Here is a 57,124-nt window from a genome sequence, read left to right on the forward strand (position 1 = left end):
TAAATAATATAAAATAATAATAAGTAAAATAAAGAGGTGAAAACATTTTGTTTCTAGAGGAAAGATATGAAAATATTGTAAATATAATAAAAAAGAATGGAAGAGTAAAGGTAAAAGAACTATCTAAATTATTTGAAGTTACAGAAGATTGCATAAGAAAAGATTTAAAAGAATTAGAATCTAGAGGATATTTAATAAGAGTATATGGAGGGGCAATTGCTCAAAAAAATCACATAGACATCAAAAATATTGATGAAAGAAAAAATATAAATACTCAAGAGAAAAAATTAATTGCATTAAAGGCAATTGATTTAATAGAAAATAAAGATATAGTTTTTTGGATGTTTCAACAATTAACTTAGAAATTGCAAAAGAGTTAAACAATACTAATAAAACAATTACTGTTGTAACAAACATGATAGAAATTGTGCTAGAACTAAGAATGAATAATAATATAAAAGTTATTTGTATTGGAGGAGAATTCAATAAAGAAATAGGAGCTATAGTAGGAGCGGCAGCAGATAGATATATTAGAAAATTTGCATATGATAAAGCTTTTATAGGATTAGGTGGAATTAATAAAGAAACTGGGTATGTAAGTACAATATATTTAGAAGATGGAGATACAAAGAAAACAATAATAGAATGTTCAACGAAGATATATTTAGTTATGGAAAAAGAGAAATTTAATTATGATGAGTTTTATAAATTTGCAACTTTAGAAGAGATAACAGCTATAATAACAGAAGATAGAATTATAGATTAATTAAAGGGGTATTAAATTTGATAAGTATAAAAATTGATGATATCTTAAAAAATAAGTGTGCATCAGTATCTATTGGGAACATAGAAGTAATTTACTAAAAAATTATGCGAGTGCAGATGTATTAAGTGATAATATATTTAAATAGTATTTTATTAGATTATGCCTAAGGAGGATGAAGTTATGGAAATTTTTGCGATTGGGCATTCAAACTATCCTTATGTAAAATTTATTGAGATGATTAAAAAGTATAATATTAACTGTATTGTTGATATAAGAGAAACACCATATTCTAAATATAATGTGCAGTACAACAAAGAATATTTTAGAGAAATTTTAAAAAAGGATGGATATACATATATTTATATGGGTGAAGAGTTTGGCGCTAAAAGAGGTAGCAAAGAATCATATAATAATGAAGGATATGCAGATTTTGATGAGGTTATAAAAGAGGATGTATTTTTAAAAGGAGTAAAACGAATCAAAAACGGAATAGAAATGGGATATAGAATAGTTTTATTAGGGGCAATGCAAGAGCCTATAAGATGTCATAGAAGCATTATGGTAGGTAGATTTTTAAAAAATGAAGGTATAGAAGTTAAATATATATTACATGAAGAAACTTTAGCTACTCAAGATGATATAGAGGAATCTTTGCTTAATAAGTATTTTGAAGATAGAAATCAAATTAGCATAGATAGCTTAATAGGAAAAGGACAAAGTAAGCAAGATATGATAGAGAAAGCTTATAAGTTAGCTAATAAGGAGATTGGATATAGAACAGAAAATATTAAGTAAATAAAATATAAGCTGCCTAAACATATGTAGTATTGATTATAAAAACTTAGAGGCAGCTTATTTAATTATATTTTAAGCGTTATTAACACTTTCTTTAGCTATACCTTTTTCACTTAGTTTTTGTAGCATATCTATAGTCATTTTTCTTAAATCATATTCAAACTTGAATCCCCATTCATTAACAGCACAAGACGGATCTATGGAATTAGGCCAAGATTCAGCTATAGATTGACGAACTGGATCAACATTGTAGCTAAATTCAAATTTAGGCATATTCTTTTTAATCTCAGCTGCTATCTCTTCAGGAGAGAAGTTCATAGCTGTTATATTGAATGCATTTCTATGAATCAATTTGGAACTATCAGCTTCAAGTAGATCAATGACAGCTTGAAGAGCATCGGGCATATACATCATATCCATTTTCGTACCCTCAGCTATAAATGATTCATATTTCATATTTTTTAAAGCTTCGTAGTATATATCAACTGCGTAATCAGTTGTTCCACCACCAGGAGGAGTTACATATGATATAAGCCCAGGGAATCTTACACTTCTTGTGTCTACTCCAAATTTATGGAAGTAATAATCAGATAACAATTCTCCTGAAACCTTAGTTACTCCATACATAGTATTTGGTCTTTGTATAGTATCTTGAGGAGTTAAATCTTTTGGAGAATTAGGTCCAAATGCTGCTATAGAACTAGGAGCGAATAGTGTAGCATTAGTCTCTTTAGAAACTTCTAAAGCATTTACCAAACCACCCATATTTAACTTCCATGCAAATTGAGGTTTTTGTTCTCCTACTGCAGATAATAAAGATGCTAGATGTATTATAGTGTCTGCATTGTGTTTCTTCGCTAGTTTTCCCATAGCTTCAATATCCATAACATCTAAAGTTTCAAATAAACCATTATTTACAACTGTACTTTCTTCTATTGAGCGGACATCAGTAGCTAAAACATTGCTTACCCCGTAATCCTTTCGAAGTTTTGATGTTAACTCAGAACCTATTTGACCAAGAGCTCCAGTAATAAGAATTTTTTTCATATAATTACCCCCCTACAAAATTAAAAAATTTATTTAATAACTCCTAATTCTTTTCCTACCTTTTCATAAATACTTAAAGCATAATCTAACATTTCTTTTGTATGAGCAGCTGTTGGCATATTTCGAACCCTTCCTGTACCTTTAGGAACAGTAGGGAATATTATTGATTTAGCATAAACACCTTCTTCTAGTAGTCTTTTACTAAATAATTGAGTTTTGGCTTCATCTCCGATAATACATGGAGTTATAGGTGTTTGACTATTTCCTATATTAAATCCTAAAGATTTTAATCCAGATTTAAGGTAGTTTCCGTTTTCCCAAACTTTTTGAACTAAAGTATCATCATTCATAAGTATATTTATAGATTCGGTACAAGCAGCAGCAGCACCAGGAGTAAGCGATGTTGAGAATAGGAATGGTCTTCCTCTAACTTTTAGCCAATCTATTAAATCTTTAGATCCTGCAACATATCCACCCACAACACCTATAGCTTTAGATAGTGTACCTATTTGGAAATCAACTTTATCTGATAGACCAAAGTGTTTGCAAGTTCCAGCTCCTTTTCCTGTAACTCCAGAACCGTGAGCATCGTCAACATAAGTAATTAAGTCAAACTCTTCAGCTATTTCAACTATTTCAGGAAGCTTAGCTATATCTCCATCCATAGAAAAAACTCCATCAGTTATAACCATTATTTTTTTATATAATCCACTTTCTTGAGCTTGCTTGGCTTTTTCTCTCAAATCATTCATATCTGAATGTTTGAATCTTATTATTTTGGAACCAGAAAGTTTGCATCCATCTATTATTGATGCATGATTAAGTTCATCTGATAAAATTGCATCATTTTTATCCATGACAGCTTGAATAGCTCCCATATTGCAATTAAATCCTGATTGGAAAGCTATAGCTGATTCTGTACCCTTGAATTTAGCTATAGTATTTTCTAAAATATCATGGATTTCTAACGTACCATTATTGTTCTTACTGCACCAGCACCAGCTCCATATTTTTCTGTAGCCTTGATAGTAGCATTTATCAAATTTTTATTTGTAGCTAGTCCAAGATAATTGTTGGATGAAAGGTTAATTAGATTGTTTCCATTTATTTGAATGATAGGACCATTAGAACTTTGAAGAGAATCGATTTTGTTATATAGACCCTTAGATTTTAAATCGTTAAGATTTTTATTAAGAAAAGTAGATAGTGCCTTACTTTTTGAACTTATATCTAAATTCATAATTTATCCCCCTAATATAAATTTGTACTAATATAATTTTAAGTTTCAATATTAAAGGTTGTAAATGATAATCGAAAATCAAATTTTCTAAAAAATAACAAAAATAAACAGCATGTATTATAAATGGAATTTTTTTATTAAATATAAAAAAAATATACAAAAATGCCAAGACTTTTACTACCAAAAACATTAAAAGTTTGATATTCTAATAGTTGCGTTTAAAAAACATTGACAACGAAGGAAGGTCTTGAATATGAAAAAATCAGATTGTATTAAAGGATTACAAGAATATATTGTTGTAACGATAGGAGTAATTTTAGTTGCTATTGGAATACAGTACTTTTTTGCACCTAATGATATAGCTGGAGGAGGACTTAGTGGTTTAGCTCTTATAATAAATCATTATTTGCCTAGTTTATCTATGGGGATTATAATATTTATAGGCAATTTAATACTATTTTCAATAGCATTTATTTTAATAGGTGGAGATTTTGGATTAAAAACAATATATGCAAGTTTTATGTTGTCTGTAGTAATAGATTTTATGGATAAAATTTTAAACTCAACAGCTTTAACTACAAACTTACTAGCGGCTGTAATAGTAGGGACATTAGTAACAGCTATAGGTCTAGCCATGGTTTTTGCAACGAACGCATCTACTGGAGGTACAGACATTTTAGCTAAGATATTAAATAAATATACTACATTTAATATAGGGATATCACTTTTAATAGTGGATTTATTTGTTGCTATAATGGGAGGATTCACTTTTGGACTTAAAAAAGGAATATATTCTATGTTAGTTATAGTTTTAAATGGATTATTGATAGATAGAGTAATAGAAAAAATAGAGAAAAAGAAAAATATTAAAGAACAAGAGAATGAAGAAAAATTAGAAGAAGTAGCATAGTTAATGCTACTTCTTTTTATTTAGATAAATAGTTTTTATTTGCTTGTTCCCAATTAACTACATTCCACCAATTTTCTATATACTTATTACGTTCATTTTTGTATTTAAGATAATATGAATGCTCCCAAAGATCTATAGCAATTATAGGTTTTACTCCTGATAAAATAGGGGAATCTTGATTTGAAGTAGACATTATAGCTAACTCACCTTCATCATTAGAAACCAACCAAGTCCATCCTGATCCAAAGGTACTTAATGCTGACTTATTAAATTCTTCTTTGAAAGATTTAAAAGAACCAAAATCTTTTTCGATAGATTTTAATAGTTCATCTTTAGGCTGGCCACCTTTGTTAGGACTCATTATATTCCAAAAAAAGTTATGATTGTAAACTCCACCAGCGTTATTAATTATACTTTGCTTTACATCGCGGGGAAGTATAGTTGGATTAGATAAAAGCTGTTCTAAGTTTTTAGATTCAATTTCTGGATGAGTGGAAAGTATTTTGTTTAAATTATCTACATATGCTTTATGATGTTTATCATGATGTAAGACCATAGTTTCCTTATCTATATAAGGTTCAAGAGCATCATAGGCATAAGGTAATGGTTCGAGTTTGAATTCTTTATTATCAGGAATAGTTGCATATGAATTAATACATAAGAACATAAAAAAGCTAACAAAGAAAAATTAAAAAATTTTGATTTAATAAAAATCACCTCCTAATTGGTATTATGCTCATTACAAAAAAATAAATTTAAAGTTTCCTGGGAAATATAAATTTATATGTTAATGAATAATTATAAAGTTGAAATTAATGGAAATAATATTTAATTAAGGAAGGAGGGAAAAATATGAAGGAAGTTATAGTGGTTGGAGCAGGAATAGGAGGATTAACAACTGCAATAAGATTATTGAAAAATAATTATAAAGTTACTGTTTTAGAAAAAGAAAGTACATTGGGAGGAAAGATAAATCAAATTAAAAATAGAGGTGATAAATTTGATTTAACAGCTAGTATACTTATGACACCTCAAAATTATATAGAAATATTTAATTATGTTAATAAAGATTATTCAAAGTATATAGACTTAGTAAAGCTAGATACTATGTACAAAGTTTTTTATGAAGATAATAATAATTATGAGTTTTACAGTGATATTTCCAAAACTATAAAATTTTTAGAGGGTATAAATGTTAACCTAGGAATAGATTATTTAAATTACATATCAAATTCATATAGAAAATATATTTTATCAAATGAAAAATTTTTAAATAAACCTATGGAAAATTTAAAAGAAATTTTAAATTTTGAAGCTATAAAGACTGCAATTAAATTAAATCCAATGGAAAGTTCGTATAAGTATACATCTAGATATATAAAAGATAATAAAATAAGAGAATTTTTACTGTTTCAATGTATGTATATAGGGATAGACCCCTATGAAAATTCTAATTTATATACTTTAATACCTGCAATATCCCAAATATATGGACTTTGGTATATTAAGGGTGGTATGTATTCTTATATAAAGTCTTTAGAAAAGTTAGTTATAGAAATGGGTGGGAAAATATATAAAAATACAGTAGTAGATGAGATTATAATAGATGATGGTATAGTAAAAGGTGCAAATACTAGTGAAGGAAAATATTTATCTGATATTGTAGTATGTAATGCAGATTTTCCGTATGCAATGAAAAATTTAATAAAGTCAGATGTTAATAAAGATAAATATACTGATAAAAAAATTGATAAGCTTAAGCTCTCATGTTCCACGTTAATCATATATTTAGGATTAAATAAAAATTATAAAAACTTGAAAGTTAATAATATATATATTGGAGATGATTTTAAAGAAAATATACAAGCTCCATTTAAAGGGAATTTACCTAATAATCCTTCTTTTTATATGTATTGTCCTAGCAAAATAGATCATAGTGTATGTGGAGATTCCAAGGAGATTCTAAATATAATGGTTAGAGTTCCTAATTTAGAATATGAAAATATTGAATGGAATGAAAAATTAGTGAAAAATTTTAGAGATAAGGTTATACAATCGATAACTAAGATTAAGGGTATGGAAGATATAGAAAAAAATATTATTTACGAAAACTATTTAACGCCAAAGAATATGGAAAAAAATTTTAATGCATATAAAGGCTGTGCTTTTGGAATAGCTCATAATATTAGTCAAATAGGTTTTTTAAGACCGCATATAAAATCAAAAAGTGTTAAAAATTTATATTTTATAGGATCGTCAACACATCCAGGAAATGGAGCTTCTGTAATAATAAAAGGAAGTAAATTAATTGTAGATGAGATAATAAAAAATAGTTAGCTATTATAATAGCTAACTATTTTTTATTAAATTTTAAAATTAGAAATTATAATATTTCTAATTTTATAACTTCGTATGAGATAATCGCTGAATTCAATTAAGATAAAATTTTTCTTAAGATACTCACTTATTATCTCACTTTTTAACGATAGTATTTTTGCTAAAAGTAAGATTAAAAATCTACATAAAAAAAGTAATTTCAATTTAATGGTATTGCTAATTAAAAAAATTAGCATATAAGTGGCACTGCTATTTAAGAACGTTAAATAATATACCTTAGAAATTAGAATTACTTTACATGAATGCTAACATAAAAGTATATACAAAAGTAGAAAGTGGACTAACATTACGTTTTAGTGGAGTGAAATAACAAAAACATACATTTTACTCCACTAAAACCATATTTTAGTCCATTTTTATTTTTATACAAAGTATATATGATAGTATGAAATTTAAAGATTTATGTAGATTTAGCAAATGGGGATTTAAATTGTAAAGTTAATAGTAGGAGGGAAAAATGAAAAAAAGCACATAGCTATAGGGTTAGCGGTAGTAGTTATTTGGGGAGGAGCCATAGGGTTTTTAGCTTATAAAAGCAAAGATAAAAAAGTTAAGGAAGAACAAGCCATTAAAAGGTATATAATTCCTGAAAATAAAAAAACTTTTTCAGTGGAGTTGTAGAACCGTCAAAATCTAAAATTTTCTATAAAGACATAAGTAAGGGTTCAGATTATGAAATAAACAAGAAAAATGGTGAAATTGTAAGTAAAGGAAGTTTGCTTATAACATATAAAAATGAAGAAATAGCAAATCAAATATCAGATTTAGAAGATCAAATATCAGATTTGAAAAAGAAAAAATAAAATTAGTGACCCTAAAAATAATGAAATTCAAAATAATACAGATGTCATGAATCCAAATGTAGGGGCCTCTATAGAAGATCAGATAAAGAGCAATAAAAAACAAATAGAGAAACTTAAGAAAAAATATACACATGAATATGCTCCGTTTGCAGGAAAAGTTAGTGTTCCAAATAAAGCATCAGAGGGTGAGAATCAAGTTTTATTAAAATTAAGAAGTAATGATTTATATGTAAAAGCACAAGTATCAGAGAGAGATTTAGAAAAAACAAAATTAAACCAAGATGTAGATATACTAGTATTAGCAAATGACAAAAATGTAAAAGGCGAAATATTTGATATTTCCTACGATCCAGAAGAGCAAGTTATTCCAACAGATGGAGTAACATCAACATCTCAAGTCGCTAATTATCCAGTGACAATAAGCTTAGATTCAAAAGAAAATGTAGTAAATGGCTATCATGTTCAAGTTAAATTAAAAGATACTGAAAAATTAATAGAGATACCTAGTACAGCTGTTAAGACAGAGGGAAGTAAAAAATACGTTTATTTAATAAAAGATAATAAACTTGTTAAGCAAGATATAAAAACAAAAGGAGAAAAAGGAAAGTCAACAATAGTATCATCAGGCTTAAAAGAAAAAGATGAGATTGTAGAAGTTATAAATAGTGAGATGAAAGAAGGTCAGGAAATTGAATAGCTTTATCGAACTTAACAATATACAAAAATACTATGGATTAGCAAAAAATAGGTTGCATGTTTTAAAGTCGTTAAGCCTGGAAATTAAGCATGGAGATTTTGTAATGATAATGGGTAAGTCAGGTAGTGGAAAGACAACTCTATTAAATATCTTAGGATTTTTAGATAAATTTGATGAAGGAGAATATGTTTTTGATGGGAAAAATGTTACAAATTTAACAGAGGTTGAAAGATCTCATTTTCGAAATAAGAATATAGGGTTTATATTTCAACAGTTTCATTTGATAAATAACTTAAATATTTGTCAAAATATAGAACTACCTCTTCTTTATGATAATAAATTAGGAAAGAAAGAGAGATTAAAAAGAGTTGAAAATAATTTAAAAATGGTTGGATTACTAGATAAAATAAAGCAGTTTCCAAATGAGTTGTCTGGAGGTCAGCAACAACGTATTTCTATTGCACGAGCTCTTATTAATGATCCTCAATTAATATTTGCTGATGAGCCTACGGGGGCATTGGATACTAATACAAGTAATGAAATTATGAACATATTAAGTTCACTAAATAAACAAGGAAAAACTATTGTTATGGTTACTCATGATCCAGACCTAAAAAAATATGCAACAAAAGTGGTGTACCTTAAAGACGGTGTTTTTATTGAGGAGGTATAAATATGAGTATAGAAAATTTAATCAAGAGTTCTCTGTTAAGCTTAAAAGCGAATAAGTTAAGGGTTTTTTTAACTATGATAGGAATTATTATAGGTATAAGTTCCGTTGTAGTTGTATTATCTATTGGAGATGGACTTAAGGCTCAAGTTTCTAAAACAACAGGAAAAGTAAATGCAAATAAGGTTACTGTAAGTTTTTATTCTGAAAATCCTGAAGCAGATTTATCCTCTGTTGAACCTTTTATAGAAAATGATATTTATGATTTAAAACATATAGATGGGGTTGAAAAGGTTGAAAAACCGAAGGAACAGGAAAGCTTTGGGTTTGGAGATGGATTATATGGAGAGGTTAATTTTTTAGATAGGCATACATCTATAGCAGCTACTGCATATGATGACGATAGTGAGAGTATGAGCTTAATTCCAGCTCAAAAATCAGATAAAGTTGAACATGGAAGATACTTTGAGAAAAGCGACATTAAAAATGATGTAATAGTATTAACATATCAAAATGCAAAAAAATTGTTTGATGATCCTAAGTTAGCTGTAGGAAAGGCTATAAATTTAAATGGAACAATGTTTGAAGTTATTGGAGTTCAAGAAAAAGCAGAGAGTTTATTTGCATCTAATGAAGACTTAATACAAAAAGCGTCTATCGATAGAATAAATGAATTACAAAATAAAAATAATGGAAATGAAATAACTTCTTTAGATGTTTTCATATCACCCGGGTATGATTTTGATGTTGTTTCAGAACAAGTTAAGGAAATGTTACAAGAAAATCATCCAGAAATACATGGAACATATGATGTTTTCAATCCAGGAAGTATAACGGAGGCATTTACTAAGATAATTTCGAGTATAACTATGTTTATTACCCTTATAACAGCTATATCACTATTTGTTGGAGGAATAGGTGTAATGAATATAATGTATGTTTCGGTTACGGAAAGAAAAAGAGAGATAGGAATAAGAAGAGCAATAGGAGCTACTCCGAATTCTATAATGTTACAGTTTTTATTTGAAGCTATGTTTGTAACTTTAATAGGGGGGCTATTAGGAATTTTAATAGGATTTGTTTTATCACAAATTGCAGGTATGTTCATGCCATTTAAGCCTGTGGTTACTATAAAAACATTTATAGGAGCTTCAGCTACATCTGTAATAGTCGGTATTATATTTGGAATAATACCTGCATACAAAGCATCTAGACTAGATCCTATAAAGGCTATATATAATTAAAAATTAAAAATTAAAAAGGAGAATATATATGAGAGATTTTAAAACGTTAGTACTACAACCAAAAGAATATTTTAAAGATTTTACAAGGGAAGAATATGAAAGTAAAGAGCCTATAAAATTAAGATACTGGTTTATAGCTCTTATAGCTGTCAGTATTTTAAGTGGGGTAGTAATAAATTTAATGATGCCTGATTTATTAGGTGACTTAGGTCTTGAAGGCATGGGAAAAACAGGGTTTATTGCATTTCAATGGGCATCATATATTGTAGGTCCATTAATATCTGCTTTGATATGTGTTAATATATTATATTTTGTAAGTAAAGCATTTATGGGATTTGTTGAAAATGAAGAAATAAAAGATAAGAAATACTTTAAAAGCTTGTTGTATTTTAGATTTATAGTATTTTCTATAGTTTTAGCCATTGTATCTTTAATAACAACAGTAGCTGTAAGTGATATACAAGCACAAACAATAGCTAGTCAGTTAAATAATATACTTATAAAATTATGGGCTACATACTTCTTATATGGAGTGTTTAAATATTATTTACAAACTAAAAAATTACATAAAATACTTCCAATAACATTATATATTTTAACATTAATATTTGCAGTAATATCTATAGTAAATACTATGCTGGCTACTTCTATCTAAAATATTAAAAATAAAAAGCTACTCATTTTGAGTAGCTTTTTTGATTCCTATATATTTTTTATTTTATCTTTATCCCATATAAACAACTGATCTGAGTTATTTAGAGAGTTGAATAAATTTCTTTTAACATTAGGAATATCTAAGTTAAGTTTTTGTATTAGTTCTTTAATATTTTGCCTATTTGTGTGACCATCAGCTGGGCATGGATTTTTAATTACAGGATAATTGAAATCCTTCGTTGCCTTTTTAGTCATATATTCTTCAATATAAACCATAGGTCTTATTATAGTTAAATCTTGTCTATCTAAATAAGTTTTTGGGGAAAAACAGCTAACTCTTCCTTCGAAGAACATAGACATTAAAAAAGTTTCAACAACGTCATCTTTATGATGGCCTAAAGCAACTTTAGTACATCCAAGTTTTTTTGCTGTATCATTTAACGCACCGCGTCTTAAGTTTGCACATAAAGAACATGGATTTTTTTCTTTTCTTATATCAAATATAATTTCTTTTATATTTGTTTGAACCTCGTGAAATTCAACTCTTAAATTTGAACATGAATCATATAAAGGGGAGTTATCAACACCACCTGGGTTTAATGTTATAGCTATAAGTTCGAATTTTTGAGGTGAGAATTTTTTATAATTATTTAAAATATGAAGAAGAGTTAAACTATCTTTACCCCCAGATAATCCAACTGCAATTTTATCTCCATCTTGTATCATATCAAAATCATTTATAGCTTGCCTTGCTTTACTTAATAACTTTTTCATAATATGGATGCCTCCTAAAAGCAAAATAGTACTTAAGCATTTATTATATCAAACTAGAATTTTTATAACAATTGTAATAATTTGCATTAAATAAAAAGTATTTTTTTAGTAACAAAACTAGATAATAAAATATATAAGATAACTAATAAAATTGAAAAATAAATAAACTAAGAAAACGATATTAATATATTTTATTTGAAAAAATTTTAGAAAATATTGCAAAGGTCAAAATATGTGCTTTTTTGTCTAGAAAAGGCATATATTTTTATGTTAAAATATGAAAGTGATTCTTATGGGAGGTCGAAGATAAAAATGGCAAATAATAAACAACCATACGCTTTAGTTTTTGGAGTATCAATATTTGATATAATCGGATTTACAAATGATAATTATAGATGTAACGACTCAAATCCAGGAAGAGTTAAAACTTCTTTTGGTGGAGTATGTAGAAACATAGCAGAAAATATGGCTAGAGTAGGAATAAATACAAAGTTCATATCAATATTAGGTGATGATGAAACAGGAAGAAGAATGATGGAACATTCTAAAGTCATGAACTATGATATGGAAGACTCTTTAATAATTAAAGGTGGAAGCACACCTACATACATGGCTGTTTTAAATCATGAAGGAGAACTTGAATCAGCAGTAGTTGATATGAAAGTAACTGATATGTTTACAACAGATTTTATAGATTCAAAATCAGAAATAATAAAAAATGCTGAATATATGTTTTTAGATTCGGATAAACCTGAAATTGTTGAATATATATTAAAAACTTTTGAAGGACAAACTAAATTTATTTTAGATCCTGTGTCTGCCTGTAAAGCTAAGCATATAAAACATTTAATAAAATATTTCCATACAATAAAACCTAATAGATATGAAGCAGAAATAATGTGCGGGTTTGAAATAAAATCAGAAGATGATTTAAGAAAAGCTGGTAAACACTTTATAGACTTAGGAATAGAAAATGTATTTATAAGTTTAGATGAAGATGGTATATATTATAATAACGGAACTGAAGAAGGAACTATAAAGGCAAACAATGTTCCTGTTGCAAATGTTACAGGAGCTGGAGATTCATTTGTAGCTGGGTTAGGATATGGTTACATGAGAAACGTAAGTTTAAAAGATACAGTTAAATATGCAGTAGCTATGTCTGTTTTAACTATAGCTCATGAAGATACTATACACCCAGAAATGAGCGATGATGTTGTTTTAGAACATATAGAGAATCTTAATTGGACGGAAAAATATACTAGAATTATAAAAGGACTATCTAAAATAGATAGCCCTTTTTTTATGTATTATTAGAATGCCCAGTTTCCATCTGTGAATATTTGAACTTTTTCACCGTTAGCTTTTTCACCAACTATGTTCATATCAGCAGAACCTATCATGAAATCAACATGAGTTATACTGAAGTTTATACCATGTTTATCTAAATCTTCTTGTGGTATGTTAACTCCGTTTTCAACACAGCTCTTATAAGCTGTACCTATAGCGAAGTGACAAGAAGCATTTTCATCATATAAAGTATTATAGAATACTATGTTTGTATCTGATATAGGAGATTTAAATGGAACTAAAGCAACTTCTCCAAGGTAGTGAGAACCTTCATCTGTATCTATTAATTTAGCTAAAGTATCATATCCTTCTTCAGCAGTAAAGTCTACTATTTTTCCATCTTTGAATGTTAATGTAAAGTTGTTTATAACATTTCCACCGTAAACAAGAGGTTTAGTACTTGCAACTACACCATTAACACCAAATTTATGAGGTAAAGTAAATACTTCTTCTGTTGGTATATTTGGGTTGAAGTTTACTCCATTTGGATCCTTTGAAGCTCCACTTGCCCATATATGGCCTTCAGGCAACTCCATAGTTATGTCTGTTTTACCAGATTTAAAGTATAAAGTTTTAAATTTGCTATCATTTAAGAAGCTCATTCTAACTTTTAAGTTTTTATTGTGTTGATTCCAAGCTTCTATTGGATCTTCTTGGTCAACTCTTGTGCAATGGAATATTGCTTCCCACATTTTATCTATAGCTTCCTCTTCAGAAACTCCTGGGAATACTTTTTTAGACCATTTTGCTGTAGGAACAGAAACTATACTCCATTTTGATTTATCAGATAAAGTATAAGATCTCCATTCTTGTAAAGCTTCAGCAGATGCTTTTTGGAAGTTTGCAACTTTTTGAGGGTCTACATCTTTTAATAAATCTGGATCTTGAGCATAAACAGTTAAGAACGCTCCACCTTCTTTAGCTATTTTTACGTATTGATCAGAAACCCAAGTTGGGAACTCGTTGAAAGTTTCATCGGGTGCATTTAAATACTTTATAAGAGTACATTCTTCATCTGACCATTCTATATGTACATCCTTAGCTCCTAGGTCATAAGCTTTTTTTACAACTTTTCTTACAAATGGAGCACACTCAAGAGGAGATCTAACTAATAACGTTTGTCCAGGTTGTATATTAACTCCTACCTTAACAGATAGCTCAGCATATTTTTCTAAATTTTTTTCTAAATTCATAAAGGCACATCCTTTCAAAATAATTGTATTTAAAATAAGAATAAGTCTTTCTTAGCCTAAGTATAACATCATTTTGTTAATACATTTATAGTTTTTTTTCAATATTAAAAAGTTGTACTATTCTAAAATGAAAGACTATTCAAACTTATTATTTTAACAATATTATTTAAATACCTATAAATTAATTTGAAAACGGATTGATTTTTTAAAAAGTAAATAATGTAACTATTTTGAGAACAATGAAAGATAGTATAAAACTATATATTTTGATATAATAATATTTATTATATTTGTAGATAGGAGGAATTAGATTTGCAGTTATATGATGCTATTTTTTATAGAAAATCTATAAAAAAATACTCTACAAAAAGATTAAGCATAAATATGTTTGAAGAAGTTCGAAATTTATGTGAAGACATGGATAGTTTAAATAAAGAAATAAAGATTAAGGCACATCCCATTTTAAAAGGGGATAGTTTGAAATTTATAATAAAGAAGAGACATAGACTAGTTGCTCCTCACTATATAGTTTTAACAGTTCAACTTCCTGAAGTAGAAGAGACAGAAGACGGGAAAGATAAAAAGATAGCTCCAATAAAATATTTAGATAGCGTAGGATTTGCTGGAGAAGAGTTAATTTTAAAATTAACAGAAATGGGATTAGCAACAAGTTGGATAGACGATAATTTTAATAAAGAGTCTATATTAGACTTTGTACATTTAGAAGAGAATGAAAAACCAGTAATATTAATAGCTTTAGGGTTTCCAGATGGAAATGAATTGTTTAGAAAAGAAAATGAAAATATAGATAGAAAACCAATAAAAAAATTGCTAAAAATGTAGATGAAAAATGGACTAATATAATTGAATGTGTAAGAATAGCGCCATCATACAAAAACTCGCAACCATGGAGATTTTATCAAAATAATGGATCTCTTGATATATATATGAAAAAGATTCAGATGAAAATATGAATCAAATTAACATGGGGATAGCTTTAAAGCATTTTGAAATTGGATGTAAATATCATAATATAGATTTTGAATATGTAAAATTAGATGTTAAAGACAAAATAAGAAAAGAATATTATATAAGTGTCGTATAATTAAGGAGTAACTCTATTTTTATATAGGGTTACTCTTTAATTTTGTAGAATTTAATAGAAAGGTATATGGGGATATGTTTCATTTTTATATGCTTTTGACCAGTATAGGGGTATATTTAAGTTTCATAAATCTTTATGATTTTAAGAGAAATAAAATAAAATTAATTTTTTATTTCATTATTTTATATATAGGATTGTCTGTAACAGCCAGATATTTTAAAAATTTCACCATTATATGGATTAAATATTATAAATGCTATTGTAGTTTATAAAATTACGAAAAAAACATTGTTAACTATAGCAATACCTCTTATGTCGACAGTTCTATATATAACTGTTAATGTCTTTTGTTATAACATGCTTGCCTTTTTAACAGGGGTAAATATATATAAGTTAGAAAACTATATTTACCTGATTTGTTATTATACTATTACATATATAATAATTGTAATGGTTTCTAAATTTTTAAATAATACATTTATAAATAATATAGAAGAATTTAGTATATTAGATAGATTTAAACTTCAAGTATTAATTATATTAACGAGTATATTATCTATTTGCATATACTTTGAAACAAATAGCCAAACGAATGTAGTTTGTGCACTGGGATTAGAAATGGACAGAAATGGAGTATTGCCATTTATGTATTTTATAACTTTTTTATGTACTATATTTCTTATTATGTTAATAAATAATCAAAAAAGGATTAAAGAAATAGATGAGTATAATAAAAAGTTAGAATATGCAACTAATGAAATGAAAAAATTTAGGCATGATTATAAAAATATAATGTTATCTATGTGTGGACATATAGAATCTAATGATTTAGATGGGTTGAAAAGTTTTTTTATTCGCATATTGAATGCTTAAGTAAGGAATTAGATTTATTTAATTTAACGTGGTCATCAATAGGTAATATAGAGTGTATAGAAGTTAAAGGGGTAGTAGCTTCTAAGTTAATACAAGCTGAAAAAACAAAATAAAAACAAACTTACATATTCCACATGTCATATCAGAAGTTAATTTTAATATATTGGATTTATGTAGGATATTAGGGATCCTTTTAGATAATAGTATAGAGGCTTGTTTGGAGTCTCAAAACCCATCTCTGAATATTTTAATTTTAGAAAAACAAATCTTACATCTATAATTATTTCAAATACATATAAGCAAAAGGTTGAAGATATATCGTTATTATTTGAAAAAGGATTTTCATCAAAGGGAGAAGAAAGAGGAATGGGTTTAAGCAATCTAAAAGATATATTAAAAAATTATGATAATGCATTTTTTAATATAAAAATTGAAGATGAGTTTATTCAACAGTTAGATATATATAAATAAGGAGGAGTTAGGATGAGGATATTTATATGTGAGGATGATAAAGAGCAAAGGCGTAAGCTAGAAGAGTCTATATTATCTATTTTAGAAATTGAAGATATAGGTGGAGAAATAACATTATCTACTGATTCGTCACAAGAAATTTTAAGTCATATATCAGAGTTTAAGGATAGAGGAATATATTTCTTAGATATTAATATTGGTGGAGATGTGAATGGAATTCAACTAGCTAAACAAATAAATGAAATAGATACAAAAGCTATTATAGTTATAATTACATCACATAAAGATATGAGTCATCTTACTTTTAAATATCATATAGGGGCTATAGATTATATAGTTAAAGAAAATTTTGAAGAAGTAAGTAAAAGAGTCAAGGAATGTATATTAGTTGCAAATGAAAAGATAAAGAATGAATTAGAAGAAGATTGTTTTTTTATTGATAAAGTAGATAAAATAGAAAAAGTTAAATATAATGATATTTTATATTTTGAAACGTGTAAAAAAAGATTTATAGCTCTTAGAACAGAAAATAGTTATATAGAATTTAGTGGTACTTTAAAAGAGCTAGAATCTCAGTTAGATAATAGATTTATCAGATGTCATAAATCTTATATAATAAATAAATTAAAAGTTAAAAGTATAGATAAAAAACAGAGAATTATCACTATGGAAGGTGGTAATAAATGCTACGTATCTTTATTACTGTTGAAAAAAACTATAGATAGTATTTTAGTTTAGCTTACTATGTAAAGGTTTTAAAAATAGTTGACATGACTATAAATAAATGTAATAATTATAAAAAAGAGAAAGCTTTAAATTATCCCGAGAGGATATTAAGCGAGTTTGATAAAAATGAAAATAAAACTTCCTTGAAAGTAGTCCAGAGAGGCTAGTAAGGTTATATATGAAGATATGTTTAATTTGTGTACATATAACCTCTAACTGGATTAGTTAGAGGTTTTTTTATTTATAATGTAAAAATCAAATAATAAAGTCTTTTAAACTAGTCCAGAGAGGCTGGGAAAGATATCATCATAACAAAAAATCGTTATGAAATATTGAATCCTTACACCTCTATAGGTGTAAGGATTTTCTGATATTAGGGGCTTTATATAAAAAAGGAGAGAGTAAAATGATAAATGGAAAAGACAAGCTGATTGTAGCTATAGATACTAACGACTTTGATAAAGCTAAGGAATTAATAGATAAGCTAGAAAATAGTGTTGATATATTTAAGGTTGGGTTAGAACAATATGTAGCAACAAGAGGGAAAACTGTAGATTATTTAAAAGAAAAAGGTAAAAAAATATTTTTAGATTTAAAGTTTCATGATATTCCAAATACAATGCAAAGTGCAGTAAGAGCAGCAGTAAGAGATAATGTTTGGTTAATGACAATCCATGTTTCTGATATGGAAGGTATGAGACAGTGTGCATTAGCTGCAAAAGAAGAAGCGGAAAAATTAGGAATAGAAAAACCAATAATAGTAGGAGTTACAGTATTAACTTCTTTAAGCGATAGAGATTTACAAGATATAGGATGCAATATGACAACTCAAGAATTAGCAATAAAAAGAGCTAAACTAGCTAAAGAAGCTGGTATAGATGGAATAGTTTGTTCTGCTCAAGAGGTTGATAGAATAGTAGACTCTTGTGGAAGTGAGTTTGTTACAGTATGTCCAGGAATAAGACCTAAGACCGCTGATGATGGAGATCAAAAAAGAGTTGTTACACCAAAAGATGCTATAAATAAAGGAGCTCACTATTTAGTTGTTGGGAGACCTATAACTAAGGCAGAAAATCCAAGTGAAGCTGCTGAAAAAATAATAAATGAAATAGAAAATGCTTAAAGGGAGGTAAGTTATGAAAGCTAGATTAATATTAGAAGATGGAACTATATTTGAAGGTAAAGCTTTTGGATATTTAAAGGATAGTGTAGGAGAGGTAGTCTTTAACACTTCAATGACAGGATATGGAGAAGTTTTAACAGACCCATCATACTATGGTCAAATAGTAACAATGACTTACCCACTAATAGGAAACTATGGAATAAATTTAGAGGATGTAGAATCATCAGGAGTTCATGTGAAGGGGTTTATAGTAAGAGAAAAGTCAGATAATCCAAATAACTTTAGATGTGAAATGGATATAGACACTTATTTGAAACAAAATAAAATTATAGGACTTGAAGGAATAGATACAAGAGCATTAACTAAGATTTTAAGAAATAATGGAACTATGAGAGGAATAATAACTTTAGAAAACTTTACATTAGAAGATGTTGTTTCTAAAATAGGAAAATTCTCAAATACAGAAGCTGTTAAAACAGTTACTAGAAAAGAGAAAGAATATATAAAAGGAAATGGACCTAAAGTAGCAGTTATGGACTTTGGGGTTAAACAGAATATACTAAGATCATTTAAAGCAAGAGGATGCGATTTAGTTGTATTCCCAGCAACAACAAGTGCTGATGAAATACTTAAGGAAAATCCCGATTTAATATTCTTATCTAATGGACCTGGAGATCCAGAAGATTTAGAAGATGTTATAAAAAATATAAAAGAATTAATAGGTAAAAAACCTATAGCAGGTATATGCTTAGGACATCAATTACTAGCTTTAACACTTGGAGGTCAAACAGGAAAACTTAAGTTTGGACATAGAGGTGGAAATCATCCAGTTAAAGATTTAGAAGACCAGAAAGTATATATAACATCTCAAAATCATGGATATTATGTATCTAGAATGCCAGAAAACATGGAAGTAACACATATAAATTTAAATGATAATACTGTTGAAGGTATGAGACATAAAGAATTACCAATATACAGTGTTCAGTACCACCCAGAGGCTTGTCCAGGGCCAAAAGACAATGATTATATATTTGATAAGTTTTTAGCACTAATATAAGCGATTGTTTAAATTAACTTAGATAAGGAGAAATAAATTATGCCTAAAATAGATAATATAAAAAAGACATTAGTACTAGGTTCAGGACCGATAATAATAGGACAAGCAGCTGAGTTTGACTATTCAGGAACACAAGCTTGCCAAGCTTTAAAAGAAGAGGGAATAGAAGTTGTTTTAATAAATAGTAACCCAGCTACAATAATGACTGATGAAGAAGTAGCGGATAAGATATACATAGAACCATTAACAATAGAATTTATAGAAAAAATAATAGAAAAAGAAAGACCAGATAGTATATTAGCAGGAATGGGAGGTCAAACAGGACTTAACTTAGCTGTTGAACTTCATGATGCAGGAATACTTGATAAATATAATGTAAGAGTTTTAGGAACTTCTATAGATTCTATAAAAAAAGGTGAAGACAGAGATTTATTTAGAGAAGTAATGAAAGAAATAAATCAACCAGTAGTTATTAGTGATATAGTAACTAACTTAGATGATGGGTTATCATTTGCAGATAAAATAGGATATCCGGTTGTAGTAAGACCTGCATACACTCTAGGTGGAACTGGAGGAGGTATAGCTGATAACGAGGAAGAGCTAACAGAAATACTTTCACAAGGATTACAGTTAAGTCCAGTAAGCCAAGTACTACTTGAAAAAAGTATAAAAGGTTGGAAAGAAATAGAGTATGAAGTAATGAGAGACTCTAATGGTAACTGTATAACAGTATGTAATATGGAAAATATAGATCCAGTTGGAGTTCATACAGGAGACAGTATAGTAGTAGCACCGAGTCAAACTTTAAGTGACAAAGAATATCAAATGCTTAGAAAAGCATCAATAGATATAATAAATGCTATAGAAGTTCAAGGTGGATGTAATGTTCAAATAGCTTTAAATCCTCACAGTTTAGAGTATGCAATAATAGAAATAAACCCAAGAGTAAGTAGATCTTCTGCACTTGCATCAAAGGCTACAGGGTATCCAATAGCTAAGGTTGCAGCTAAAATTGCATTAGGATATACATTGGATGAAATACAAAATGCTGTTACTAAAAAGACTTATGCATGTTTTGAACCTACACTAGATTATGTAGTTGTAAAAATACCTAAATGGCCATTCGATAAATTTAAACAAGCTAACAGAAAGTTAGGAACAAAGATGATGGCTACAGGAGAAATAATGAGTATAGGAAGTAATTTTGAAGCAGCTATACTTAAAGGAATAAGATCTCTTGAAATAGGAAAATACTCATTAGTTCATAAGGCATCTGAAGATAGAAGCATAGAAGAATTAAAATCAAGAGTAGTAGTTCCTGATGATGAAAGGCTATTCGATTTAGCTGAAATGATAAGAAGAGGCTATAAGATAGAAATGATAGAACAAATCACTGGGGTTGATAAGTGGTTTATAAATAAATTTAAGTGGATAGTAGAACAAGAAGAAAAGTTAAGAGGAATGCATATTGAAGATTTAAATAAAGAATATTTACTAGAGTTAAAGAAAAAAGGATTCTCAGATAAAGGAATAGCTGATTTAATGAAAATAAGTCCAGCTAAAGTTTATGAGTTAAGAAGTTTATACAATATAAACCCATCATATAAAATGGTTGATACTTGTGGAGGAGAATTCGATGCTTTATCTCCATATTACTACTCAACTTACGAACAATACGATGAGGTAGTAGTAAGTGATAAGAAAAAAGTAATAGTTTTAGGGTCTGGACCAATAAGAATAGGTCAAGGTATAGAATTTGATTATTGCTCAGTTCATTGTGTAAAATCTTTAAGAGCACAAGGAATAGAAACTATAATAGTAAATAACAATCCAGAAACAGTAAGTACAGACTTCGATACTTCTGATAAATTATACTTTGAACCACTAACAGAAGAAGAAGTTTTAAATATAATAGAAAAAGAAAATCCAGATGGAGTTATACTTCAATTTGGAGGACAGACAGCTATAAAATTAGCTAAATTCCTAGATGAAAAGAAAATAAAGATATTAGGAACTAGTTGCAAGGATATAGATGCAGCTGAAGATAGAGAGAAGTTTGATGAGTTATTAGAAAAACTAGATATAAATAGACCAAAAGGTAAAGCTATATGGTCAGTGAATGAAGGTATCGAAGAAGCTAAAAAGTTAGGATATCCAGTGCTTGTTAGACCTTCATATGTTCTAGGTGGTCAAGGAATGGAAATAACTTATGATGAAAACAAGTTAGCTCAATATTTAAAAGATGCATTTTTAAGAGATACTAAAAATCCTGTACTTATAGATAAATACTTAACTGGTAGAGAAATAGAAGTAGATGCTATATGTGATGGAGAAGAAATATTAATACCAGGTATAATGGAACATTTAGAGAGAGCTGGGGTTCACTCTGGAGATAGTATAACAATGTATCCGAGTCAAAATATAAGTGATGAAATAAAAGCAAAAATATTAGATTATACGAAAAAAATTGCGTTAGAGTTAAATGTATTAGGAATGGTTAATATCCAGTTTATAGAGTTCCATGGAGAACTGTATATAATAGAGGTTAATCCAAGAGCAAGTAGAACAGTTCCATATATAAGTAAGGTTAGTAAAGTGCCTATAGTAGATTTAGCTACGAAATGTATGTTAGGGGCTAAGTTAAAAGATTTAGGATATGGAACAGGAGTTTATAAAGAGCCTAAGTTAATATCTGTGAAAGTTCCAGTATTCTCAATGTCAAAGCTTGCTAAGGTAGATGTAAGCTTAGGGCCTGAAATGAAATCTACAGGAGAAGTTTTAGGAGTAGGAGAAACTTTAGAAGAAGCTTTATACAAAGGATTCTTAGGTGCTGGTAAAAAGATGTCTAATAAAAGAGGTGTTGTTCTAGCAACTATAAATAACTATGATAAAGATGAGTTTATAGAAATAGCTAAAGATATGAATGAGTTAGGATATACATTTGTAGCAACAGAAGGAACGGCTGAATCTTTAAGAGAAAATGGAATAGAAGCTACAATAGTAAATAGAGTAGAAGAAGCTAGACCTAACATATTAGATGTTATAAGAAACAAGCAAGTTGATATAGTAATAAATACACCTACTAAAGGAAATGACTCAACTAGAGATGGGTTCAAGATAAGAAGAACAGCTACGGAGTTTTCAACAGAAGTAATGACTTCGTTGGATACATTAAAAGCTTTAGTAGAAGTTAAGAAAAAGAAATAAATAGAGATGGATTAGCAGTTTACAATATAGCAGACTAAGAGATTATGGAGTTGTTTTTAGATAATTAAAACAACTCCATATTTTTTAAAAATTCTAATTTTACTCCCTTATATCGATATTTTAGTCCAAAAATATTGTTAAAAAATAAAAAATGATAATATTTGACATAAAAGAGATGTAACACAAGAGGATATTAGGGAGGTCAATACATGAAAGCTTTAAAAAAAGTATCGAATATACTGTGCGTATTAGGGTTATGTACTCTTATGGGTGGGACTTCTTATGCATGGGATGGTAAAAAAGATGGAACAGGTACACATTCATTAATAGCAGAACATGGGTTAAGTATGCTGAATAATGATTTAAGTGGAAATGAATCTCAGCAAGTTAAAGATAATATTAAAATATTAAATGAATACTTAGGGGATTTAAAGTTAGGGTCTACATATCCAGATTACGATCCTAATGCATATGATCTATATCAAGATCATTTCTATGATCCTGACACTGGAAACAACTTTACTATCGATAATAGTTGGTATGCATCATATCCTATATATGATACAGCAGAAACTCAAGTTAGAAAGTTTACTACATTAGCTAAAAATGAATGGGAAAAAGGGAACTTCAAAGAAGCTACATTCCTTTTAGGACAAGGATTACATTATCTAGGGGATTTAAATACTCCATATCATGCTTCAAATGTAACTGCAGTAGATAGTCCTGGGCATGTTAAATATGAAACATTTGTAGAAGAAAGAAAAGATAACTATGCTTTAAATACTTCAGGAAATGATACTACATCAGGTGTATATAAAGAAGCTATGGAAAATGCAAGTTTTAATAAATGGATGACACAAAACTCTATCAAATATGCTAAGATAGCTAAAGACTTATATTATAGTCATTCAACTATGAGTCATAGTTGGGATGATTGGGATTATTCTGGAAGAGAAGCTATAAAAAATTCTCAAGTATGTACTGCTGGATTTTTATATAGATTCATGAATGAAGTTTCTAATGAAAATACAGGAGATAATGATTCATTAACTAATGAATTCAATATAGTATTAAAGACTGCAGATAATAAATATGCAGGAACTGATGATAATGTATATTTCGGATTTGAAACAAATGAAGGTAAGAAATTTGAATGGAAATTAGATAATGCAGGAAATGACTTTGAAAGAAATCAAGTAGACAACTATATATTAAAAACAAAAGATGGAGAAGAAGTAGATATAAATAATATATCTAACTATTGGATAAGAAAAGAAAAATTAACATCTATAAGTGATGATTGGGAGTTAAGTAACTTAAAATTAATCGCAAATGGAAAAGTAATACAACAACAAGATGTAAATAAAGTATTTACAGGTAACGAAACTTACTATATAAATAAATAATAAAAAAAGCTGTTTAATAAATTTACTAAACAGCTTTTTTATTTTAAGCATTTGGAGCTATTGGTACATAAGTTCTTTGAGCTAACTCTTGGTCAATCATTAAAAGACCAGCAGGATCATTTTTTAGTAATCTTAACTTTCTAACTATTTTTTCCATGCTTTCTTCTTCTTCAGATTGCTCATCTATAAACCATCTTAAGAAAGAAGATGTTGTGTGATCTTTTTCAGATATTGCTAAATCAGTTAACTCATGAATTGAATTAGTTATAAGTTTTTCGTGGTTTAAAGCTAATTCAAATACTTCTAAAGGACTTTCAAAGTCAGCTTTAGGTTGTTCAATAGCTTGTAAAATTATTTTTCCACCAGCTCTACTTATGTAATTGAATAACTTATAAGCATGATCTCTTTCTTCTTTAGCCTGTACATTAAAGAAATTTGCAAAACCATCTAAATTGTTATCCATGAAGTATGCCTCCATAGACATATAAAAATATTCAGAGAAGAACTCCATTTGAAGCTGATTGTTTAATGCATCTAAAATTTTTTGACTTGCCATAAAAAACCCCTCCTAAGTAAACATTTAAAATTTTAATACAATACTATTATACAATAGTATTGCCAAATTTTAAGAATAAGTATATAAACTCTTTAAAATACTCAAAATATCAAGTAATAATATGATATAATACATAAATTGAGATTAATTTTTTAGGAGGAAATCAATGTTATTATTAGCTGATAAATGGAAAGATTATGAACTTATAGATATGGGTAACGGAGAAAAATTAGAGCGTTGGGGAAATGTTGTTTTAAGAAGACCAGATCCTCAAGTTATGTGGCCAATTGCGGAAGAAAAAGGATTATGGAAAAACCCACATGGACATTACCACAGAAGTAGTAGAGGTGGAGGTCAATGGGAACATAAAAAGAAATATCCAGAAAAGTGGACAATAAGTTATAAAAACCTTAAATTCAATATAAGTCCAACTGGGTTTAAGCATACAGGATTATTCCCAGAGCAAGCTGCTAACTGGGATTGGTCAATGGATATGATAAAAAATGCTGGCAGACCTATAAAAGTTTTAAATTTATTTGCATATACAGGTGGAGCAACTGTTGCTTGTGCAGCTGCTGGAGCGGAAGTATGTCATGTTGATGCATCTAAAGGTATGGTAACTTGGGCAAAGGAAAATTTACAAACTTCTGGATTAGGAGATAGAAAAGTAAGATTTATAGTAGATGATGTTGTTAAGTTTGTAGAAAGAGAAATTAGAAGAGGAAATAAATACGATGCTATAATAATGGATCCACCTTCATATGGAAGAGGTCCTAAAGGTGAAGTATGGCAAATAGAAGAAAAATTATATGGATTAGTTGAACTATGTACAAAAGTTTTATCAGATAAGCCTTTATTCTTCTTAATAAACTCATACACAACAGGATTATCTCCAATTATACTTGAGCATATATTAGATGCAACAGTTGCTAAGCATGCTAAAGGTGGAAATATATATGGTGGAGAAATAGGATTACCTACATCAAAAGATGGAAAAGTTCTTCCTTGCGGTATATTTGGAAGATGGGAGTCTAAATAATGGTAAAAGTATTATATGAAGATAATCATTTATTAGTTGTAGAAAAGCCTGTAAATATATTATCGCAAGGTGATGATACTAATGATAAAGATATGGTTAATCTTTTGAAGCAATATGTAAAAGTTAAATACAATAAACCTGGAAATGTGTTTATAGGACTTGTACATAGGCTAGATAGACCTGTAGGTGGAGCGATGGTGTTTGCAAAGACATCTAAAGCTGCATCTAGACTATCTGAACAAGTCAGAAATAAAACATTCAAAAAGACATACAGGGCTGTATTAAATGGGAGTATGAAAAAAGATGCAGATACTTTAAAAGATTTTCTTTATAAAAATAAGAAGACTAATATGGTCAGTGTAGTTAATAAAGATCATAAAGATGCTAAAAATGCAGAATTAAGTTATACTACGTTAGGCAAAAAAGATAAATTTAGCTTAGTTGAAGTTGATTTAAAAACTGGAAGATCTCATCAAATAAGAGTTCAATTCTCAAGCAGAAGACATCCTCTATTTGGAGATCAAAGATATGGTCAAAATATAAATAAAGTTGGAGATCAAATAGCATTATGGTCTTATAAAATTGAAATATATCATCCGACTACTAAGGAAAAAATGGAATTTATCTGTGAACCACCTAATGAATATCCTTGGAATAAGTTTATTGAGTAAATTGGTAGATAGGGGGGGACAAGTATGAATAAGTATTATTCTATAGGAGAGATGGCTAAGTTAAATAAAGTTAGTGTACAAACGTTAAGGTACTATGATCAAATAGATCTATTAAAACCTGTTTATGTTGATAAAGAGAGTAACTATAGATATTATTCAATAGATCAATTTCCACAATTAGATTTAATAAAATATTTAAAGTATCTAGGAATGCCATTAAATGATATTAAAATTAAATTTAATAATAGTGATGAAGAAATGTTAGAACTATTAATTAACAAGATAGAAATGATAAATGAAAGTATATTAGAACTACAAACAATGAAACGAATACTTTCAAAGAGAAAAGAAATATTAGAAAAATCAATAAAAGAACACGAAATAGAGGTTATATTTAGAAAACACATACCTAAAAGAAGTGTATTGCAAGTAGATCATGAAGAGAAATATGATCAAAATGAAGCGCTTAATTTAGCTAGAAGAAAGTTAGCTAATGATGTTGAAGAAAGTATGTCTATGTTTTATGGTGGAGTTAGTGGAATAATTGATACAGAAGAGTTTATAGAAAATAAAATAGTTAAGTATAAAAGTAGTTTTTTAGTAATGGAGAAAGAACATTACATTACAAAAACTAATATTAATATTAATATTAACGAGATAGAATCAGGGGATTTTATATGTATAAGGTATAGTGGTAACTATGAAAATAACTATAAATATATACAAAAGCTAATAGATTATATAGAATACAAAAGAATACCTATAGAAAATGGTATTTATGAAGTACCTATAATAGATCCAATGGCAACAAATGATAAATCGAAATTGCTAACTGAACTACAAATACCTGTTTTAAAAAGGGAAATAGATTTAAGATGCTTAGTATAAATAATAAAATGAGGAATTAGCAGCTTATAATAGGGGGATTTTAGTTATGAATAAGAAATTGAAAACTTTTTTAGCATGCTTAAATATTGATAGAAAAGTAGTAGGTGTAAAGTTTTTGTTTACAAAAGAAGAATACGATAAAGTAGATACAAGACCTTCAAAAACGAAGTTATCATACTGTATGATGGTAAATATTGCATCGAGTGGTAGGTCAATAAAAGTAAGAGAGGAACATTTTTGGTGTAGTTCCTCAGCAAGAGCTTTTGGAATTAAAGAGATAGATGATAAAATAACATCAGGGAGAGAATATTACTCATATGGACTTTATAATGAATTAGGAAATGCTAGAAAAGTATTTGAAGAAATGATTTATTTAAATCATAAAATATATGGAATAGAACTGAGACCAATAGAAGAGTTTAAAGAAAAACCTCATGTAGTAATAATTATTAGCCAACCATACGATATAATGAGAATAGTACAAGGGTACTCGTATAAATATGGATATGCTAATCAAATTAAGTTTGCAGGCAACCAAGGATTATGTTCTGAATTAACTATTAGACCATATATGAATAATGATATTAATATTTCACTTTTATGCTCGAATACAAGACATTCTTGCAACTGGAAAAGTGATGAAATGGGCATAGGTATACCCTATACTTTATATGAAGATATAATGGATGGAGTAATAAATACTATGAATTATGTTGAGCCTGATTATAGAAAAGAATTTATATCTAGTAAATTAAAAGAAGATAATTTAGAAGTTGATGTAAATTTTGGGGAAAATTATTATGATTCATGTTTAGGAGTAGCAAAACTAGATAAATAATTTATTTGAATGAATATATATTTTTATAAAATAGCAGATTTTATGAATAAAAATATGGTTAACGCCCTATAACTCTATAGTGAATATAGAGTTATAGGGCGTTTATTTTATGCTTAGACCTAGAAAAGTGTTAAAAAAGATTGAAAAATGTTTTATTTTGGGATTGACTCTACAGTTACTATAGAGTGTATAATCTTTTATGTGAAAAGAGAATTAATAAAAAACTAAATCTAGGAGGAGTAAAGTGAATAATAATTTAAATTATGATTTAGAAACTAAATTGGTTCATGGTGGTCATAAACCAGATTCATCTACAGGGGCTTTAGCATCGCCAATATACCAAACAGCAACTTTTGCAGCAAATACAGTAGAACATTTTGAAGAACTATGTCAAACATGGGGATATGTTTATACAAGGGAGTGTAATCCAAATCTGACTGAATTAGAAACTAAATTGTGTATGATTGAAGGTGGGGAAAACGCTGTTGTAAGCGCGTCTGGAATGGGAGCTATAGCATCAACTGTATTGGCTCTAGTTAAAAGTGGTGATCATATAATTTGTTCAGAGGGAGTATTTTCGCATACTAAAATCTTGATGGAAGAACTTTTGACTAAATTCGGGGTAGAAGTATCGTTTGTAAATGCAGTGAATTCAGATAATATAGAGAAAGAGTTAAAGAAAAATACTAAGTTTGTATATATAGAAAGCCCAATAAATCCAACTTTAGATTTAGTTGATATAAAAACTGTTTGTAATATTGCACATGAAAATAAAAGTTTAGTAATAGTAGATAGTACATTTGCTACTCCTATAATTCAACAACCAATAAAATTAGGTGCAGATATAGTAATACATAGTTTGACTAAATTTATTAATGGACATGGAGATTCTTTAGGAGGAGCTGTTATTGGTTCAAAAGAATTAATAGAATTAGTTAGATGGCCAAGTTTATGCTGTTTTACAGGATCATCACTACCGCCAATGAATGCGTGGCTTATAACAAGAGGAATTAAGACTTTAGATATGAGAGTTAAGAGACATTGTGAAAATGCATTAGAAATAGCTAATTTCTTAGAAAGTCAAGGTTGTGTAGAAGTAGTAAAATATCCGGGTCTAAAGTCACACCCTCAACATGAGTTGTGCAAGGCTCAAATGAATGGACTTGGAGGCGGTATAGTTTCATTTAAACTAAAAGATGGAATAAATGGATTTACTAGGGATGAAGTTAGTAGAAAATTAATAAATTCTTTAAAACTGGTTACAATAGCGACAAGTTTAGGAGAAGAGCATACTTTAGTTCAAATGAATGGGGAGAATTTAATAAGGGTATCGGTTGGATTAGAATCAGCACAAGATATAATAAATGATTTTACACAAGCTATAGAAGAAGTTACTACGTATATATAAAAATAAGTTTTTTAAATTTTTTACAAGTATTAAATAAATAGGAGGACAATATGAAAGATAACAAAAATTTTAAAAGGTACTTTTTAATATTCGTATTAGCGTTCGGGACTACAGCGATGTATAGTCTACCATATATGAAATCATCATTTTATGACCCTATGCAAAAAGCTTTAAATTTATCGCATACACAAATAGGTAATTTATTAAGTGTATATGGAATAGTAGGAATGATTTCTTATTTTGTAGGAGGATGGTTTGCAGATAAGTTTTCTGTAAAAATATTAATTCCATTTTCTTTAATATCATCAGGGTTATTAGGATTTTATTTTGCTACTTTTCCGTCATATGACAAGATATTATTAATATTTGTATTATGGGGATTTACAACAATATTAACTTTCTTTGCAGGGTCAATTAAAGTTATAAGAATGCAAGGTGATGAATCTGAACAAGGACGATTATTTGGGTTCAATGAAGGTTTATCAGGAGTATCAGGAACGCTTATATCTTTTATAGGATTATATTTATTTGGGAAGATGACTGATATAATAATAGGGTTTAAGTATGTTGTCTGGTTATATTCAGGAGCATCTATATTATGTGGAATATTATTATACTTCTTAATCCAAGATAATAAAGAAGAAAAAAGCTCAGATAAGGCACTTACTTTAAAGGAATTAGCAAAAGTAGTTACTATGCCTAAGGCATGGTTAATAGGTCTTATAATATTCTCTACATATTTAGTGTTTTCAAGTTTAACTTATTTAAGTCCATATTTATCTGAAGTTTATGTAATGCCAATGACTTTAGTTTCAGCTTTATCAATAGTAAGAACGTATGTTATAAAAATGGGAGCATCTCCAACTGCAGGAGTAGTAGCGGATAAGGCAGGGTCATCTATAAAAGTTATGTTTATAGGATATATACTAACAGCTATAAGTATAGGAGCATTTTTAATAATACCTAAAGAGAACGGTTTTATGATGATAGCGGTTATAAACATGATAGTTCTAAGTGCTATATTGTTTGGATTTAGAGGTATATATTTTGCATCGGTTTCTGAGTCTAATATTTCTATGGAAAAGACAGGTATTGTAGTAGGGTTTGCATCACTAATAGGATTTTCTCCAGATGCATTTTATTATACATTAGCAGGTAACTGGTTAGATACTTATGGTCAAACTGGATACACATATATATTTATACTTTCAATAGTGGCAGCTATAATAGGTATAGTATCAACGTTCATATTAAATAAAATAAATCAAAAAGAAAAACAATTATCAAAGAATCAAGTTGCATAGGTTTATTATAAAAATATCAGACTTTACTCATATTATGATTGAGTACCGTCTGATATTTTATATTTATTTTATAAAAAATAGATATACTTATCTAGCTTAATAAAATGGTATATTAAAGAGGGTTATAATTATGGATAGAAAAGTTATAGATAATGAAGTAAATGATATAAACAGAAAACCTAAAATTAGAAAGTCTATATTTATACCTATGATAGTGATATTTTTAAGTATTATTATAGTAGGTATTATATCTCCTAAGGATTTATATAATATACAAAACTATGTTGTAGGAATAGCATTTGATAACTTTGGATGGTTATTTCAATTATCTGCTATATCATTTGTTATTATTTGTGTATGGTTGATGTTTTCTAAATATGGGAGTATAAAACTTGGAGGTAAAGATTCTAAACCTACGTTAACTTATTGGAATTGGTTTACAATATCGCTTACTTCTGGAATAGGTACGGGGATATTGTTTTGGGGAATTGCAGAACCTATCACTCATTTTATGAATCCTCCACATGTAGGAGTAAATATAGAAGGTGGAGGAGAGGTTGCAGCAATGTTAGCTATGAATATATCTTATACACATTGGACGTTTATACCATATGCTATATATGCAGCATCAGGCGTGATGATAGCATTTGCTGTATATAATATGAATTTACCTTGTAGGGTTAGTTCGGTATTATATACATTAAGAAATAGAAGAGTAAGCAAAGTTACAGAATCTATAATAGATAACATATGCTTATTTGCTATTTGTGGAGGGGTGGCATCGTGTTTAGGTGTTGGAACTATGCAGATAGGAAAGGGATTGGAACAAGTGTTAGATATACCTAATACAAAAATCACTTGGTTATTTATAGTTGGACTAATAGTTGTAATATATATAATTTCTAGTATTACAGGTATAGAAAAAGGTGTAAAATGGATAGCGGATAAAAATACTAAGTTATATATTATATTACTTGGATTTGTTTTTATAGTAGGGCCAACTACATTTATTTTATCTTTAGGTACGCAGTCTTTAGGTTATACACTTGATAATTTACTACAAGTTTCTACTTATTTAAGTCCTATAGATAAATCTGATTGGCCAAGGTGGTGGTCTGTTTATTACTGGGCTATATGGTTAGCGTATGCTCCTATCATGGGAATGTTTTTCGCTCTTATAAGCAAAGGCAGAACTATAAAAGAATTTATGATTATGAATTTTATTGTTCCATCAATATTTGGAGTAATATGGTTTATAGTTTTTGGTGGAGCATCTATATATCAACAGATAAATGGTATTGATTTATGGGGAACTATGAATAGTTTAGGAACAGAGGCATCGCTATTTTTATTCATAAAGGCATATCCTTTTTCGTCGATGATAGCTATATTATTTATAGTTGGAATATTTATATCTATAGTAACTATGTGTGACACTATGACTACTACAATATCAAACTTATCTATTAATAGTGAAAAATATCAAGATAATAAAATTCCTTGGAATATAAAAGTTTTTTGGGGAGTATCTATGGCCTTGATTGCGATTGTAAACTTATTATCCTCTAATGAGGGCATAAGTGGAATAGATGCAACTAAACAACTAGCAACAGTTACAGGATTTCCGATATTGTTTATAATGATAATTTTAGTATTTTGTGGAATTAAAATGATAATAAACAATAAAGAGTATGATGAAAATTCTAAATAGGATAGAAAAAAACTGTGTGAATTATTATAATATAATAAATAGTATACAAATCCACTGAGATCAAAAAATATTTTAGATTATATTAAATTTTGTAAACTTAAGAGTTATATTAGGAAGGATATTATAGATAATGAATAGATATAAAGGTTTTTACATAACAAAATGTAGTGGAAATAATATATTTTCTTATGATGAAAGAAAAAATAAAAAAATATTTGTTCCTAAGTTGATAGAAGGAAATTTGGATTCTGTAAAGGTTGGAGAAAAAATAGTATTTAGTGAAATTGATTTTGATAAAGAAATAAATGCTATCGGATTAGAAAATATGGTTAAGTTTAACTATAAAGATAAAGATATCTATATTTTTGATAACCATAATCACTCCTTTTACTTTTGGATTAAAAGTTTAAAAAAGGTATGTTTAATAAAGGATGCAAATTAGTTCACATAGACCAACATAAAGACATGAGAGAGCCCGAAGATTATAACGTTGATGTAAATGATATGGATGATGTATTTAGGTACACAAACTATGTTTTAAATGTAGGAAACTTTATAAAACCTGCATTACATCACGATATATTTTCAGAAGTTGTAATAATAGATAGCACTTATGGATTTGACTTAGATGTTGATGGTGAAATAGTATTAGATATAGATTTAGATATATTTTCTAAAGATATGGAATATATATCCTATGATTTAAGAGTAAATAAGATAAAAGAATATATAGATAGAGCTAAGGTTATAACTATTGCAAGTAGCCCGTTTTTTATAGAACAGGACTATGCTATAAAAGTATTAAAAGAATTATTCAATTATGATATAATATAAGAGTTAGATATTTATAATTAAGCATGAGTTATTCATGAACTAGGAGGAAATTAAAATGAGTTTATATACTACATGGAGATCATTAAGTGAAAACCACAATAGCCAAGAAGAAGAAATAAAGTTCTGGGAAGAGTACTTAAAGAAAGAAACAGAAATATACAATGAAATATTAAACAATAAAAAAGATGTTATAGAAGGAAAAGTTAGCGATTTAGCAGCTGCTCACAATACATCTGTTGAATACATGATGGGATTCATAGACGGAATAAGTGAAAGTTTAAAAGAAGAATTTTCAGAAGAAAAATTAGAAACTATAGAAGCTGATACAGAAATAAAATTAGAAATAGACTGGGAAAAGTTATACTACAATATGGTAGCAGTAGAAGCTCACTGGTTATATAACTTAGAAGGATGGAATGGAATATTATCAGAAGATAAGAAAAAAGAATTACAAAAAGCTTTTAAAGCTACAAAACAGTAGTTAAAGATGACAAGATAGGAAGAAATGAGCCTTGTCCATGCGGAAGCGGTAAAAAATTCAAAAAATGTTGTGGAAAATAAGGAGATAAAATGTTTTTACTAAAGTTCATTGATGAAGATGATAATCTATCTACAAAAGAATTTATATCATTAAATTCTTTAAAGGATTACGTTAAGGATAACGACATCGATAAGACGTGGCATCAAGTGGAAGAAGTAAAAAAAGTAATTCCCAATTTAAAAGAAGAATAAAAAAGGAGCTAGCGCTCCTTTTTTTATTTTAACTCTGATAAGTCTTTAGCTATTTGAGCTGCGACCTTAGCGTTATTATAAACTAGTTCTATATTAGCATCTAAGCTCTTTCCTTCTGTGATAGTTTTTACTCTATCTAATAAGAATGGTGTTACCTTCTTACCAGCTATATTTTTTTCCTCAGCTTCTTTTAAAGCTGATTCAATAGCGTTGTTTATAGTATCGTAATCCATTTCAAATTCTTTAGGTATTGGATTACCTATTACCATACCACCTTTTAGATTTAAATCCCACTTAGCTTTTAATGCTGAAGCTACTTCTAAAGAAGATTCAACTTTATAATCAACTCCAAATCCACTTTTTCTAGTGTAGAATGCAGGGAATTCTTCAGTTTCGAAACCTACAACTGGAACCCCATTAGTTTCAAGATATTCTAGAGTAAGACCTATATCTAGTATAGATTTAGCACCTGCACAAATTACTGCAACATTTGTATTTGCTAATTCTTGTAAATCAGCAGATATATCAAATGTTTCTTGAGCTCCCCTATGTACACCACCTATACCTCCTGTAGCAAATACTTTAACTCCAGCTAAGTTAGCCAATATCATTGTAGTAGCAACTGTAGTAGCTCCATTTAGTTTTTTAGATATGATAAAAGGTAAATCTCTTCTACTAGCTTTAACAATATCTTTGTTAGTTCCTAGGAATTCAATTTCTTCAGTTGTAAGACCTACTTTTAAAACTCCATTTATGATAGCTATAGTAGCAGGAATAGCTCCATTTTCTCTAATTATTCTACTAACTGTCTTAGCCATCTCTATATTTTTAGGATAAGGCATACCATGAGAAATTATAGTTGATTCTAAGGCTACAACTGGAAGACCTTCTGCTAAAGCTTTTTTTACCTCTGGATGTACATTTAAGTATTTTTCTAACATTTTAGATCATCTCCTTTAAAATTTTTTCAACACTATCAACAGACATACTTGGATTAATAGTATTTTTATGCATTAATGTAAGTATAGAAGCAGCTGTTGCGAATTCAGCTGTGTCTTTTAAATTGAAATTATGCAGGTATCCATATACTAGTGCAGATAAAAATGCATCTCCGGCACCTGTAGCACTAACTGTATCAACCTTAACGCCTGGAATTAATAAATGATTTTCCTCATTAGCGCAGAATACACCATCTTTACCTAATGTTATAAAAACATTTTTAACACCTTTTCCTAGGAAGTATTTTGCACATTCATATAAATCTTCTTCGTTGTTTATCTCTATCCCTGATAGTATCTCAGCTTCTAGTTTATTAGGTTTTATAGTATTAAATCTTCCTATAATATCTTTTATTTTCATACTTTTTTGAGTAGAAACTGTGTCTATAAAGATAGGTATATCTGTGTAAGTTTTACTTATATAATCAACAACATCGAAAGATAAGTTCGTATCCAATACAATAGCTAATGAATCCTTTATAGCTGAATGCTTTGAAATAATATAGTCAACATCGATTTTATTAATTATATCCATATGAGATATAGCTAGTTGCATATCTTGATCATTGTTTAAAATTGATAAATACATAGATGTTGGAAATGAATCTGATATATAACAATCGGATGCATCTATATTTAGTTTCTTACATTCTGTTAATATACGACTTCCATAAATATCATTGCCAATAGCAGATATAAGTTTTGTATTTACTCCAAGTTTAGAAATGTTTTCGCAAATATTTCGACCAACACCTCCTAAAGAAATATCAATCTTTCCAGGATTTGAATCAAACATTGTAAGGGTATTACTTGGAGAACCCTGGATATCGACGTTAGCTCCGCCTATAACTGTCACAAACTTGCTTGCACTTATGATATAACCTTTTCCTTTAATATAACCTTTTTTCATCAAATTTGTTATGTGTACAGCAACAGAAGATCTCGTTATATTGAGCATGTCAGCTAATGTTTGCTGTGAAACCATAGGATCATTCTTTAAAATATTTAAAATTTCTTTTTCTCTATCAGTCATTAGTATCACCATATCTAAATATTTGCTTATACAAATAAGCATTTGTTAAGAATATAATATCATTTAAATAAATTAATTTCAATGATAAATATCAGATATTGTAAATTATTTAAATTCAACTTAGTAATATAAAACAAATTAAAGGTACATAGTAACAATATTTGTCGACGGTCATATTATAAAGTAAGAACACAAATTTTATAGGAGGACAACTATATTATGAAGATAGGAGACATCGTTGTAAGAAAGTCTTATGAGAGAGATATTATATTCAGAATAATAGGATTTGAAATAGATGAAAATAATCAAAAGATAGCTATTTTAAAAGGGGTTGCCTTTAGAATAATTGCAGATTCAGGAATAGATGACTTAGAAAAAGTAAATTTTTATGATATGAAAGATACATTAATAGACAAAGATGTTGAAAATATTTTGCATAAAAGTATAAAAAAAACTAGAGAGAGAAATAGAAGACTAAATAGAGCTATGCAAAAGTCCTCGAATAATAATAAGCAAGCTCAAGGTCAAAGTCAAAATCAAGTTCAAAATTCATATGGAATGCCAGGGAAAGTACTTCATATAGATGGAGATCCTGAATATTTAAAAATTTGTTTAGATGTTTATACTAAATTGGGAATTCCGGCAGTGGGTAAAGCGATACCTGAAAGTCTTCAATATAAAGAAGTTAGAAGTTTGTTAGAACAACATAATCCATCCATATTAGTTATAACAGGACACGATGCTATAGTTAATAGTAAAGGAAACATTAAAGACATTAAAAATTATAGAAATACAGCTAATTTTATAAAAACAGTAAAAGAAGCTAGAAAATATGATCCATCACTAGATAGTTTAGTTATATTTGCTGGAGCATGCCAATCTAATTATGAAGAAATAATAAAATCAGGAGCTAATTTTGCAAGTTCTCCAAGTCGTGTAATGATACATGCGCTAGATCCTTTATTGGTGGTAGAAAAAATTGCTTGCTCTAGAATAGATAAGGTTGTTCCTTTAGATGAAATATTAAACCATACAGTTACAGGAATTAAAGGTGTAGGAGGTATAGAAACCAGAGGGAAGTTTAGATTAACCATGCCGCTAGCTATATATAATAATTATTGATTTAGTGTATAAAAAATATATAAATTATAATCCAAATTCATAAAAAAAAACAGTATTGACTTTTTATCAAAAAATATATAAAATATTTAGTTTAGGTTTGACAAAAAAGTTTGATTGTGGTAATATTACAATGACAAACATATAATGTTAAAGAAGGTGATGTAATGGCCACTGTTCAAACTTTGAATAAAATAAGACAGACTTTAGAGAAGCACCTAGGAAGAAAAATTTTATTAAAAGCTAATAAAGGAAGAAAACAAATAGTTACTAAAAAAGGTGTACTGGAAAAAGTATATCCTAGTATATTTGTTGTTAAGCTAGATGATGAGGATAATGGATATTCTAGAGTATCATATAGCTATTCAGACCTATTAACTGATAACGTTAAATTGAAAGTAATTAAAGAACCAAATAAATTAAATGTAAGTTAAAAAATTATACCTATTAAAAATAGGTGTAATTTTTTTTTACTTCCTAAATATAAATATAGTGTGATAGTTATATTTAATTTAGGAGGGTAACATATGAATCTTATAAAAGATATTTTACAAGTTGACAACAGAATTGATTTTGGAAGGTTTCAAACTTTTATAGAAACAGAAGCTGTTGTATCAGATAAAAAGGACGACGTATATGAAATAATAAAAACAGAGGGGTACATAGCTTTAAAGAAACAAGAAATATTAGATGGAAAAATAATATTTAGAGGAAATTTTAATTATAATGTGATTTATCTAACTGAAGATAAAAATACTGTATCAAATGTAGAGGGAAGAATAGAAATAAATGAAGTGGTAGAAAAGGATAATATAGTAGCTGATATGGAAAATATGCTTTTCTATGATGTAGAACATATAGATTGTACAGTTATAAATGAAAGAAAGATAAGAGTAGGAGCACTTTTGAATATAAGAGGTAGCTTATTTGAAAAAAATACTATAGACATAGTAAAAGATGTTTCTCAAATAGAAAATGTACAAAAACACAGAAAAGAAGTTCAGTTTGAAGATATAATTGGAATAGAAAAATCTGAAAGTGTAGTTAGAGATACTATAAATATAAGTACTGAAGATATAGATAATATAGTTTCTATAGGGCCTAGAATGAAATTAAAAGAAACTAGGGTATCTGACAATAAAGTTATAGTTGGTGGGGTTTTAGAATTGAATCCAGTAGCTTATACTTATGAAGGTGAATTAGTAGAGTTAGATAGAGTCGGGTTAGATTTTACTCAATTTATAGAAGTTCCAGGTGCATGTGAAGGTATGAAAGAAGAAGCTATGGTAGAAATAGTTGACTTAAATTATATATTTAAAAGAAATGAAGAAACAAATACAGGAGCTTTAGAAGTAGATTGTACAGCAAGAGCTAAAGTTAAAGTATCAGAAGATGTTACAAGAGAGGTATTGCAAGACGCATATTCACCTGATAGAACTCTTAAGTTTGAAAGTAGAAATGTTGAACTTAATAAGGTTGTAAGTAGTGGAAGCGAATTTTTTAATATAAGAGATACTATAAAAAATAATAGTGATGATATACAAATAAAAGATATTGTAAGTGTAGACTCAAATATAATAGTTGAAAATTCATCATTTGAAGGTGGAAAGAGTATAGTAGAAGGTGTAGTTTTAGTTGATGTTTTATATACTCCTGTAGAAGGCCTAAGACCAGTATATAGATTAACAGAAGAAATACCATTTACTCATGATGTTGAGGTTGGAAATGTAAAAGATACTGCTAACGCATTTAATCATGTAAACATAGACAGAGTAGAATTTGATTTAAATAGAGATCAAATAGATGTAACTGTGAAAGTTAGAAGATATTGTGAAGTTTTAGATAAGAAAAAAGATAGCTTTATTATTAAGGGAGAAGATCAAGGACCTGTAGATTTATCTCAAAGACCTAGTATAACGATATATGTGGCTAAAGAAGGGGATAAATTATGGAATATAGCTAAGAAATATAACACAACAATAGATGATATTGCTGAGATAAATGAAATAAAAACAGATGATCAATTAGACGTAGGGCAATGTTTAATAATAGAGAAAAAAACTCCAATAGAAGTATAAAATTATGTACAAAATAAGATAATAGGGAATTATAGTTCCCTATTATTTTATTTTTTGTAGTATAATGTATACTATAAATATTTATGGTCGTTATAGCACAATAAGGAGGAAAGCATGAACTCTATAGATTTAAAGAGCAGAGCTAAGGTTAATTTATCAATAGATGTGCTTGGAAAAAGAGAAGATGGTTATCACCTTGTAGAGATGATAATGCAAACAATAGATCTATATGATAAGTTGAAAATAACTGAAATAGAAGAAAACTCAATATTAATAAAAAGTAATAGTTTAGATATACCTTTAAATGAAGATAATATTATGTATAAAGCTGTAAATTTATTAAAAAATCAGTTTAATATAGAAAAGGGAATAGAAATTTCTATAGAAAAAATATACCTGTAGCAGCAGGAATGGCAGGAGGAAGCTCTAATGCAGCTGCAGTTTTAGTAGGTTTAAATAAATTATGGAACTTGGGGTTAAGTGAAAATGAATTAAAGGATATTGGGTTGAAGTTAGGCGCTGATGTTCCGTTTTGTATAACAGGAGGAAGTGCATTAGCAGAAGGTATAGGGGAAGAATTAACTAATATAAAAGGTTTACCTGAAAATTTAAATATTTTGGTATGTAAACCTAATATATTTGTATCAACAAAGGAAGTTTACCAATCTTTGAATATGGACAAAGTTAAAAGAAGACCTCAAAATAAAGAACTTATAGATGCTTTACAAAAAGAAGATGTTAAATTTATTTCTGAGAATATGGTGAATGTATTAGAAGAAGTTACTTCTTTGAACTATTCAGAAATAGGACAAATAGAAGATATAATGATCAAAAATAAAGCATTAGGATCTATGATGAGTGGAAGTGGCCCTACAGTTTTTGGGTTATTTGACAATAAAGATTGTGCAATTAAAGCTAAAGAAGATTTACAGGCTAAGTACAATCAAGTTTATCTAGTTAAAAGCAGCAATAAAGGAGTTGAAATTTATGGATAGCTTAACAAAATTAAATTTAGACAATTATAAACCGTTAAGAGATGTAGTTTTTGAAAACTTAAGAGAAGCTATTTTAGAGGGGCAATTAAAACCAGGACAAAGGCTTATGGAGGTTCAACTAGCTGAACAATTAGGGGTAAGTAGAACTCCTATAAGAGAGGCTATTAGAAAACTAGAACTAGAAGGGCTTGTAGTTATGTTACCAAGGAAAGGTGCATATGTAGCTAATATGTCATTAAAGGATATAATAGATGTATTAGAGATAAGATCGAGCTTAGAAGGTTTAGCTGCATATTTAGCGGCAGAGAGAATACATGAAGAAGATGCTAAAAAATTACAAGATATAGCAGAAGATTTTAAACGTAGCATCGAAAGAAAAGATGAAATTGATATACTGTTAAAAAAAGATGTTGAGTTTCATGAATGTATATTCAACGCGACTAAAAACAAAAAGTTAAGTCAAATAATAAATTCACTTTGGGAACAAGTTCATAGGTTCAGAGCAACATATATATCTGATTTTGACACATCAGACAATTTAGTAGAAGAGCATGATAGAATTTTAAAAGCTATAATATCTGGTAATAATGAAGATGCTAAAAAATATGCTATAGAGCATATCGAAAAAGCTGAACAATTTATAATAGAGAGAGCCATGAATAATAAAAATATATAAAGAGATAGACTGTTTAAATTAACAGTCTATTTTTTTTAAAACTCTAAGAATAAAAAAAAAATATCGGGAGATAATCAAGATATTAAAATATATTAGGGGGATATATATTATGAAGAGGATAAAGTTAAGAATATTAGGATTGAGTGTTTTATTAATAGCTATGATTATAATGAGTACTATATATATTTTTGGGGAAGTAACTAAAGTTGAAAGAGTTTCAAGTAATTATAAAGATAAATTAATAAGATTTCATGTTTTAGCAAATAGTGATAGTGACGAAGACCAAGCTTTAAAATTGAAAGTAAGAGATGAAGTTATCAAGTATTTACAACCAATGTTAAAGAAATCTAATAGTATAGAAGAAAGTGAAAAGATAATTTTATCTCAGAAAAAAACTTAGAAAAAATATCTAAAAATATTATTGAGGAAAATGGGTATACTTATGAAGTGAAGGTTAATTTGGAATATACTAATTTTCCTGCAAAACAATATTCAAATATAGTTTTACCAGCAGGAGAGTATAAAGCTTTAAGAATAATTATAGGTGAAGGACAAGGTAGAAATTGGTGGTGCGTTATGTTTCCTCCCCTATGCTTTGTTGATGAAAATAATGGTGTTATAGACAAGGAGACAGATGAAAAGTTAAAAAAGGTATTAACAGATGAAGAATATAAGTTGATATCAGGAGAAAATATTGAAAAAGCATCTAATAAAAAATCAAATTTAAAATATTAGAAATAATAGAGGATTTAAAGTCTAACAAGAAATAATATATTTTAAAGGAGTGGATTTTACGACATGAAGTATCACACCAAATTCTTTTTAGCGATGTTTACTCTGCTAATTTTAACACTTAATAGTAATAGTGTATTTGCTGATAGCGATACACAAAATAGCTATAGAATTGAAAGTAATAAGTTTGTTAGCAATAATAAAGAAAATAAATCAGAAGCAAAAGAAGTTATAAGCATTACAAATGATGAATTGTATCTATTATCTAAATTGGTATCTAGTGAAGCTCGAGGAGAAGAATATGAAGGACAAGTTGCTGTAGCTGCAGTTGTAATAAATAGAGTTTTAGATTCTAGGTTTCCAGGAAATATAAAAGATGTTATTTATCAAAGAAATGCATTTTCAGTAGTAGATAATGGTGAGATTTATAAGGAACCAACAGATAGTGCATATAAGGCAGCTAGGGAAGCTTTGTATGGAAATGATCCTACGAGTGGAGCAATATATTTTTGGAATCCTAAAATTTCAACATGTAACTGGATTAAAAAACTAGATCCATATAAAAGAATAGGAAATCATGTATTTGCAAAATAGATAAATATTAAAAATAAAGGAGTAACTACTCCTTTATTTTTTTGTTAAATGAACTATAATAATCACTTAGATAATAAAAATGCATATAATTATAAAAATACAAATTAAATTAGAAGGGTGAAATAAGATGAGAAAATTAAGTGTAGCATTAATTTTCGGTGGAAAATCCGGTGAACATGATGTTTCAAGAATTTCAGCTTCATCTATATTTAAGAATATAAATAAAGAAAAATATGATATACACACAATAGGAATAACTAAAGACGGGAAATGGATGTATTACAGTGGTTCTGCAGAAAATATTGAAAATGGAAAATGGGAAGGATTAGCGGATAAAACTGTTAAAATTAATTTGATACCTAATGGAAATTCTAAAGTAGGTATAGAATTTAATGATGGAGGCTTTAAACAGATCGATGTTTTATTTCCTGTACTTCATGGACCTTATGGAGAAGATGGAAAGATACAAGGGCTATTTGACATAAGTAATATCCCGTATGTTGGATGTGGGGTTTTAGCGTCTAGTGTAGGGATGGATAAACTTATATGTAAGAAAGTATTTACTCAAATTGGATTACCTCAAGTAAATTATACTTATACAACGAAATGGGAATTTGATATAAGTAAGAATGATGAGCTTGATAGAATAGAGCAAACTTTAAATTATCCTATATTTGTTAAGCCAGCTAATATGGGTTCTAGTGTAGGGATATCAAAGGTATCTAATAGAAATGAGCTTTTAATTGGAATAAATGAAGCTTTAAAGTATGATAGAAGAATAGTATTAGAACAAGGTATAGATGCAAGAGAAATTGAAGTTGCTGTTTTAGGAAATGATGAAGTTAAATCATCAATAGCTGGAGAAATAATACCTGCAAAAGATTTTTATGATTATGAAGATAAATATATAAATGGAGTATCCAAGCTAGAAATACCTGCTAACATTAATGCAGAAACTATGAAAAAATAAGACAAATGGCTATAGATGCTTTTAAAGCTATAGATGGTAAAGGTCTTTCTAGAGTAGATTTTTTTATTGATAAAAAAGATGGAGAAATTTATATAAATGAAATAAATACTTTACCGGGATTTACGAATATAAGTATGTATCCAAAACTTTGGGATGCAACGGGAATACAATACACTGACCTTATAGACAATTTAATAAAATTAGCTATAGAGGATAGACAATAGAAGAAGGTGCATGTTAAATGAATAATAATTCAATTGGAGTTTTTGATTCGGGATTAGGAGGGCTTACAGTTTTAAAAGAAATAACTAGTATACTTCCTAGTGAAAATATAGTATATTTTGGAGATACAGCTAGAGTTCCTTATGGATCAAGATCTAAAGAAACAGTTATTAAATACACTTTTCAAGCTATTAATTTTTTAATATCTAAAGGTGTTAAGGCGATAGTAATAGCTTGTAATACAGCAACTGCTAGAAGCTTAGAACTAGCACAAGCAAAGTATGATATACCTATAATAGGTGTTATAGAAGCTGGAGCTAGAACTGCTGCTTATACTACTAAAAATAAAGTTGTAGGAGTTATAGGGACAGAAGGGACTATAAATTCAAAAGCTTATGAGGGCGAAATTCATAAGTTGGATGATCGAATAACAATAATTGGAAAGGCTTGTCCATTATTTGTTCCTATAGTTGAAGAAGGCTGGGCAAATACGGAAGTAGCAGAGTTAACAGCTAAAAAATATTTAGAAGAGTTACAGGCTTCAAATATAGATTCATTAGTTTTAGGGTGTACTCATTATCCACTTTTAAAGAAAACTATAAATAAAGTATTAGAGGGTAAAATATCTTTAGTAAATCCTGCTAGAGAAACAGCTAAAGATTTAAAAGATGTTTTAACTAAAAACAATCTGTTAAATACTAATGCAGATAAAGGTGGATACTATAAATATTACGTATCTGATATACCTGAAAGGTTTGCATCTATAGGTAAAGAGTTTCTTAATCGAGAAATAACGGATATAGAACAAGTTGAAATTCAAAAATACTAGTGAAAATATAAACTTTAGGTAAAACTCACCTAAGGTTTATATTATTATGGAGGTTAAATATGATCGATGTAAATATATCTATGCATACAAAGCAATATGACAATTTAGGTAATGAAGATTTAATAGAAGTTACATCTAAAGGAAGTATGTATGAGAAAAATAATGATATATACATAGTTTATAAAGAAGAATTAGAAGAAGAATCTGTTCATGTAACAACTACGATTAAAGTTTCAGAAAATGAAGTTTCGATAAAAAGATTTGGGGCTGTTAAATCTGATATGAAATTTGTTCAAGGAGCAGAGACAATAACAAGATATAGAACGCCACAAGGATTGTTTGATATAAAAATAAATACTCAAAAACTAGAAATAAAAAAATAAATAAATCTATACAGTTAAATATAGAGTATAATATGTGTATAGATGGATTATTTGAAGGAATAAATAAAGTGAGTATATATGCACAAGAGCTTAATTAAAGCTGACTAATTATTAGTCAGCTTTTAAAATTAATAAAAATTTCTATTCCACCAATTCATTGGAGTTTGATTTTGGCTTATGACCCTAATTTCATAACTATTATTTTTTAAATACTCCAATACACTAGGTAAAGCTTTTACAGTTGTTTGTTTATCATGAAATAAGATAACTGAATTGACAGATTCATTTAAGGAATTTTTAGTGTTAGAAACTATAGATGATACAGTGGCATTTTTATGTGTATCTGTGCTATCTATGCTCCAATCCCAAAGGTTATAACCAGAGTTAACTAAACTATAATATTGATTTTTTGTTAGGTAAGGTTTGCTACCATAAGGAACTCTAACTAGTTTAGTATCATAACCTGTTAAATTTTTCAGTGTATGTCTTGTATTATTAATTTCATTTAAAGCAGATGAACCAGAAGAATAAAACACTGCTTTCTCATGGCTTTGACCATGCAAGCCTATTGAATGACCTTCTTTAAGCATCCTATTGACTATGTCGGGATATAAGGTTATTCTATCTTCTAATACAAAAAAAGTTGCTTTCATATTATACTTACTTAATAAATCTAATATTTCAGGAGTATTTTTATTTGGACCATCGTCAAATGTAATATAAGCAGTTTTTTTATCAACTTGTGTACTTTCGAGACAATGGGAATTAATTGAAATAAAAGATACTAATACGAATGATGTAATTAAAACTGATAAAAATTTTTTCATTTTTGATTACTCCTTACTTAAAATTAATTTTGTAAATAGTATTTTATACTCTTATTGTATGATATTATTTTAAATATATTTAAGTAATGTGAATTTTATATTGGTGGAATTAAATGTATGTAAAAAACTACCCCTAGATTAATTTATTTGGTATTATATTATTTAACAAGGTTTTAAAATAAAATAATTTTTACAAGGATTTAAGAAGTTTTTATAGAAAGTATACTTGAGTCAAAAAACTAAGTATAAGAGGTATGATTTATGATAGTAGATAGAGTACGAAGTACTATAAATAAATATAATTTATTACAAAAGGGTGATAAAATAGTATTAGGTCTATCAGGAGGACCAGACTCAGTGTGTTTATTGCATGTATTAAAGCAACTAGAGGAAGAATACGATATTTCTATATATGCAGCACACTTAAATCACCAAATAAGAGGTATAGAAGCACAAAAGGATGTTATGTATATATCTCAATTATGTGATAGTTTAGGTATTAAATTTTTTGTTAAATCAATAAATGTGCCTGAATATTGTAAAAAAAATGGATTATCAATAGAAGAAGGTGCCAGAAAATTAAGATATGAAATGTTTTATGAGATAAAACAAAAAACTAAATCAAATAAAATAGCGATAGGACATAACCTAAACGATCAAGCAGAAACTATTCTCATGAGAATGATGAGAGGTACTGGATTACAAGGATTAAAAGGTATTGAATATAAGAGAGATGAAACTATAATTAGACCTATTCTTGATATAGAAAGAAGTAGTATAGAATCATATTGTGAGGAATATAATTTAAATCCGAGAATAGATAGTACAAATTTAGAAAACATATATACTAGAAATAAAATAAGATTAGATCTAATTCCGTATATGCAAGAAAATTTTAATACTAATGTGATTGAATCTATATGTAGAATGGGTAATAACTTAAAGCTAGATAATGATTATATTGAAGAAGAGGGAAATAAAAAATTTAAAGAGGTTTCAAAATTAAATAATAATGCAAGTGTTGAAATCATATTAGATAAATATATTGATTTACACAAAGCAATAAAAAGTAGAATAATTAGAAATTCTATTAAGTATATTTTAGGAGATACTAATTTTGTAGATCAAAAGCATATCGAAGATGTATTTGATTTAGAGAATGAAGATAAAATAAATAAAAAATTAGTTTTACCTAGAGGTTTGTTTGTATATAGAAATAATGATAGTATATTATTTACTAATGAAGAAATAACATATGAAGATTTCGAATTTAATTATAATGTTCCTAAAGATGGAGTTATAAAAATAAAAGAAACTGGAGTCTTTATAGAAACTAAGACAATGAGCATTGAAAGATTTAAAAGTATGAAAGCTGATAAATCCTCTAAAGGATTTGATTTAGATAAATTTAAAGGAGGGATAGTAGTAAGAAATAGAGAATCTGGGGATAAAATAAAACTTGCGGGAGGAAGCAAGAAATTAAAAAGTTTATTCATAGATTTGAAAATACCAAGGGAAAAAAGAAGTAAAATTCCTGTATTGGTAGATAATGAAGAAGTAGTTTGTGTTGGAGATTATAAGATTAGTGAAAATTATAAAATTGATGCAAATACAAAAGAAGTCTTAAAGATTACCTTTAAGAAACTATAAATTAAAACAACTTACGAAAGGAGGGCTTCTTTTGAATAAGATTTTAAAGGGAGCAGGTTTCTATCTACTTATATTTATAATTATCGTGGGGATAGTACAGTTCTCAGGTAGTCCAACAGAGAAAGTAGAAGAAATGAAGTTTTCGAGTGTCTACAGAGAGCTTATGAAAGAAAACATATCTAGCATAAAGATTGTAGAAGACACGGTTATAGAGGGAACTATAAAGAGTACAAATAAAAAGTTTAAAACATACATACCACAAGAGATTCAATCAGAAAAGCTTGCAGATCAATTATTAAAACAAGCTAACGAAGGTAAATTACAATTAATTGGGGCGCCAAAACCAACGACTCCTTGGTTCTTTGATATAATACCATCGCTACTTATGCTTTCTTTGTATTAATACTATGGTTTGTATTTATGAATCAGTCTCAAGGTGGAGGCGGAAAGTTATGAACTTTGGAAAATCAAAAGCGAAAGTTCATAAAGATGATGATAAAACAAGAGTTACATTTAAAGATGTAGCAGGACTTAACGAAGAAAAAGAAGATTTACAAGAAGTTGTTGACTTCTTGAAAAACCCTAAAAAATATATTGATTTAGGAGCTAGAATACCTAAAGGTATATTAATGGTTGGACCTCCAGGAACAGGTAAAACATATTTATCAAGAGCAGTTGCAGGAGAAGCGGGAGTTCCATTCTTTAGTATAAGTGGATCAGATTTCGTTGAAATGTTTGTTGGGGTAGGAGCTTCAAGGGTTAGATCTTTATTTGAAGATGCTAAGAAAAATGCTCCAGCTATAATATTTATAGATGAGATTGATGCGGTTGGTAGAAAAAGAGGTGCAGGACTTGGTGGAGGTCATGATGAAAGAGAGCAAACTCTTAACCAATTACTAGTTGAAATGGATGGATTTGGTGTTAATCAAGGGATAATAATAATGGCTGCAACAAACAGACCTGATATATTAGACCCAGCACTTTTAAGACCTGGTAGATTTGATAGACAAGTGGTTGTAGGAGCACCGGATGTAAAAGGTAGAGAAGCTATATTTAAGGTTCATTCTAAGAATAAACCATTAGCAGAGGATGTTAAGATTGAAGTTCTTGCAAGGAGAACTCCAGGATTCACGCCTGCTGATATAGAAAACTTAATGAATGAAGCAGCTATACTTACAGCTAGAAAAAGAGAAAAGAAAATTCATATGGAAACTATAGAGGAAGCTATAACTAAAGTAATAGCAGGTGTTGCTAAAAAGTCTAGAGTTATAAGTGAACCAGAAAGAAAGTTAACAGCGTATCATGAAGCAGGTCATGCTGTATGTGCACATGTTCTTAAGCATGTAAGCCCTGTTCATCAAGTTACAATTGTTCCTAGAGGGAGAGCTGGTGGATTTACAATGCAACTTCCAGTTGAAGATAAATTCTATGCTACTAAGAATGAAATGAAAGAAAACATAATTGTTTTACTTGGTGGTAGAGTTGCAGAAGAGTTAACTTTAGATGATATATCTACAGGAGCGTCAAATGATTTAGAAAGAGTTTCAGCAACTGCTAGACAAATGGTTACTAAATATGGAATGAGTTCTAAATTAGGACCTATGACATTTGGAGATGGAGAAGAAGAAGTATTCTTAGGAAATAGTATAGGCAGCAAGAGAAACTATTCTGAAGAAGTTGCATTTGAAATAGATAAAGAAATAAAAGATATCGTTAATGCGGCTTATAAAAACACCAAACAATTATTAACTGATAATATGGATAGATTAGAATATGTAGCTCAAGCATTATTAATATACGAAACATTAGATGCAGATCAGTTTATAAAAGCGTTTAATAAAGAGTTATCATTAGATCCTAAATTAGAAAATGCTGCAACAGAAGAAACTATCAATAAAGAAGATGCTATTGAAGTTGATTTTAAAGAGGCAAAGAAAGATGAAATTCAGGATGCAGATGTTAATAATAACAATAATGTAGATAATGACAAAGATCAAATAGATGAGTAATAAAAAATGAGGCTAGGGTTTTCCCTAGCCTTTACTTTAATTATTAATTAGATAGAGGTGTTATTTTGAGAGAAAAAATTGTTAATTTATTATTAAATAGTGATTTAGAATTTATATCAGGAGAAGAAATTTCAAAACAATTAGGAATTTCTAGAACAGCTGTATGGAAGCATATTAATGTTTTAAAAGAACAAGGATATGAAATAGAGTCAGTTAATAAAAAAGGATACAGATTAAAAGAATCACCAAATGATATTTTAAGTAAAGAAAATATACTACATAATCTTAAAACTAAGTTTATAGGAAAGGAAATAATACATTTTGATTCTATAGATTCTACAAATAATTATGCTAAGTCAATAGCTAACGAAGCTACAGATGGAACTGTGATTTTAAGTGAAGAACAAGTGAGTGGAAGAGGTAGATTAGGAAAGTGCTGGCACTCTGAAAAGCATGAAGGAATATGGATGAGTATAATTCTAAAGCCAAATATACTTCCTATGGATGCGCCTTTTATAACCTTAGTTGCTGGAGCGAGTATAGTTAAAGCATTAAGAAACTTAGGGGTAGAAGCTACTATAAAATGGCCTAATGATATTATATTAAATGGAAAGAAAACTTGTGGGATACTAACAGAGCTTTCGGCAGAGATAGAGAGAGTTAATTATATTGTGGTAGGCATTGGAATAAATGTAAAAACTATTAATTTTCCTGAGGAGATAGGAAATATTGCAACATCAATACAAAGAGAAGGATATGAAATATCCAGAGTTGATATTGTTAGAAATATACTTAGTGAATTTGAATTAAAATATAATTCGTATATAAATGAAAATGATAAAAGTTCTACTCTAGATGTATGTAAAAATTACTCTGCGATTATAGGTAAAGAAATATATACCATAAAAAATAATGTTAAAGAACAAGTTACTTGTATAGATATAAATGAAAATGGAGATTTAGTAGTTAAAGATAAAAATGGAAAATTAAAAGAAATTATATCGGGAGAAGTTTCTATAAGAGGAGAGCATGGATATGTTTAATAATATTTTAGACGTAAAAGGTATAAAAGTTGGACAGGTAGAGGATAAAGAAGGATTAACAGGGTGCACTGTTATTATATGTGAAGATGGAGGGGTTTGTGGAGTTGATGTTAGAGGCTCAGCTCCAGGAACTAGAGAAACTGATTTATTAGATCCTATAAATATGGTTCAGAAAGTCCATGCTATTGTGTTATCAGGAGGTTCTGCGTTTGGATTGGAATCTACATGTGGGGTTAGTAGATATCTAGAAGAAAAAGGAATAGGGTTTGATGTTGGAGTAGGGAAAGTTCCTATAGTTACTGGTGCGGTTTTATTTGATTTAGGAGTAGGAGATCCTAAATGTAGACCAAATATAGAAATGGGATACAAAGCTTGCCAAATAGCTAATGATATTGAACTTAAGCAAGGGAATTATGGTGCTGGATGTGGAGCTACAGTTGGAAAAATAAGAGGAAATGAGTTTTGTACAAAGGGAGGTATAGGGAGTTATTCAATTAAATTAGACAATGGATTGGTGGTTTCTGCGATTATAGCTGTGAATGCATTTGGTGATGTATATGAAAATGGACAAGTTATAGCTGGTGTTTTAAATGATGATAAAACTGATTTTTTAAATACGTATGATTTAATGAAAAAAGGTGTTAATAAGGGTGGCTTTAATATAGACAATACTACTATAGGTGCAGTTGTAACCAATGCTAAATTATCAAAAGCTGAATGTAAAAAAATATCACAGATGGCTCATAATGGTTTTGCTAAATCTATATTCCCCATACATACTCCTCATGATGGAGATACGATATTTACATTAGCAACGGGCGAAGTTGAAACTGATATAACATTATTAGGTTCAATAGCAAGTGAAGTTGTGGAAAAAAGTGTAATAAACGCAATAAAAAATGCATCGAAAACTAATAACATACTATCGTACAATGAAATTAATTTGAAATAAGAATTATTGACAATGTTATTTCATATTGATAAAATTGTTTTGTTGCAGCTGGCATCCATAAAAAATAGGAGCCTGACTGATTTATTGTATAGATAATTGATTAGTGAAAAATAAAAAGTCCGGCATCTATAAGAGCTGGAACGGAGGTAAATTTTATGATGAAAACACAGGTTCAAACAAGAAAGAAAATAAATGTTAGACAAATGGCGATAATAGGTATGTTATCTGCTATATCAATAATGCTATCAATGACACCTTTAGGATTTATACCAATTGGACCCATTGATGCAACTATAATGCATATACCTGTAATAATAGGTTCTATAATAGAAGGGCCTGTGGTAGGAGGAATAATAGGATTTATTTTTGGATTTACAAGCTTTATAAGAGCTATTACAATGCCAAAACCAACTTCATTCATATTTATGAATCCTTTTATATCTATACTACCTAGAGTTATAATGGGAATTGTGTCATTCTATGTATATAAAGGTGTATTTAAAATAATGAAAAAAACATCAGTTGCAGGTGCTTTTTCAGGGTTGATAGGTTCTCTTATAAATACATTTGGTGTTTTAGGAATGGTATATTTCTTATATGCACAAAGATACGTAGAAGCTATAGGAGGAGATACATCCACGGCTGGAGCTGTAATATTAGGTATTGCTACTACTAATGGAATCCCCGAAGCTATAGTTGGAGCTTTAGTAGTATCAGGAGTTGTAGCTATACTAAAGAAAAGCAAAAAATAGAAAGAAGGTTAGAGTAGATGCTTTTAGTATTTGACGTTGGTAATACGAACATGGTCTTAGGTATATATGAGGGAAAAGAGTTAAAAAATTATTGGAGAATTAGTACGGATAAAGCAAAGACATCTGATGAATATGGGATGTTGATAAATAATTTATTTCAATATGACAATGTAGACAAAAATTCAATAAAAGATATAATAATATCATCAGTTGTACCTAATGTTATGCATTCACTTGAAAATTTCTGTGTGAAATATTTCAATAAACAACCTTTAATAGTTGGACCTGGTATAAAAACAGGATTAAATATTAAATATGATAACCCTAAACAAGTAGGAGCAGATAGGATAGTAAATGCTGTAGCTGCTATAGAAAAATATAAATCACCGATGATAATAATAGATTTTGGAACAGCTACAACATTTTGTGCAATATCAGAAAAGGGAGAGTACTTGGGTGGGACTATAGCGCCAGGTATAAAGATATCAAGTGAAGCTTTATTCCAAAGAGCATCAAAACTTCCTAGAGTTGAACTGTTAAAACCTGGAATGACGATTTGCAAGAATACAGTTTCGGCTATGCAATCGGGGATAATATATGGATATGTAGGATTAGTAGACAAGATTATAGCTATGATGAAAAAGGAATTAGGAAATGAAGATATAAAAGTAATAGCTACTGGAGGACTTTCATCATTGATAGCATCAGAAACTGATAGTATAGATTGTGTAGATAAAAATTTAACCCTAGAGGGATTAAAAATTATTTACAATAAAAATAAAGAATAGTAGCAGGGAATTGGATTTTACATCCAGTTCCTTTTTTATGATAAGTTTATTAAATAAATTGGGTATATTTATAATAAATATATTAATAAAGGAGACCGTATATGAAAATAGGAAATGTTACGTTAGACAATAAAGTGTTTTTATCTCCTATGGCAGGAGTAACAGATTTACCTTTTAGGCTTATATGTAAAGAACAAGACTGTGGAATGTTGTACACAGAAATGATAAATGCAAAAGCACTTTGCTATGATGATCAAAATACGAAAAAAATGCTTAAAATAGAAGAGGAAGAACATCCGGTAGCAGTGCAAATTTTTGGTTCGGATCCAGCATTTATGGGAGGAGCAGCGGAAATACTAAATGAATATCCTAATGAAATATTGGATATAAATATGGGATGTCCGGCCCCTAAGGTTGTAAAAAATGGTGATGGATCAGCTCTTATGAGAAATCCGAAGTTAGCTGAAGAAGTTTTAAAATCTGTTGTAAAGAACTCTAAAAAACCTGTTACTTTAAAGATTAGAAAAGGTTGGGATGACAATAATATAAATGCAGTTGAAATAGCTAAAATAGCAGAAGCTTCTGGGATAAGTGCATTAGCTATACATGGTAGAACTAGGGAACAATATTACTCTGGCAAGGCTGACTGGGATATAATAGCTAAAATAAAAGAAAATATAAACATACCAGTAATAGGTAACGGAGATGTTTTTGAAGTTGAAGATGCTATAAACATGATAAATAAAACTAAATGTGATGCTATAATGATAGGTAGGGGAGCTCAAGGGAACCCTTGGATATTTAAAAGAATCAACCATTATATGAAAACAGGAGAAATTTTACCTGAGCCTACAGGTGAAGAAAAAATAAACGCAGCTTTAAAACATCTTAAATTAGCAATAGATGAACATGGAGAATATGTAGCTGTAAGAGAAATGAGAAAACATATTGCATGGTACTTAAAAGGACTTAGAGGTTCGGCTAAATTAAGAGATGAAATTAACAAGATAGAAAGCTATGAAGAAGTAGTAAACAAGCTACGTGACTACTTATCGCACTCCTTGACATAAGGGTGATAGTAATTTATAATATAGCGCATAAATAGTATAAGATATAAAATTAATTTTGTTTAATGTTAAATAAAAATCAAAGAGAAGGAGCTGTAGGGGTTATGGAAGATAATAAGGAAATATTATTAACTCAAGAAGGATATCAAAAATTAGAAGATGAGGTTGAGCATCTGAAATCAGTTAGAAGAAGAGAAGTTGCTGAGAGAATAAAGGTAGCTATATCTTTTGGAGATATATCAGAGAATGCTGAGTATGATGAAGCTAAAAATGAGCAAGCACAAGTTGAAGAAAGAATAATGAAGCTTGAAAATATGCTTAGAAAAGCAGTTATAATAGATGAATCTAAAATAGATTCAAATATAGTTACTATAGGATCTATAGTAAAAGTTAATGATATGGAGTTCGAAGAAGAAGTAGAATACACAATAGTTGGTTCTGCAGAAGCTGATCCATATGAAGGTAAGATATCTAACGAATCACCTGTAGGAAAAGCTCTTTTAGGTAGAGCTAAAGGAGAAGTAGTAGATGTTCAAGTTCCTGATGGTATTGCTAAATTCGAGATATTAGAAATAAGAAGATAATCTGGAGGTATACAAATGAATAATGATCAACAAAACGTTAATGATCAAGCTAAAGAAGAACTTACAGAAGTACTTAAAGTAAGAAGAGAGAAATTAGCTAAATTACAAGAGATGGGAAGAAATCCATTCCATATAAGTAGATATGATAGAACTAACTGTTCTACAGATATAAAGAATGACTTTGAAGCTTTTGAAGGTAAGGTTGTTAAACTAGCTGGACGTATAATGAGTAAGAGAATACAAGGTAAAGCTGGATTTATAGACATACAAGATCAAGAAGGAAGAATACAGTGCTATGTAAGATTAGATAGAATAGGTGAAGAAGAATATGCTGTGTTCTCTACATATGATATAGGTGACATAATAGGTATCGAAGGTGAAGTATTTAAAACTAAGAGAGAAGAGATATCTATAAAAGCTAATGATGTAAAATTATTAACTAAGTCTCTTCAAGTTCTTCCAGAGAAATACCATGGATTAAAAGATCAAGATTTAAGATATAGACAAAGATATGTTGATTTAATAGTTAACCCAGAAGTTAAAGATGCTTTCGTTACAAGAACTAAAGCTATGAAAGCTTTAAGATCTTATTTAGATGAAAGAGGATTCTTAGAAGTGGAGACTCCTATATTAAATACTATAGCTGGTGGAGCGAATGCTAGACCATTTATAACTCATCATAACACATTAGATATACCGATGTATTTAAGAATAGCTAATGAGTTGTACTTAAAGAGACTTATAGTAGGTGGATTTGATAAGGTATATGAAATGGGAAGAATGTTTAGAAATGAAGGTATGTCAATTAAACATAATCCTGAGTACACTGCTATAGAATTATACCAAGCATATGCAGATTATACAGATATGATGGAAATTACTGAAAATGTAATAGCTCATATGGCTGAAGCTGCAACTGGAAGTATGAAAATAGATTATCAAGGAACAGAAATAGACTTTACGCCTCCATGGAGAAGAATGACTATGGAAGAATGTGTAAAAGAGTATGCTGGTGTAGATTTCTCTACTATAGATACTGATGAAGAAGCATTAAAAGTAGCTAAAGAAAAAGGTATAGAAATAACTCCTGGTATGAGAAGAGGAGAGGTTATCAACGCTTTATTTGAAGAATTTGGTGAAGATAAGCTAGTTCAACCTACATTTATAACTCATCATCCAGTAGAAGTTTCTCCGCTTGCTAAGAGAAATGTAGAGGATCCTAGAAGAACAGATAGATTTGAAGCTTTCGCTAATAAGTGGGAATTAGCAAATGCATTCTCTGAACTTAATGATCCTATCGATCAAAAAGAGAGATTTATGGATCAATTAAGAAAGAAAGAGTTAGGTGATGATGAAGCTTGTGATATGGATGAAGACTTTGTAAATGCGCTAGAAGTAGGTCTACCTCCAACAGGCGGTCTAGGAATAGGGATAGATAGAGTTATGATGTTATTAACAAACTCTCCATCTATAAGAGATGTTATATTATTCCCTACAATGAAACCTATAAAAGAAAACTCTACAGATGAAATAGAAGAGTAAACAATAGATTAGAACCTTTCTAAAAATATTTTAGAAAGGTTTTTTTATGCTTAAGAAAATTACACTAAATAAAAAATTATGGATAATCTATGAAATATAGATATATTAATTAGGTTGATGTTGGCATAAAAAAAGTTTTGAGCAACGGACGAAGTCGTTGGCGACATAAAGTGGTTCGCAGACGTAGTCGCTCAAGTAAAGCGAATTTTTTTATATTTAATTCAACAGTAAAGAATTAATAGCGATATATAATTTTGAGAACAAATATTAAATGCTGAAAAAAACTGAAAGATAAGATTAGAAAATGATAGGTAATGGTGAAAAGTATATAAAGGAAAATGGAATAAAAATTTAGAAGTTAAGTATTAATAAAAAATTAGGGGGATTTGATATGAAAAATTTAATTAATTGGATGTGCCTTTTATCTGTGATGGGATTAGTTCTACAAGTTATGATTCATATAAATTCAGAAATTATAAGAGAATTTAATAGTGCTAAATCTAAAAAAACTAATATGAAAGCCAAACGCAAAAGTATTGCAAATACTAGAGTTAAAAGAACGGGGGAATATTATCAAGAAAAAATTGCAAAATAATTAAAAAAATATTACAAAAAGTGTTGACGTTGTTTAATAAAGGTGATATAGTATTACTTGTCCTTAAGAAACGGACGAAACACAAAAGAAAAAATGAACTTTGAAAATTAAACAGTAGGTTAATTATATAAATTCTTTTTTAAAGAATTAAACACAAACAACCAAGCCAGATATTCAGATAATGATTAGCTGAG

General features: G+C 28.7%; 52 protein-coding genes and 8 pseudogenes. 50 read left to right on the forward strand and 10 right to left on the reverse strand.

The genetic code is table 11. The annotated features are described in order from the left end of the window. The first annotated feature begins 47 nt into the window (after positions 1 to 47). The 3 genes from LEQ07_RS11955 (at position 48) to LEQ07_RS11965 (ending at position 1,561) form a co-directional block, all read left to right on the forward strand. Positions 48 to 362, forward strand: a complete 315-nt coding sequence (locus LEQ07_RS11955; RefSeq protein ID WP_263330820.1) for a DeoR family transcriptional regulator — start codon at positions 48 to 50, stop codon at positions 360 to 362. Beyond that, positions 338 to 766 (forward strand): DeoR/GlpR family DNA-binding transcription regulator, encoded by a 429-nt coding sequence (locus tag LEQ07_RS11960; protein ID WP_263330821.1) that lies wholly within the window; start codon positions 338 to 340, stop codon positions 764 to 766. Before LEQ07_RS11955 ends, LEQ07_RS11960 begins: the two co-directional genes overlap by 25 nt. Before the next feature lie 180 nt (positions 767 to 946). Continuing rightward, on the forward strand, positions 947 to 1,561 hold the full coding sequence (locus tag LEQ07_RS11965) for a DUF488 domain-containing protein (protein WP_263330822.1): 615 nt from the start codon (positions 947 to 949) through the stop codon (positions 1,559 to 1,561). 72 nt (positions 1,562 to 1,633) lie between these two features. Here the strand turns inward: LEQ07_RS11965 and LEQ07_RS11970 are convergent, their stop codons facing one another. Genes LEQ07_RS11970 through LEQ07_RS21520 form a run of 3 tightly spaced genes read right to left on the reverse strand, consistent with a single transcriptional unit; the run spans position 1,634 to position 3,848 of the window. Then, positions 1,634 to 2,608: an L-threonine 3-dehydrogenase gene (locus LEQ07_RS11970; RefSeq protein WP_263330823.1), complete on the reverse strand. Its 975-nt coding sequence runs from the start codon at positions 2,606 to 2,608 to the stop codon at positions 1,634 to 1,636. Positions 2,609 to 2,637: 29 nt separating this feature from the next. Further along, on the reverse strand, positions 2,638 to 3,618 hold the full coding sequence (locus tag LEQ07_RS11975) for an aminotransferase class I/II-fold pyridoxal phosphate-dependent enzyme (RefSeq protein ID WP_332843152.1): 981 nt from the start codon (positions 3,616 to 3,618) through the stop codon (positions 2,638 to 2,640). Then, positions 3,573 to 3,848: a hypothetical protein gene (locus tag LEQ07_RS21520; RefSeq protein ID WP_332843144.1), complete on the reverse strand. Its 276-nt coding sequence runs from the start codon at positions 3,846 to 3,848 to the stop codon at positions 3,573 to 3,575. Before LEQ07_RS21520 ends, LEQ07_RS11975 begins: the two co-directional genes overlap by 46 nt. A 253-nt stretch (positions 3,849 to 4,101) precedes the next feature. Here LEQ07_RS21520 and LEQ07_RS11980 point away from each other — a divergent pair, with 253 nt between their 5' ends. Further along, positions 4,102 to 4,758, forward strand: coding sequence for a YitT family protein (locus tag LEQ07_RS11980; protein WP_046821998.1), 657 nt, complete (start codon positions 4,102 to 4,104; stop codon positions 4,756 to 4,758). Positions 4,759 to 4,774: 16 nt separating this feature from the next. Here the strand turns inward: LEQ07_RS11980 and LEQ07_RS11985 are convergent, their stop codons facing one another. Beyond that, complete coding sequence (locus LEQ07_RS11985; protein WP_263330824.1) at positions 4,775 to 5,425, reverse strand: superoxide dismutase; 651 nt, start codon at positions 5,423 to 5,425, stop codon at positions 4,775 to 4,777. Between the two features lie 185 nt (positions 5,426 to 5,610). Between LEQ07_RS11985 and LEQ07_RS11990 the strand changes: the two genes are divergently transcribed. From LEQ07_RS11990 to LEQ07_RS12010, 5 genes are all read left to right on the forward strand, one after another. Next, on the forward strand, positions 5,611 to 7,095 hold the full coding sequence (locus tag LEQ07_RS11990; RefSeq protein WP_263330825.1) for a phytoene desaturase family protein: 1,485 nt from the start codon (positions 5,611 to 5,613) through the stop codon (positions 7,093 to 7,095). 909 nt (positions 7,096 to 8,004) lie between these two features. Further along, positions 8,005 to 8,655 carry an efflux RND transporter periplasmic adaptor subunit gene (locus tag LEQ07_RS11995; protein WP_263330826.1) on the forward strand — a complete coding sequence of 217 codons (651 nt, stop codon included), beginning with the start codon at positions 8,005 to 8,007 and terminating at the stop codon, positions 8,653 to 8,655. Continuing rightward, entirely contained in the window at positions 8,648 to 9,328 is a 681-nt protein-coding gene (locus LEQ07_RS12000; protein ID WP_046822317.1) for an ABC transporter ATP-binding protein, read from the forward strand. Before LEQ07_RS11995 ends, LEQ07_RS12000 begins: the two co-directional genes overlap by 8 nt. Positions 9,329 to 9,330: 2 nt before the next feature. After that, a complete protein-coding gene (locus LEQ07_RS12005; protein ID WP_263330827.1) occupies positions 9,331 to 10,569 on the forward strand; it encodes an ABC transporter permease in 1,239 nt (412 codons plus the stop codon). Positions 10,570 to 10,597: 28 nt separating this feature from the next. Continuing rightward, on the forward strand, positions 10,598 to 11,224 hold the full coding sequence (locus LEQ07_RS12010) for a YIP1 family protein (protein ID WP_046822319.1): 627 nt from the start codon (positions 10,598 to 10,600) through the stop codon (positions 11,222 to 11,224). A gap of 47 nt (positions 11,225 to 11,271) precedes the next feature. Here the strand turns inward: LEQ07_RS12010 and LEQ07_RS12015 are convergent, their stop codons facing one another. After that, positions 11,272 to 11,997, reverse strand: coding sequence for a tRNA 2-thiocytidine biosynthesis TtcA family protein (locus LEQ07_RS12015; protein WP_263330828.1), 726 nt, complete (start codon positions 11,995 to 11,997; stop codon positions 11,272 to 11,274). Between the two features lie 312 nt (positions 11,998 to 12,309). Between LEQ07_RS12015 and LEQ07_RS12020 the strand changes: the two genes are divergently transcribed. Then, positions 12,310 to 13,314: a carbohydrate kinase family protein gene (locus LEQ07_RS12020; RefSeq protein ID WP_263330829.1), complete on the forward strand. Its 1,005-nt coding sequence runs from the start codon at positions 12,310 to 12,312 to the stop codon at positions 13,312 to 13,314. Here LEQ07_RS12020 and LEQ07_RS12025 read toward each other — a convergent pair. After that, positions 13,311 to 14,540, reverse strand: a complete 1,230-nt coding sequence (locus tag LEQ07_RS12025; RefSeq protein ID WP_263330830.1) for an aminopeptidase — start codon at positions 14,538 to 14,540, stop codon at positions 13,311 to 13,313. The two genes, LEQ07_RS12020 and LEQ07_RS12025, sit on opposite strands and share 4 nt — an antisense overlap. 312 nt (positions 14,541 to 14,852) lie before the next feature. Between LEQ07_RS12025 and LEQ07_RS12030 the strand changes: the two are divergent. The 9 genes and pseudogenes from LEQ07_RS12030 to LEQ07_RS12070 all read left to right on the forward strand — a co-directional run bounded on the left by LEQ07_RS12030 (position 14,853) and on the right by LEQ07_RS12070 (position 24,511). Beyond that, a pseudogene (locus LEQ07_RS12030) lies at positions 14,853 to 15,514 on the forward strand (nitroreductase family protein). Further along, the gene (locus LEQ07_RS12035) at positions 15,511 to 15,645 is read left to right on the forward strand and encodes a hypothetical protein (RefSeq protein ID WP_263330832.1); all 135 of its coding nucleotides are present in this window, start codon (positions 15,511 to 15,513) and stop codon (positions 15,643 to 15,645) included. Before LEQ07_RS12030 ends, LEQ07_RS12035 begins: the two are co-directional and overlap by 4 nt. A gap of 450 nt (positions 15,646 to 16,095) precedes the next feature. Further along, entirely contained in the window at positions 16,096 to 16,518 is a 423-nt protein-coding gene (locus tag LEQ07_RS12040; protein ID WP_263330833.1) for a hypothetical protein, read from the forward strand. Positions 16,519 to 16,735: 217 nt separating this feature from the next. After that, positions 16,736 to 16,989: pseudogene (locus tag LEQ07_RS12045) on the forward strand (GHKL domain-containing protein). A 12-nt stretch (positions 16,990 to 17,001) separates the two neighbouring features. Then, the gene (locus LEQ07_RS12050) at positions 17,002 to 17,727 is read left to right on the forward strand and encodes a LytR/AlgR family response regulator transcription factor (RefSeq protein ID WP_263330835.1); all 726 of its coding nucleotides are present in this window, start codon (positions 17,002 to 17,004) and stop codon (positions 17,725 to 17,727) included. Between the two features lie 394 nt (positions 17,728 to 18,121). Further along, complete coding sequence (gene pyrF / locus LEQ07_RS12055; protein ID WP_046822740.1) at positions 18,122 to 18,838, forward strand: orotidine-5'-phosphate decarboxylase; 717 nt, start codon at positions 18,122 to 18,124, stop codon at positions 18,836 to 18,838. A gap of 13 nt (positions 18,839 to 18,851) precedes the next feature. Next, positions 18,852 to 19,898 (forward strand): glutamine-hydrolyzing carbamoyl-phosphate synthase small subunit, encoded by a 1,047-nt coding sequence (gene carA, locus LEQ07_RS12060; protein ID WP_021428028.1) that lies wholly within the window; start codon positions 18,852 to 18,854, stop codon positions 19,896 to 19,898. Between the two features lie 39 nt (positions 19,899 to 19,937). Then, positions 19,938 to 23,143 (forward strand): annotated as a pseudogene (gene carB, locus LEQ07_RS12065) (carbamoyl-phosphate synthase large subunit). A 171-nt stretch (positions 23,144 to 23,314) separates the two neighbouring features. Continuing rightward, entirely contained in the window at positions 23,315 to 24,511 is a 1,197-nt protein-coding gene (locus LEQ07_RS12070) for a phospholipase C (protein ID WP_263330837.1), read from the forward strand. A 43-nt stretch (positions 24,512 to 24,554) separates the two neighbouring features. Here the strand turns inward: LEQ07_RS12070 and LEQ07_RS12075 are convergent, their stop codons facing one another. Beyond that, positions 24,555 to 25,067, reverse strand: coding sequence for a ferritin (locus LEQ07_RS12075; RefSeq protein ID WP_046822719.1), 513 nt, complete (start codon positions 25,065 to 25,067; stop codon positions 24,555 to 24,557). 166 nt (positions 25,068 to 25,233) lie between these two features. On the opposite strand from LEQ07_RS12075, the gene LEQ07_RS12080 reads away from it, so the two are divergent. The 10 genes and pseudogenes from LEQ07_RS12080 to LEQ07_RS12125 all read left to right on the forward strand — a co-directional run bounded on the left by LEQ07_RS12080 (position 25,234) and on the right by LEQ07_RS12125 (position 34,492). After that, positions 25,234 to 26,106, forward strand: a complete 873-nt coding sequence (locus tag LEQ07_RS12080; protein ID WP_021428001.1) for a class I SAM-dependent methyltransferase — start codon at positions 25,234 to 25,236, stop codon at positions 26,104 to 26,106. Beyond that, positions 26,106 to 26,777, forward strand: coding sequence for an RluA family pseudouridine synthase (locus tag LEQ07_RS12085; RefSeq protein ID WP_263330839.1), 672 nt, complete (start codon positions 26,106 to 26,108; stop codon positions 26,775 to 26,777). Before LEQ07_RS12080 ends, LEQ07_RS12085 begins: the two co-directional genes overlap by 1 nt. A 24-nt stretch (positions 26,778 to 26,801) precedes the next feature. Next, entirely contained in the window at positions 26,802 to 27,665 is an 864-nt protein-coding gene (locus LEQ07_RS12090) for a MerR family transcriptional regulator (protein ID WP_263330841.1), read from the forward strand. A gap of 46 nt (positions 27,666 to 27,711) precedes the next feature. Further along, the gene (locus LEQ07_RS12095; RefSeq protein WP_263330842.1) at positions 27,712 to 28,503 is read left to right on the forward strand and encodes a DUF169 domain-containing protein; all 792 of its coding nucleotides are present in this window, start codon (positions 27,712 to 27,714) and stop codon (positions 28,501 to 28,503) included. Between the two features lie 244 nt (positions 28,504 to 28,747). Then, on the forward strand, positions 28,748 to 29,911 hold the full coding sequence (locus tag LEQ07_RS12100; protein ID WP_263330843.1) for a trans-sulfuration enzyme family protein: 1,164 nt from the start codon (positions 28,748 to 28,750) through the stop codon (positions 29,909 to 29,911). 50 nt (positions 29,912 to 29,961) lie between these two features. Beyond that, positions 29,962 to 31,215, forward strand: coding sequence for an MFS transporter (locus LEQ07_RS12105; protein ID WP_263330844.1), 1,254 nt, complete (start codon positions 29,962 to 29,964; stop codon positions 31,213 to 31,215). A 130-nt stretch (positions 31,216 to 31,345) separates the two neighbouring features. Further along, entirely contained in the window at positions 31,346 to 32,926 is a 1,581-nt protein-coding gene (locus tag LEQ07_RS12110) for a BCCT family transporter (RefSeq protein ID WP_263330845.1), read from the forward strand. 130 nt (positions 32,927 to 33,056) lie between these two features. After that, positions 33,057 to 33,760: pseudogene (locus LEQ07_RS22605) on the forward strand (UPF0489 family protein). Between the two features lie 55 nt (positions 33,761 to 33,815). Continuing rightward, a pseudogene (locus tag LEQ07_RS12120) lies at positions 33,816 to 34,321 on the forward strand (SEC-C metal-binding domain-containing protein). Between the two features lie 9 nt (positions 34,322 to 34,330). Further along, the gene (locus tag LEQ07_RS12125) at positions 34,331 to 34,492 is read left to right on the forward strand and encodes a hypothetical protein (protein ID WP_263330846.1); all 162 of its coding nucleotides are present in this window, start codon (positions 34,331 to 34,333) and stop codon (positions 34,490 to 34,492) included. 23 nt (positions 34,493 to 34,515) lie between these two features. Here the strand turns inward: LEQ07_RS12125 and LEQ07_RS12130 are convergent, their stop codons facing one another. Then, the gene (locus LEQ07_RS12130) at positions 34,516 to 35,433 is read right to left on the reverse strand and encodes a pseudouridine-5'-phosphate glycosidase (RefSeq protein ID WP_046822721.1); all 918 of its coding nucleotides are present in this window, start codon (positions 35,431 to 35,433) and stop codon (positions 34,516 to 34,518) included. A gap of 1 nt (position 35,434) precedes the next feature. Continuing rightward, the gene (locus LEQ07_RS12135) at positions 35,435 to 36,523 is read right to left on the reverse strand and encodes a PfkB family carbohydrate kinase (protein ID WP_046822722.1); all 1,089 of its coding nucleotides are present in this window, start codon (positions 36,521 to 36,523) and stop codon (positions 35,435 to 35,437) included. 219 nt (positions 36,524 to 36,742) lie between these two features. Here LEQ07_RS12135 and yabG point away from each other — a divergent pair, with 219 nt between their 5' ends. The 11 genes and pseudogenes from yabG to LEQ07_RS12185 all read left to right on the forward strand — a co-directional run bounded on the left by yabG (position 36,743) and on the right by LEQ07_RS12185 (position 45,121). After that, positions 36,743 to 37,645: a sporulation peptidase YabG gene (gene yabG / locus LEQ07_RS12140; RefSeq protein ID WP_046822723.1), complete on the forward strand. Its 903-nt coding sequence runs from the start codon at positions 36,743 to 36,745 to the stop codon at positions 37,643 to 37,645. Positions 37,646 to 37,809: 164 nt separating this feature from the next. Next, positions 37,810 to 38,076, forward strand: a complete 267-nt coding sequence (locus LEQ07_RS12145) for a Veg family protein (RefSeq protein WP_021428036.1) — start codon at positions 37,810 to 37,812, stop codon at positions 38,074 to 38,076. 93 nt (positions 38,077 to 38,169) lie between these two features. After that, positions 38,170 to 39,720 carry a DUF3794 and LysM peptidoglycan-binding domain-containing protein gene (locus tag LEQ07_RS12150; protein WP_046822724.1) on the forward strand — a complete coding sequence of 517 codons (1,551 nt, stop codon included), beginning with the start codon at positions 38,170 to 38,172 and terminating at the stop codon, positions 39,718 to 39,720. A gap of 114 nt (positions 39,721 to 39,834) precedes the next feature. Beyond that, complete coding sequence (locus LEQ07_RS21535; RefSeq protein WP_332842314.1) at positions 39,835 to 40,122, forward strand: 4-(cytidine 5'-diphospho)-2-C-methyl-D-erythritol kinase; 288 nt, start codon at positions 39,835 to 39,837, stop codon at positions 40,120 to 40,122. 8 nt (positions 40,123 to 40,130) lie between these two features. Beyond that, complete coding sequence (gene ispE, locus LEQ07_RS12155; RefSeq protein WP_332843149.1) at positions 40,131 to 40,715, forward strand: 4-(cytidine 5'-diphospho)-2-C-methyl-D-erythritol kinase; 585 nt, start codon at positions 40,131 to 40,133, stop codon at positions 40,713 to 40,715. Then, positions 40,708 to 41,391 (forward strand): GntR family transcriptional regulator, encoded by a 684-nt coding sequence (locus tag LEQ07_RS12160; protein ID WP_046822726.1) that lies wholly within the window; start codon positions 40,708 to 40,710, stop codon positions 41,389 to 41,391. The genes ispE and LEQ07_RS12160 overlap by 8 nt, the downstream gene beginning before the upstream one ends. A gap of 169 nt (positions 41,392 to 41,560) precedes the next feature. Then, positions 41,561 to 42,126, forward strand: a pseudogene (gene spoIIR, locus LEQ07_RS12165) (stage II sporulation protein R). Positions 42,127 to 42,189: 63 nt separating this feature from the next. Then, positions 42,190 to 42,717 (forward strand): cell wall hydrolase, encoded by a 528-nt coding sequence (locus tag LEQ07_RS12170; RefSeq protein ID WP_046822728.1) that lies wholly within the window; start codon positions 42,190 to 42,192, stop codon positions 42,715 to 42,717. A 127-nt stretch (positions 42,718 to 42,844) separates the two neighbouring features. After that, positions 42,845 to 43,911: pseudogene (locus LEQ07_RS12175) on the forward strand (D-alanine--D-alanine ligase). Between the two features lie 17 nt (positions 43,912 to 43,928). Next, positions 43,929 to 44,738, forward strand: coding sequence for a glutamate racemase (murI, locus tag LEQ07_RS12180; RefSeq protein WP_046822730.1), 810 nt, complete (start codon positions 43,929 to 43,931; stop codon positions 44,736 to 44,738). 59 nt (positions 44,739 to 44,797) lie between these two features. Next, positions 44,798 to 45,121, forward strand: a complete 324-nt coding sequence (locus LEQ07_RS12185; protein ID WP_263330847.1) for a DUF1934 domain-containing protein — start codon at positions 44,798 to 44,800, stop codon at positions 45,119 to 45,121. A 128-nt stretch (positions 45,122 to 45,249) separates the two neighbouring features. Here the strand turns inward: LEQ07_RS12185 and LEQ07_RS12190 are convergent, their stop codons facing one another. Then, positions 45,250 to 45,948, reverse strand: a complete 699-nt coding sequence (locus LEQ07_RS12190; RefSeq protein ID WP_052952010.1) for a polysaccharide deacetylase family protein — start codon at positions 45,946 to 45,948, stop codon at positions 45,250 to 45,252. Positions 45,949 to 46,209: 261 nt separating this feature from the next. Between LEQ07_RS12190 and tilS the strand changes: the two genes are divergently transcribed. From tilS to LEQ07_RS12240, 10 genes and pseudogenes are all read left to right on the forward strand, one after another. Next, positions 46,210 to 47,598 carry a tRNA lysidine(34) synthetase TilS gene (gene tilS, locus LEQ07_RS12195; protein ID WP_046822731.1) on the forward strand — a complete coding sequence of 463 codons (1,389 nt, stop codon included), beginning with the start codon at positions 46,210 to 46,212 and terminating at the stop codon, positions 47,596 to 47,598. 31 nt (positions 47,599 to 47,629) lie between these two features. After that, positions 47,630 to 49,607, forward strand: a pseudogene (ftsH, locus tag LEQ07_RS12200) (ATP-dependent zinc metalloprotease FtsH). Positions 49,608 to 49,672: 65 nt separating this feature from the next. After that, positions 49,673 to 50,650 carry a biotin--[acetyl-CoA-carboxylase] ligase gene (locus LEQ07_RS12205; RefSeq protein ID WP_046822733.1) on the forward strand — a complete coding sequence of 326 codons (978 nt, stop codon included), beginning with the start codon at positions 49,673 to 49,675 and terminating at the stop codon, positions 50,648 to 50,650. Continuing rightward, the gene (locus LEQ07_RS12210; RefSeq protein ID WP_046822734.1) at positions 50,643 to 51,602 is read left to right on the forward strand and encodes a P1 family peptidase; all 960 of its coding nucleotides are present in this window, start codon (positions 50,643 to 50,645) and stop codon (positions 51,600 to 51,602) included. Before LEQ07_RS12205 ends, LEQ07_RS12210 begins: the two co-directional genes overlap by 8 nt. A gap of 155 nt (positions 51,603 to 51,757) precedes the next feature. Further along, positions 51,758 to 52,354 carry an ECF transporter S component gene (locus LEQ07_RS12215; protein ID WP_332840850.1) on the forward strand — a complete coding sequence of 199 codons (597 nt, stop codon included), beginning with the start codon at positions 51,758 to 51,760 and terminating at the stop codon, positions 52,352 to 52,354. A 17-nt stretch (positions 52,355 to 52,371) separates the two neighbouring features. Further along, positions 52,372 to 53,142 (forward strand): type III pantothenate kinase, encoded by a 771-nt coding sequence (locus LEQ07_RS12220; protein ID WP_046822735.1) that lies wholly within the window; start codon positions 52,372 to 52,374, stop codon positions 53,140 to 53,142. Positions 53,143 to 53,243: 101 nt separating this feature from the next. After that, complete coding sequence (dusB, locus tag LEQ07_RS12225; RefSeq protein WP_263330848.1) at positions 53,244 to 54,212, forward strand: tRNA dihydrouridine synthase DusB; 969 nt, start codon at positions 53,244 to 53,246, stop codon at positions 54,210 to 54,212. A gap of 101 nt (positions 54,213 to 54,313) precedes the next feature. After that, a complete protein-coding gene (gene greA, locus LEQ07_RS12230) occupies positions 54,314 to 54,793 on the forward strand; it encodes a transcription elongation factor GreA (RefSeq protein ID WP_021429468.1) in 480 nt (159 codons plus the stop codon). Between the two features lie 15 nt (positions 54,794 to 54,808). Next, positions 54,809 to 56,335, forward strand: coding sequence for a lysine--tRNA ligase (lysS, locus tag LEQ07_RS12235; RefSeq protein ID WP_046822737.1), 1,527 nt, complete (start codon positions 54,809 to 54,811; stop codon positions 56,333 to 56,335). A 391-nt stretch (positions 56,336 to 56,726) separates the two neighbouring features. Beyond that, entirely contained in the window at positions 56,727 to 56,930 is a 204-nt protein-coding gene (locus LEQ07_RS12240) for a hypothetical protein (RefSeq protein ID WP_046822738.1), read from the forward strand. Positions 56,931 to 57,124: the final 194 nt, after the last annotated feature.

The sequence above is a fragment of the Paraclostridium sp. AKS73 genome, from assembly GCF_025671395.1.
Taxonomy (GTDB): domain Bacteria; phylum Bacillota; class Clostridia; order Peptostreptococcales; family Peptostreptococcaceae; genus Paraclostridium; species Paraclostridium benzoelyticum.

Bases quoted from the DNA above. Each gene is read 5' to 3' on its own strand.
- LEQ07_RS11965 (WP_263330822.1), top strand. From the start codon at position 947: ATGGAAATTTTTGCGATTGGGCATTCAAACTATCCTTATGTAAAATTT.
- LEQ07_RS11970 (WP_263330823.1), bottom strand. From the start codon at position 2,608: ATGAAAAAAATTCTTATTACTGGAGCTCTTGGTCAAATAGGTTCTGAG.
- LEQ07_RS21520 (WP_332843144.1), bottom strand. From the start codon at position 3,848: ATGAATTTAGATATAAGTTCAAAAAGTAAGGCACTATCTACTTTTCTT.
- LEQ07_RS11980 (WP_046821998.1), top strand. From the start codon at position 4,102: ATGAAAAAATCAGATTGTATTAAAGGATTACAAGAATATATTGTTGTA.
- LEQ07_RS11985 (WP_263330824.1), bottom strand. From the start codon at position 5,425: ATGTTCTTATGTATTAATTCATATGCAACTATTCCTGATAATAAAGAA.
- LEQ07_RS11990 (WP_263330825.1), top strand. From the start codon at position 5,611: ATGAAGGAAGTTATAGTGGTTGGAGCAGGAATAGGAGGATTAACAACT.
- LEQ07_RS11995 (WP_263330826.1), top strand. From the start codon at position 8,005: ATGAATCCAAATGTAGGGGCCTCTATAGAAGATCAGATAAAGAGCAAT.
- LEQ07_RS12005 (WP_263330827.1), top strand. From the start codon at position 9,331: ATGAGTATAGAAAATTTAATCAAGAGTTCTCTGTTAAGCTTAAAAGCG.
- LEQ07_RS12010 (WP_046822319.1), top strand. From the start codon at position 10,598: ATGAGAGATTTTAAAACGTTAGTACTACAACCAAAAGAATATTTTAAA.
- LEQ07_RS12015 (WP_263330828.1), bottom strand. From the start codon at position 11,997: ATGAAAAAGTTATTAAGTAAAGCAAGGCAAGCTATAAATGATTTTGAT.
- LEQ07_RS12020 (WP_263330829.1), top strand. From the start codon at position 12,310: ATGGCAAATAATAAACAACCATACGCTTTAGTTTTTGGAGTATCAATA.
- LEQ07_RS12025 (WP_263330830.1), bottom strand. From the start codon at position 14,540: ATGAATTTAGAAAAAAATTTAGAAAAATATGCTGAGCTATCTGTTAAG.
- LEQ07_RS12035 (WP_263330832.1), top strand. From the start codon at position 15,511: ATGAATCAAATTAACATGGGGATAGCTTTAAAGCATTTTGAAATTGGA.
- LEQ07_RS12040 (WP_263330833.1), top strand. From the start codon at position 16,096: ATGGTTTCTAAATTTTTAAATAATACATTTATAAATAATATAGAAGAA.
- LEQ07_RS12050 (WP_263330835.1), top strand. From the start codon at position 17,002: ATGAGGATATTTATATGTGAGGATGATAAAGAGCAAAGGCGTAAGCTA.
- pyrF (WP_046822740.1), top strand. From the start codon at position 18,122: ATGATAAATGGAAAAGACAAGCTGATTGTAGCTATAGATACTAACGAC.
- carA (WP_021428028.1), top strand. From the start codon at position 18,852: ATGAAAGCTAGATTAATATTAGAAGATGGAACTATATTTGAAGGTAAA.
- LEQ07_RS12070 (WP_263330837.1), top strand. From the start codon at position 23,315: ATGAAAGCTTTAAAAAAAGTATCGAATATACTGTGCGTATTAGGGTTA.
- LEQ07_RS12075 (WP_046822719.1), bottom strand. From the start codon at position 25,067: ATGGCAAGTCAAAAAATTTTAGATGCATTAAACAATCAGCTTCAAATG.
- LEQ07_RS12080 (WP_021428001.1), top strand. From the start codon at position 25,234: ATGTTATTATTAGCTGATAAATGGAAAGATTATGAACTTATAGATATG.
- LEQ07_RS12085 (WP_263330839.1), top strand. From the start codon at position 26,106: ATGGTAAAAGTATTATATGAAGATAATCATTTATTAGTTGTAGAAAAG.
- LEQ07_RS12090 (WP_263330841.1), top strand. From the start codon at position 26,802: ATGAATAAGTATTATTCTATAGGAGAGATGGCTAAGTTAAATAAAGTT.
- LEQ07_RS12095 (WP_263330842.1), top strand. From the start codon at position 27,712: ATGAATAAGAAATTGAAAACTTTTTTAGCATGCTTAAATATTGATAGA.
- LEQ07_RS12105 (WP_263330844.1), top strand. From the start codon at position 29,962: ATGAAAGATAACAAAAATTTTAAAAGGTACTTTTTAATATTCGTATTA.
- LEQ07_RS12110 (WP_263330845.1), top strand. From the start codon at position 31,346: ATGGATAGAAAAGTTATAGATAATGAAGTAAATGATATAAACAGAAAA.
- LEQ07_RS12125 (WP_263330846.1), top strand. From the start codon at position 34,331: ATGTTTTTACTAAAGTTCATTGATGAAGATGATAATCTATCTACAAAA.
- LEQ07_RS12130 (WP_046822721.1), bottom strand. From the start codon at position 35,433: ATGTTAGAAAAATACTTAAATGTACATCCAGAGGTAAAAAAAGCTTTA.
- LEQ07_RS12135 (WP_046822722.1), bottom strand. From the start codon at position 36,523: ATGACTGATAGAGAAAAAGAAATTTTAAATATTTTAAAGAATGATCCT.
- yabG (WP_046822723.1), top strand. From the start codon at position 36,743: ATGAAGATAGGAGACATCGTTGTAAGAAAGTCTTATGAGAGAGATATT.
- LEQ07_RS12145 (WP_021428036.1), top strand. From the start codon at position 37,810: ATGGCCACTGTTCAAACTTTGAATAAAATAAGACAGACTTTAGAGAAG.
- LEQ07_RS12150 (WP_046822724.1), top strand. From the start codon at position 38,170: ATGAATCTTATAAAAGATATTTTACAAGTTGACAACAGAATTGATTTT.
- LEQ07_RS21535 (WP_332842314.1), top strand. From the start codon at position 39,835: ATGAACTCTATAGATTTAAAGAGCAGAGCTAAGGTTAATTTATCAATA.
- ispE (WP_332843149.1), top strand. From the start codon at position 40,131: ATGGCAGGAGGAAGCTCTAATGCAGCTGCAGTTTTAGTAGGTTTAAAT.
- LEQ07_RS12160 (WP_046822726.1), top strand. From the start codon at position 40,708: ATGGATAGCTTAACAAAATTAAATTTAGACAATTATAAACCGTTAAGA.
- LEQ07_RS12170 (WP_046822728.1), top strand. From the start codon at position 42,190: ATGAAGTATCACACCAAATTCTTTTTAGCGATGTTTACTCTGCTAATT.
- murI (WP_046822730.1), top strand. From the start codon at position 43,929: ATGAATAATAATTCAATTGGAGTTTTTGATTCGGGATTAGGAGGGCTT.
- LEQ07_RS12185 (WP_263330847.1), top strand. From the start codon at position 44,798: ATGATCGATGTAAATATATCTATGCATACAAAGCAATATGACAATTTA.
- LEQ07_RS12190 (WP_052952010.1), bottom strand. From the start codon at position 45,948: ATGAAAAAATTTTTATCAGTTTTAATTACATCATTCGTATTAGTATCT.
- tilS (WP_046822731.1), top strand. From the start codon at position 46,210: ATGATAGTAGATAGAGTACGAAGTACTATAAATAAATATAATTTATTA.
- LEQ07_RS12210 (WP_046822734.1), top strand. From the start codon at position 50,643: ATGTTTAATAATATTTTAGACGTAAAAGGTATAAAAGTTGGACAGGTA.
- LEQ07_RS12215 (WP_332840850.1), top strand. From the start codon at position 51,758: ATGATGAAAACACAGGTTCAAACAAGAAAGAAAATAAATGTTAGACAA.
- LEQ07_RS12220 (WP_046822735.1), top strand. From the start codon at position 52,372: ATGCTTTTAGTATTTGACGTTGGTAATACGAACATGGTCTTAGGTATA.
- dusB (WP_263330848.1), top strand. From the start codon at position 53,244: ATGAAAATAGGAAATGTTACGTTAGACAATAAAGTGTTTTTATCTCCT.
- greA (WP_021429468.1), top strand. From the start codon at position 54,314: ATGGAAGATAATAAGGAAATATTATTAACTCAAGAAGGATATCAAAAA.
- lysS (WP_046822737.1), top strand. From the start codon at position 54,809: ATGAATAATGATCAACAAAACGTTAATGATCAAGCTAAAGAAGAACTT.
- LEQ07_RS12240 (WP_046822738.1), top strand. From the start codon at position 56,727: ATGAAAAATTTAATTAATTGGATGTGCCTTTTATCTGTGATGGGATTA.